Here is a 57,671-nt window from a genome sequence, read left to right on the forward strand (position 1 = left end):
GACCTGGCCCCGGTGCTGGGGACTACGCATGATGCCTCCGGACGAATTACCGGATATGATCCCGCCGGTCCGCTCTCCATGGCAACGGCTGAGGAATCCACCGGGATTCTGGCCTGGCAGCTCTATACAGCGGGTGTCCCCTGGAATGAAGCGGTGACGCGCGTGAATGCCATCTCCAAGGAGGCCATGAATGAGCTTCGCCGCCGCCGTACCGCAGTGCCAATGCCGGGATTATTGCCATTCCTGGAGCAGTGTGCCGCAGCCTCGCTGAAGCTTGGCGTTGTAACCTCTGACAATCTGTCCACCACCCGCGAGCATCTGGAATGGCTTGGCATCTCCGGCTACTTCGGGGCGGTGGTTACCCGCGACCGGGTGAAGTACGGCAAGCCTGCACCGGAGATGGCCGAGAAGGCCTGCCAGGAGCTGGATTTGCGGCCCGAAGACACAGTGATTATCGGTGACAGCAATGCGGATATGCAGCTGGGCCGGGGGGCGGGACTGCGACTTGCAGTCGGGATCTCACCGGACGGAAGGGCAGACCATTTGCTGGATGCGGATATTGTGGTATCCGGCTATCCGGCGCTCCGCTTAACGATCTGAATGCATTACGAATGAGGAACAGAGAGGACAGGTGTAGATCATGGAACAATTACAGCTACTGGCTTCCTGGATTCAAAAAAGCAATAATATCGTCTTTTTCGGCGGTGCCGGAACATCGACGGAGAGCGGTATCCCGGACTTCCGTTCGGCAGCCGGTCTGTACCAGACACAGCACAACTCTCCTTATCCGCCTGAGGTGATGCTCAGCCGCAGCTTTTTTATGTCCTCGCCGGACATTTTTTTTGATTTCTACCGCAGCAAGATGATTCATCCCGGAGCGGAGCCGAACGGGGCCCACCGGCTGCTTGCCGAGCTGGAGAAGAGTGGCAGACTGAAGGCGGTCATTACGCAAAATATCGACGGCCTTCATCAGATTGCCGGTAGCCGAAGGGTACTGGAGCTGCACGGCTCTATCCACCGCAATCACTGTATGGGGTGCCAGCGCTATTACGGCCTGGAGGAATGGCTGGAGCAGGAAGGCTCTGTACCGCGCTGTGAGGACTGCGGGGGCATCATCAAGCCGGATGTCGTGCTCTATGAGGAAGCGCTCGATCATGAAGTGCTGGTTGAAGCTGTGGATGCCATTGCAGCGGCGGATCTGCTGATCATTGGCGGTACCTCGCTTACCGTTCAGCCTGCCGCGAGCCTGGTTACTTACTTCAGGGGGCGGCATACTGTACTGCTTAACGGCGAGCCTACCCCGTATGACGATCAGGCAGATCTGATTATTACAGAGCGGATCGGAGAGGTGCTGGGTAGAGTGCAGGGATTGCTGGGCTAACGCCCATTTTTTTTATAGAACAAGATTACTAATGAAGCCGTGAGTTTAAAAGAAGGGTATTCACAAAAGAGATACGAGAGGCAGGGATATAACATGGTATATGTGGCTAGTGATGAACGGTATGAAGAAATGCGTTACAACCGCACCGGCAGGTCCGGCCTCAAGCTTCCGGCTATCTCACTTGGCCTGTGGCATAATTTTGGCGGCATAGATGCTTATGAGAACGGCCGTGAGATGATTACCCGTGCCTTTGATCTCGGGATTACCCACTTTGACCTGGCGAATAACTATGGGCCTCCGGCCGGATCGGCGGAAGAGCTGTTCGGCAAGGTGCTGGCCCGGGATCTCGCGCCGTACCGTGACGAGCTGGTGATTTCGACCAAGGCGGGATATACGATGTGGCCCGGCCCTTACGGGGACTGGGGTTCACGTAAATATATCCTGTCCAGTCTGGACCAGAGTCTGAAGCGGCTGGGGCTGGACTATGTGGATATCTTCTACTCCCACCGCCCGGACCCGGACACGCCTATGGAAGAAACGATGGGGGCGCTGGATCATGCTGTGCGCTCAGGCAAGGCACTGTACATCGGCTTGTCCAACTACTCGGCGGAGCAGACCCGGCAGGCTATTGCGATTCTGAAGGAGCTAGGCACCCCGATGCTGATTCATCAGCCGAGGTATTCCATGCTGGACCGCTGGATTGAAGGCGGGCTTCAGGATGTGCTGGAGGAGCATGGGGTGGGCAGTATTGCCTTCACTCCGCTGGCGCAGGGGCTGCTGACGAATAAATATCTGAACGGCATCCCTGGAGATTCCCGGGCAGCCGGACCTTCGGCTGCGCTGAATGAGAGCCGGATTACGCCGGAGGTGCTGCGCAGAATCCACGCGCTGAACCAGATGGCGGTAGCGCGCGGCCAGAGTCTGGCCCAGTTCGCCCTGCTCTGGACGCTGCGCGGCGGCCGGATCACCTCGGCGCTGATCGGCGCCAGCCGGGTCAGCCAGATCGAGGAGAATATCGCCGCCCTGTCCCATAGTGACTTCACGCAGGAGGAGCTGGACCGGATCGAAACGATCCTCAAGACAGAGGAGTGAAGCCTAAGGCGTTCAGCCATAAATAACAACGCAAACAGCCCGCTTCCTGTTCAGGAGACGGGCTGTTGCTCTAGGCGATAGGGCTATTTCTCTCCAGGGTTCACAGTGGCCTGGCGGTAAGCGGTGGGGGACTGGCGGTAGAAGCGCTTGAACTGCCGGGAGAAATACAGGGCATCGGTCAGTCCGACCGATGCCGCTACCTGCTCCACGGACAGCTCGGGCCGTTCACGCAGCAGCTGGCGCGACTTCTCCACCCGCAGCTTCAGCAGGTAAGTGACCGGAGAGAGCCCCGTCTCCTGCTTGAAGATACGGGAGAGATAAGCGCGGTTATAGCCCAGACTGCCGCACATCTGTTCAATCGAGACCGGATGGGCATACTGGGAAGCCATGTAGTGAATCATCTGCTTCACCGTCCGCTTGATCTGTGATTCCGCACCCGGCAGCCGGGTGGAGGAGGCCAGCAGCTCCGCTGCCTCCCCAGCGATAAGGTACAGATAACCGAGAGAGGTAAGAGCGGCGCTCTCTTTATTGGCATAGAAGGCGGACATCATCCCGGCAAGCGCACCGGGAATCACACTGCCGCCTGTGGTAGACAGCACCGGGGCGAGCGGAGTGAAGCCCGCCTGCTGCGCAAGCTGTCCGGCATCGCCGCCGTTGAAGGCAGCCCAGCGGTAATGCCAGGGCTCCTGCTGATCCGAGATGTAGCTGACCAGCTGGCCCGGGTGGATCAGGAAGCAGTCCCCGGCCCCCAGCTCGTATGTGTGCTGCTCGGTCCGGAAGATCCCGGAGCCGGATTCAATATAATGGAGCAGATAGTAATCGTAGATCTTGGGACCCGCCTGATGCAGCGGGAGGGTCTGACTCTCTCCTGCAAAGAGTACATGCAGCAGCTGCTTATCGTAATATACAGGATTTGATCCTACTGAATAGGTATGTTGCACTGCAAGCCGCCTTTCCTGAGCAGAACGCTTCCATAGCTAATTGTATAGGGAGCGCCAGTTCACTTTTCCTCTTACCGAGTATAGTCTCTTCAGAGACGAAAGTCACATTTGTCCATATATTGCACACATGATTGCATTATCAGGGCAAGTCTGATTTTATTATAATATAAGCATGAAGGACGCAAGCTATAATCCACAGTCCCAGCACAAGCAGCGAAAGGATGGAGTGTCAATAATGAGCATACAGGAACTTAACAGTACATTTATCAAGAAGTACGGGGAGAGCGGGGAAACCGCGCGGGTATTCTACGCACCGGGCCGCGTGAATCTGATCGGAGAGCATCTGGATTACAACGGAGGTTATGTTTTCCCGGCAGCCCTGGACTTCGGAACCACCCTGATCGTGCGCCCGCGTACAGACGGCAAGGTTCAATTCGCTTCCACGAATTTCCCTTATGAAGCTTCCATTGACTTCAGCAATATCGGCGCAGCCAAGACCGGCGAATGGGTGGACTATCCGGTCGGCGTAATGGTGGAGCTGGCTAAGAAGGGTCACCCGGTAGCCGGGGGCTACGATCTTTTGTTCCATGGTGAGATTCCTAACGGCTCGGGCTTGTCCTCTTCCGCTTCGATCGAGGTAGTGACCGGCTTCGCCTTCCTCACGCTGCTTGGCGGTGACACAGATACGGTGGAGATCGCTCTGCTGTCCCAGCGCGCGGAGAACCAGTATGTCGGCGTGAACTCCGGGATCATGGACCAGTTCGCTGTAGCCAACGGCAAGCGTGACCAGGCTATCCTGCTCATGTGCGATACGCTGGAATACAGCCTCGTACCTTTCGTGACGGGCAGCTATAAGCTGGTCATCGGCAACACGAACAAGAAGCGCGGTCTGGTGGACTCGAAGTATAATGAGCGCCGCAGCCAATGTGAAGAGGCACTCGCTATTCTGAAGCAGGAGGTTCCAGCCCTGTCCTATCTGGCTGAGGTGAAGCCTGAGCAGTTCGAGCTTCTGCAGGATAGAATTACGGACGAAACCGTCAGACGCCGCGCCCGCCATGTGGTGGAGGAGAATCAGCGTGTGCTTGACTCGGTGGAGGTGCTGAAGAACAATGATCTGAAGCAGTTCGGCTTGTACATGAATGACTCCCATGTCTCCCTCCGCGACCTCTATGAAGTCAGCTGCGAGGAGCTGGATGTGATGGTGGAAGAAGCGCAGCGCATTCCGGGCACACTGGGCTCACGGATGACCGGCGCAGGATTCGGCGGATGTACGGTTTCTCTGGTACACGAGGATGATGTGCAGCGGTTCATAACGGAAGTTGGAGAAGCTTACAAGAACAGAACCGGCCTGACCGGCGAATTCTATGTATGCGGCATCGGCAACGGCGTGGAAGAATTGAAAGGAGTGAAATAAGATGGCGATTCTGGTAACGGGCGGCGCAGGATACATCGGTTCACACACAGTAGCAGAGCTGCTGGACCGCGGGGAAGAGGTTGTGGTAATTGACAATCTGCTGACAGGGCACCGGGAGGCGCTGCTGGGCGGCAAGCTGTACGAGGGCGACCTGCGCGACAAGGCGCTGCTGGCCAAGCTGTTCTCCGAGAACGAGATTGAAGCGGTGATTCACTTCGCAGCCAGTTCCCTAGTGGGCGAGAGCATGAAGGACCCGGTTAAATACTACGACAATAATGTCTATGGAACACAGTGTCTGCTGGAAGCCATGCAGCATGCCGGTGTGGATAAAATCGTCTTCTCCTCCACAGCCGCCACCTATGGCGAACCGGAAAAGGTGCCTATCGAAGAGACCGACCGCACCGAGCCTGCGAATGTCTATGGCGAGACCAAGCTGACCATGGAACGTATGATGGCCTGGTTCGACAAAGTGCTCGGCATCAAATATGTAGCGCTGCGCTACTTCAATGCCGCAGGCGCCCATGCCAGCGGCAAGATCGGCGAAGACCACCGTCCCGAGAGCCACTTGATTCCGCTGGTGCTCCAGGCTGCGCTGAAGCAGCGCGAGAATATCGCAGTGTTCGGGGAAGACTATCCGACAGAGGACGGAACCTGCGTACGCGACTACATCCATGTCAGCGATCTGGCAGATGCGCATGTCCGTGCAGTAACCTATCTGCGCAGCGGAAGTGCGAGCAATATTTTCAACCTTGGCAACGGCCTCGGCTTCTCCGTGAAGCAAGTTATTGAGACGGCGAAGAAGGTTACCGGCCTGGAGATTCCGGTTGTGGTTCAGGAGCGCCGCGCCGGAGATCCGGCAGTGCTGGTCGCTTCCTCCGCCAAAGCCCGTCAGGTGCTGGGTTGGGACCCGCAGCACGCCGACCTGGAAGGCATTATTCAGAGCGCATGGAGCTGGCACTCTGCTAATCCGCAAGGGTACGGGGAGTAAGCAGCAGGTCTGATTATTGCCCGAAGGTGAAATAGACAGAATGCAAAGCGCCGCATAAGGCACCATAGAAGGAGAAATGAAATGCAGAACGATAATAGTACGGCTGCTGCCGCTGAGAAGGCGCTGTATGCGATTGAACAGCTGGTTCTGTTTGCCGGACATACGGGACTGATCCAGCCCGCAGATGTGGATTACAGCCGCAATGAACTCCTGGACCAGTTCGGCTTCAGCGAGCCGTATCCCGGTGAGTTCTCTGAAGGTCCGCTGGACAGCCCGCAGGCCCCGCTGGACCAGCTGATTGATTACGGGTTCAGTCTCGGGCTGATCCCTGAGAATACGGATACGTACCGCGATCTGCTGGATGCGAAGATCATGGGCCTGTTGATGGCCCGCCCGTCTGAGGTGAATGCGGAGTTCGCCGCGATCCAGGCGGAGCAGGGTATTCAGGCGGCAACGGACCGCTTTTATAAGCTGAGCATTGATTCCAATTATATCCGTATGGACCGGGTAGCGAAGAATGTATATTGGCTTCAGGAGTCGCCGTACGGGGATATTGAGATGACGATCAATCTCTCCAAGCCGGAGAAAAGTCCCAAGGAAATCGCCATGGCCCGGCTGCTTCCGCCTCCGGTCTATCCGAAGTGCCAGCTCTGCCGTGAGAATGTTGGCTATGCCGGCCGGGTCAATCACCCGCCGCGTCAGAACCTGCGTGTGATCCCGCTCTCGATGAACAACGAGAAATGGTTCTTCCAGTACTCGCCTTATGTCTACTATAACGAGCATTGCATTGTGTTCCACCACGATCATGTGCCGATGAAGCTGACGAAGGATACGCTGAAGCGTCTGCTTAGCTTCGTGGAAGCCTTCCCGCATTATTTCATCGGCTCGAATGCCGATCTGCCGATTGTCGGCGGCTCTATTCTGACGCATGACCACTTCCAGGGCGGACGGCATACGTTCCCGATCCAGAAGGCACCCAAAGAGGATACCTTCACACATGCCTCATATCCCGGTGTCAGCTTAAGCACTGTGAAATGGCCGATGTCCGTGCTGCGGATGCATGCCGAAGATCCGGCGGTGCTGCTGGAGGCAGGCAACCATATCTACGAGTCCTGGAAGACGTATAGCGATCCGGCCGCCGAAGTGCTGGCGTTCAGTGAAGAGGACGGCGAGATCGTGCCGCATAATACCGTTACCCCTATCGTGCGCCGGGCCGAGGACGGTGGCTACGAGATGGATCTGGTGCTGCGCAACAACCGGACCAGCGAAGAATATCCCGAAGGGATTTTCCACCCGCACCGGGAGATGCACCATATCAAGAAGGAGAACATCGGCCTGATTGAGGTGATGGGCCTGGCGATTCTGCCGGGACGGCTCAAGGAAGAGCTTGACGCCATCGCTGGCTTACTGGCGGGCGACACCGCGCTTCTCGGAGCTGTCCAGAGCGAGGGCCAGGAGCATCCGCTGGCGCTTCACGCTTCCTGGATTACCGAGCTGGTAAGCCGCTTCGGCACCTCCCTGAACCGCGAAGAAGCGGTAAAGACCATCCAGAATGAGGTGGGTACGAAGTTCACTCACATTCTGGAGCATGCCGGAGTCTACAAACGCACGCCGGAAGGACAGGCGGCCTTCCGCCGGTTCCTGAACAGCAGCGGCTTTAACTAAGTCTGGATAGACTGAATGTACAAAGAAATCGCTCCTTTGGGAATGGCTGGGTGGTCCCTCCATTTCACCAAATGAGCGATTTTTTTTGTTGCTTTTTAAGGAAGGAAGGGTCGATTTTCGCTTGAACAGCGCAGCGGGCAGAATGACCCGCGGAAAAGCGAAGCGTTCGCCTTCTGGACACAACAGTGATTGGAACAACGTTCTGTTTGCGGAGCGTCCACCCAAGTGCTCACGTTGATTCTAATCCAAAATAGAGAGCTGTGCGATTTGAATGCGCCAAGCTGGAGGACTATAATAGACAGGTGCTTCACATTCACATACTCATGGAGGTTTACCCATATGCGCAAGTTTGAATTTTATAACCCTACCAAGCTTATTTTCGGACAGGGAACATTGCAGGCACTCCGTACCGAGGTGCCGAAATACGGTAAGAACGTACTGCTGATGTACGGCGGTGGAAGTATCAAGCGCAGCGGCCTGTATGACAACGTTATTGCCGAGCTGGCTGGCATTGGTGCCGTAGTTACCGAGCTTGCCGGAGTGGAGCCGAATCCGCGTCTCTCAACGGTACATAAGGGTGTAGCATTGTGCCGTGAGCATCACATTGACCTGATTCTTGCCGTTGGCGGCGGCAGCGTGCTGGATTGTGCCAAGGCTGTGGCCGTCGGAGCGAAATATGAAGGGGATATGTGGGACTTCGTAGAACGCAAGGCCGCACCTCAAGGTGCGCTTCCGCTGGGAACCGTGCTGACAATGGCTGCCACCGGCTCTGAAATGAACAACGGCTCGGTTATTACCAACGAAATGACTAAGGAGAAAATGGGCTGGGGCAGCATCCATGCCTATCCGGCTTTCTCGATCCTTGACCCGGAGAACACCTTCTCCCTGCCGCGCGACCAGACGGTGTACGGTATGGTGGACATCATGTCCCATACGCTGGAGCATTATTTCCACACAGACAGCAATACGCCGTTACAGGACGGATTCTTGGAGACTCTGCTTCGTACGGTCATTGAGACAGCACCTAAGCTGATTGAGGATCTGAACAACTACGAGCTGCGGGAGACCATTATGTACTGCGGTACGATGGCGCTGAACGGAATGGTCAGCATGGGCTTTGCCGGTGACTGGGCTACGCACAACATTGAGCATGCCGTATCCGCTGTGTATGATATTCCCCACGGCGGCGGCCTGGCGATTCTCTTCCCGCAGTGGATGAGATATAACCTCAGCACGAATCCTGCCCGCTTCCGCCAGCTGGCTGTGAACGTGTTCGGCATTGACCCTGCCGGCAAAACTGATGAACAGACCGGCCTCGAAGGTATTGAAGCACTCCGCAGCTTCTGGGATTCCATTGGCGCTCCGAAGACGCTTGGTGATTACGATATCGACGACAGCGAAATTGGCAGCATGGCCGACAAAGCGGTCCGCTTCGGCCCGTTCGGCAACTTCCGCAAGCTGGAGCGTCAGGACGTAGTTGAGATTTATAAGCTGGCTTTGTAAGTTAGCCATCAATGTAAAGCCGCTTCCCATCTACGGGGGCGGCTTCTTTTGTCTGTTAATTTTCCCGCTCCCGGCATACATTAATGAGAGCAATACCCAACTTTGTGAAACCAAGGACATGACAGTTGCGTTTATACTAGTATGACAGTCCGGAAGTAATGACGGGAGGAGACTAACATGCAAACGCTGTATTTGGGCTGTTTGGCGCTGGGTATTCTTTTTGCTGTAGTCAGTGTAGTGGTAGGCGACCTGATTGGGAGCGCTCTGGACGGGATTTTTGACATCGTATCTTTTGATTTCCTGAATCCTACCTTATTGGCAGGAGGGATAACTGTATTTGGTGGAGCAGGCATGCTGCTTAACCGCTACAGCGGACTGGAAGATGGAGTGATTCTTGCCTTGTCCCTGCTGGTTGCGGCATTCATGGGCGTATTGATGCATTTGGTGGTAGTGAAGCCAATGAGGAACAGCGAAATGTCGAACGGCTTCTCGATGAGTGAACTGCCGGGGAGAATCGGTGAGGTTACCGTCCCGGTCCCCGGCGTAGGCTACGGTGAGATTATGGTGAAGTTCGGTGCAGGCAACAGCCTGCATACGGCGGCCAGCTTCGAGCAGCATGCACTGCCGGCCGGGATCAAGGTGGTAGTAGTTGAGGTACGTGAGGGTGTTGCACTTGTGTCTGAATTCGAAGAGAGAAAAGGAGTGGATTAATGATGAATCTAGAAAATATTCCAGAATCCCTATTTATACCTGCGATAGTAATCGCTGTACTGCTTGTCCTCGGACTCGCCTTCTGGGCACGTTACAAGACGGTTGGCCCGGATGAAGGCATGATCGTCACCGGTTCCTTCCTGGGCAACAATCATATATCGGATGATGGCTCCGGCCGCAAAATTAAAATCGTCCGCGGCGGCGGGGCATTCATTCTGCCCGTCTTCCAGAAGGCGGAGTTCATGTCCCTGCTCTCCCATAAGCTCGATGTGACGACCCCGGAGGTCTACACGGAGCAAGGCGTACCGGTTATCGCTGATGGGGTGGCGATCATCAAGGTAGGCAGCTCTACGGAAGATGTGGCAACGGCCGCCGAGCAGTTCATGGGCAAGCCGATTGAATCCCTGAAGAGTGAAGCGCAGGAAGTGCTGGAAGGACATCTGCGGGCGATCCTCGGTACGATGACTGTGGAAGAGGTCTACCGTAACCGCGACCGTTTCGCCCAGGAGGTTCAGGGTGTTGCCGCCCGTGACCTCAAAAAGATGGGACTCCAGATTGTCTCGTTCACCATCAAGGATGTACGTGACAAGCACGGATACCTGGAAGCGCTCGGTAAGCCGCGGATTGCGGCAGTGAAGCGGGATGCGGAGATTGCCGAAGCTGAGGCTATGCGTGATGCGCGGATTAAGAAGGCCAATGCCGAAGAGCAGGGGCAGAAGGCGGAGCTGCTCCGCGACACCAACATTGCCGAAGCGTCGAAGGAGAACCAATTGAAGGTCGCGGCGTTCAAACGCGATCAGGACACGGCCAAAGCGGAAGCTGACCAGGCTTACCATATCCAAGAGGCACGTGCCAAGCAGAGCGTAGTGGAAGAGCAGATGAAGGTTGAGCTGGTCCGCAAGGAACGTGAAATCGATCTCCAGGCCAAGGAAATCCAGGTGCGCGAGAAGCAGTATGATGCTGAAGTGAAGAAGAAAGCGGAAGCAGACCGTTATGCGGTAGAGCAGGCGGCGGAAGCCGACAAGGCCAAGCGGATGCGTGAAGCCGATGCCTTGCAGTACAGCATTGAGACACAGGCCAAGGCAACCTCCGAGCAGAAGCGTCTGGAAGGTCAGGCGATTGCGGATGCAGAGCTGGCTAAAGGTAAAGCAGAGTCGGAGGTTATCCGTCTGCGTGGTCTTGCCGAAGCGGAAGCCAAGGAGAAGCTGGCGGAAGCCTTCGAGAAATTCGGCGAAGCCGCTATTCTCGATATTATTGTCAAAATGCTGCCGGAACTGGCGGGACGGATTGCCGAGCCGCTGGCATCCATCGATAAGCTTACCGTTGTAGATACCGGTAACGGTGAAGGTGCCGCCCGGGTCAGCAATTATGTTACCCAACTGATGGCGACAGCCCCTGAGATGCTGAAGAGCGTGTCCGGTATTGACGTCGAGTCCCTGATCAAAGGATTAACTTCAGGCAAATCTGCACAGAAGGATGTTGTCAGACACACTGCAGCACCCCTAACCTCTGTGGTCTCAAGACCGGCCCCGGCTGCACCAGTCACTCCGCTCACTCCGGCGGAACCTTCGGAACACCCTGAAGGTTAACAGCAAGCCACCAAGGTATGGCAGGCAGCAGTACCCGCCAGCCATACCTATTTTAAAGGAATTTAATTATATAAGAGGCACTAAAGAAAATAACAAAAAGCAAAAGAAGCGGAGGGGAAATTTGGAACTGTAGGAGCGGTAGCGACCGCCTTTGTCACCGGATTTCACCCGCGAAGGCGGAATAAATCAAGAAATCTGGTGACAACAGCGGCCGGAAGTCCAAATGTTCACCGCAGTGACGATGAAGCTTCAAGTTCAAAACTTAAGTGCGTCTTATATAAGCAGAGATTCATACGCGCTGAAACGGAGGCAGAGACATGGAGCTTATACTGGATAATATACGCAAGAGCTTTGACGGCAGGGAGGTGCTGAAGGGGATTGACTTTACCTTTGAGCAGGGCAAGATATACGGATTGCTCGGCCGCAACGGCGCGGGAAAAACCTCGTTGTTCAACTGCCTGAGCGGGGAGATCCAAATGGATAGCGGCGGGGCTTTTCTGCGGAGAGATGAGGTGAGTCTTCCACTGCTTGAGGAGGAGATCGGCTATGTCTTCTCCTTGCCGATTCTGCCTGACTTCCTGACCGGTTATGAGTTTGTGAAGTTCTATATGGACATCAATAAGGGGAAGATACAAGCGGACCGGACCATTGAGGAATATTTCGATATCATCCGTTTCGAAGAGGCGGACAGGCACCGTCTGATCAAAGGCTATTCCCACGGGATGAAGAACAAAATTCAGATGCTGTGCTTTATCATTTCCCGGCCGCCGCTGATCCTGCTCGATGAGCCGTTAACCTCGTTCGATGTGGTAGTGGCGCTGGAGATCAAGAAGCTGCTGCGGGAGATGAAGCAGGATCATATCATTATTTTCTCCACTCATATTCTGCAGCTGGCGGCCGATCTCTGCGATGAGCTGGTTATTCTGAATAACGGTACGCTGCGCCAGATTCCGGCGGAGACCCTGCACAGTCCGGAATTCGAAGAGCAGATTATTGCCCTGCTGAAGGATGAGGATCATGATTAGGACACTGAAGGCGATACTGGAAGTGCGGGGGATGTCCGGCGCCAACCGGCTGATGTTCTATATCCGTAAGCTTCCCGTACTGGGTAAGCAGATCCCGGCCTCGGTCTACTCGGAAACCACGCTGAAGCGGTCCTTATCTGTTATCGTGCATATCTTGAAGCTTCTTATGGCCTTTGTGACGAAGTTCACTTATCTGGGTATTATGATCTTTCTTCCGGTGAAGCTGATAGGACAAGATTTATCATTAACCCTGCCTGTGCAATACCAGCTCTATTTGCAGATGCTGCTATGTATAAGCTTCCTCACGTCCGGGATTTCCAGCGCGGTTATTCTGGAGCCGAAGCGGGATAAATACATATTCGTGAAGCTGATGAGACTGCCGGCAGAGCGGTATATGCGGACCACACTGACTTTGCGCGGGATCAGCTTCCTGGTTACGTTTATTCCGGCGATGCTGGTCTTCGGGAGTTTTCTCGGGGCTCCGCTGTGGCATGGGGCGGTTCTGACGCTGCTGCTGACGTTCTGGCGCACGGCTTGCGAGGCGCTGCATCTGTGGGTGTTTGACCGCTACGGCATTGTTATTGTCAAAAAAACAGGCTGGGTCTGGACCGCCATCGGCGCTGGCTATCTGCTGGCCTACCTGCCACTGCTTCCCGGATTTGCGGTAGTAGAGAGTGGAATGCTGTTCAACCTGCCTGTGGTGATTGGCGTGCTTATGCTGGGAGGCTTAAGTGCGGTCTATATCGCCCGTTATAAAGGCTACAAGAATGCCGTCGATGCCGTCACCAAAATCGACGATCCGCTGCTCGACATGGGCCGGATGATGAAAGAAGCACGGGTGAAGGATGTCGCTACGCAGGATCAGCACTACTCGGCGGAACAGAATCAAGGCAAGTTCGAGGGGAAAAGCGGGTACGCATACCTGAATGCTATCTTCTTCTCACGCCACCGGCGGCTCATAACCAGTCCGATAGAGCGCAGGCTGGTCATTATTGGCTCGCTCTTTGCAGCTGCTTTGCTGACGATGCTGTTGTCACAAGCTGCTTTTACCAAGCTGACTCACTATCTGATTACCGCGTTGCCGACCTTCCTGATCATTATGAACTATACGTCCATTGGCGAACGCCTCTGCAAGGCGATGTTCTATAACTGTGATCTCAGCCTGCTGCGCTATGGGTTCTACCGTGAACAATCGGCGATTCTGAGCAACTTCCGCATCCGGCTGCTGCGTATCAGCGTGCTCAATCTGATCCCGGCTGCCGCGATCTGCCTGGCGGTGAACTTGCTGCTGCTGCTGTCAGCGGAGACCTGGGGCGCGGGGGATGCTGCACTCTTTTGCGTGACGATTGTGGCGCTGTCCCTGTTCTTCTCGGTGCATCATCTGTTCATGTACTACATCTTCCAGCCCTATAGCACAGAGCTGAATGTGAAGAATCCGTTCTTTACGATTGTGAACAGTGTGGTGCTGGGGGTAGGATTCATCGCCATGCAGTTCAAGAGTGAGCTTGGAATGTTTGCCATGATCGTAGTGCTCTCTGCTGTGGTGTATATGCTGGCTGCTCTGATCATGGTATACAGGTTCTCAGGCCGGACGTTTCGGGTGAAATGAAATGAGCCTGCGGGCCGTGTGTGACACACTTCTAATTTGAGATTCTTGATGTTATGATAGTGCTGCCGGAATTGATCGGGATTCAGAAGTAAAAGAGGTGTCGCAAGTGAGCAGCATTACCGTGGCCAAGGTGCTTAATAATAACGTGATCATTGCCGAGCATCCCCAGTATGCTGAGGTTGTGGTCATCGGCAAGGGGATCGGCTTCAACCGTAAAACGCGGGACCGGATCAATCTGTCCTCCGTAGAGAAGATGTTCATCCTGCGCAGCCAGGAGGAGCAGGAGCAATACAAGCAGCTCGTACCGCAGGTAGATGAGAAGCTGATTGAGGTGGTCCAGGAGATTGTACTGCATATTATGCAGAGCAGCCGCCAGACGCTGAATGAGCATATCCATATTGCCCTTACCGACCATATCTCCTTTGCGATCCGCAGAAGCGAGCAGCATATGGCTATTCATAATCCGTTTCTGTATGAGACCCGGGAGATTTATCCGGAGGAATATAGTCTGGCGGAATATGCGGTGGAGCGGATCAATGAGGCGATGGAAGTTGCGCTGCCGCCGGATGAGATTGGTTTTGTGGCTCTGCATATTGTCAGTGCGCTTAGCAACCGCCATATCTCCGAGGTGAAGCAGCATTCCGAGCTTATCGGCGATCTGGTGGGGCTGGTCGAAGATAATCTGGAATATCGTATTCCGCGGGATTCGCTGGATTACTCAAGGCTGGTGACCCATTTGCGGTTCGTTCTGGAACGTCTGCGCCGGGGAGAGACTGTGCGCGAGACCTCGTCCCTGGATGGACTAATGAAGCGGGAGTACCCTGAGATGTACATGCTTGCCTGGAAGCTGACGAAGGTGATCGAGCAGCGTGTGCGCATTCCGGTATATCCGGCCGAGGTTAGCTATCTAACAATTCATCTGCAGCGAATTGCCCAGAAGAAGGAAGATGAGACAGGGATGGAGGAGTAGACCGGCTTTAGGCGATTTTGGGGCTTGCAACTTCAAATTAATGGTGCTACAATGATCCCTGTTATGAAACAGAAGCAGAATACAAACGTGTAACTGATACGATCAGGCATGAGTGATTTACAGTATTATGGTTGTCCAGCCCCCTCTCGGGGTACCCTAACGTTAGCGTTAGCCGGGCAATCTGCGTACTGTATTGCTCATGCCTTTTTTGGCTTCTGTTGACAGAAATTAAGGATTAGGAAGTGACATGAATGTTCAAAAAATTATTTGGCGTTCTGCAGAGAGTCGGTAAGGCGCTTATGCTGCCAGTTGCCATTCTGCCTGCGGCGGGCCTGCTGCTAGGAATCGGGAACATGCTGGTTAACCCGGACTTCCTGCAATATGTGCCTGCACTGGAGAATCATACTGTTCAGGCGATAGCCACCGTACTTATGAACTCCGGGCAAATCGTATTTGATAACCTCTCCCTGCTCTTTGCAGTCGGCGTAGCCATCGGGCTAGCCGGAGGAGAAGGCGTAGCCGGGCTTGCGGCGATTATCGGCTTCCTGGTGATGAACGTAACCATGGGTACGGTAGTGGGTGTCAATGCTTACGTGCTGACCTGGAAGGATTTCTCTTATTCCAGCGTGCTGGGGATTCCCACATTGCAGACTGGGGTGTTCGGTGGTATCCTGGTCGGGATACTAGCCGCATCCATGTACAAAAGGTTCTTCCGCATAGAATTGCCGTCTTATCTGGGTTTCTTCGCGGGTAAACGTTTCGTACCGATTATGACGGCGGTGACCTCCCTGATCCTCGGTCTTGCGCTCACGATTGTGTGGCCGCCGATTCAGCACGGTCTGAACTATGTGTCTCAGAGTATGATTAATACCAACCTGACGCTGTCGGCCTTTATCTTCGGGGTGATCGAGCGCTCCCTGATTCCGTTCGGCCTGCACCATATCTTCTATTCACCATTCTGGTATGAATTCGGAAGTTATATTGACAAGGCGGGCGATCTGGTCCGGGGGGACCAGCGGATCTTCATGCAGCAGCTTCGTGACGGTGCGGAGTTCACAGCGGGCACATTTACAACCGGTAAATATCCGTTCATGATGTTCGGTCTTCCGGCAGCGGCTCTTGCGATCTACCACGAGTCCAAGCCTGAGAACAGACGGATTGTCGGCAGCTTGATGATCTCGGCTGCGCTGACTTCGTTCCTTACAGGGATTACGGAGCCACTGGAGTTCTCATTCCTGTTCGTAGCTCCGCTGCTGTTCGCAGTCCATGCCGTGTTTGCCGGTCTGTCCTTCATGACCATGCACATCCTTGATGTCAAAATCGGGATGACCTTCTCCGGCGGCTTCATCGACTATGTGCTGTTCGGCGTCATTCCGAACCGTACCGCCTGGTGGCTGGTTATCCCGGTAGGTCTGGTACTGGCCGTGATTTATTACTTCGGGTTCCGCTTCGTCATCCGCAAGTTCAACCTGAAGACTCCGGGCCGTGAAGATGCCTCGGACGATGAGGAAGACATGAGCACAGAGAGTGTATCCAAGACGGGCGACGATCTGCCGCGCAACATTCTGTCTGCCCTGGGCGGCAAAGAGAACATCACCCATCTGGATGCTTGCATTACGCGTCTGCGTGTCGAAGTCAAGGACAAAGCGGGCGTAGATAAGAACCGTCTGAAGAAACTGGGTGCTTCTGGTGTTCTTGAAGTGGGTAACAACGTACAAGCGATCTTCGGCACACGTTCGGACACGATCAAGTCCCAGATTCAGGATGTGATGAACGGCAGAACACCGGCCGCAGCCCCTGCAGCTCCGAAGCCGGAGCTGGAACAGCAGGCCGGCGAGCAGGGCCAGGCTATTATACCTGAGGATATCGTATCCCCGGTAAACGGCCAGCTGATGGATATTACAGAGGTTCCCGATGCGGTCTTCTCACAGAAAATGACCGGTGACGGCTTCGCCTTCCTGTCGGAAGACGGCAAGATTGCTTCACCGGTATACGGCAAGGTATTCAACGTGTTCCCGAGTAAGCACGCCATTGGCATCATGTCGGACGGCGGCAAGGAAGTCCTTGTGCATATCGGGGTCAACACAGTTAAGCTTAAGGGCCAAGGCTTCACGATTCTGGTGGAGGAAGGCGATCTGGTAGCTGCCGGACAGCCGATTATGGAAGTGGATATGGAGTATGTGAAGGCGAATGCACCTTCTGTCATTTCTCCGGTCATCTTCTCCAACCTGCCGGAAGGCTCCTCTGTTACCTTGAAGAAGCCGGGCAGAGTCGTCATCGGCGACAAGGATATCATCACCATTCAGTAAAATGTGCAATGGCGAAGCGCTTCTATTATAATGAAGGGGAGCGCAAGCCTTCACTATAATTCACCATCCCAAAATTAACAGAAAGCGAGTTGGATTATATTATGCAAACAACTTTCAGAATTATTGACGAAGACGGAATTCACGCACGCCCGGCGACAGCGCTGGTAAATACAGCTACAAAATTCAAAAGCACCGAGGCTTTTGCAGAAGCTAAAGGCAAAAAAGTTACTCTTAAATCTATCCTGGGCGTTCTGTCCCTGGGCCTTGAAGCAGGAGATACCCTGACCCTTATTACTGAAGGCAGTGAAGAAGCGGAAGCACTGAGCGCGCTGCAGGAGGTTATGGTTAAAGAAGGGCTGGGAGAAGTCCATGAATAAGATTTCAGGAATCGCGGCTTCCGCAGGTATTGCAGTAGCCCGTGCCTTTATCCTGGAACATCCGGACTATACCATTACCAAAACAGCGGTCACTGATGTGGACGCTGAGCTTGCGAAGCTGAAGGATGCCCTGGACAAATCCAGAGGCGAACTTCAGACCATCAAAGAGCGTACATTGGCTGAGCTTGGCGAGAAGAAGGCGGAGATTTTCGAATCCCATCTGCTGATTCTTGATGATCCTGAGCTCATTACCCCTGTAATGGACAAAATCCGTGACGAATCGGTAAATGCGGACTACGCACTGAATGAAGTAGCTAATCAATTTGTGGAAATGTTCCAAAACATGAAGAGCGCCTACCTGCAGGAACGTGCAGCTGATATGCGTGACGTAACCAAACGCGTGCTGAACCACCTGCTTGGCATTCATTATGTGAGCCCGGCAGAAATCAGTGAAGAGGTTATCGTCATTGCGATGGATCTGACCCCTTCGGATACTGCACAGCTTAACCGCAATTTCGTCAAAGGCTTCACGACCAACATCGGCGGCCGGACTTCCCACTCGGCCATTATGGCCCGTTCCTTGGAGATTCCGGCAGTTGTAGGGACCAAGAATGTCTTGTCCCTGGTCAAATCCGGCGATCTGATCATCGTTGATGGTCTAAATGGCGATGTGCTGATCAACCCTTCGGAAGCCGAAGTTGCTGAGTACACTGCGAAGCAGGCAGCCTATGATCTGCAGATTGCTGAGTGGAAGAAGCTCCGTGATGAGCCTACCGTATCCGCTGACGGCAAGCATGTAGAGCTGGCTGCCAATATCGGTACTCCGAATGATGTCACTGGTGTGATTGAGAACGGCGGCGAAGGCGTAGGCTTGTACCGTACAGAGTTCCTGTACATGGGCCGCGACAAGCTGCCTTCTGAAGAGATTCAGTACAACGCCTACCGCACTGTGCTTGAGAACATGCAAGGCAAGCCGGTAGTGGTGCGTACGCTGGATATCGGCGGGGACAAGGAATTGCCTTATCTGGATCTGCCGAAGGAAATGAATCCGTTCCTGGGCTTCCGGGCGATCCGTCTCTGTCTGGACCGTCAGGATATCTTCCGCACCCAGCTTCGTGCCTTGCTCAGAGCAAGCGCACACGGTGACCTGCGGATTATGTTCCCGATGATCGCCACCCTTGGCGAATTCCGTGCAGCCCGTGATCTGCTGCTGGAAGAGAAAGTCAAGCTGCGTGAAGAAGGCAAGGAAGTATCGGACAACATTCAGCTCGGTATCATGGTTGAGATTCCTTCGACTGCTGTACTGGCGGACCAGTTCGCCAAAGAAGTGGATTTCTTCAGTATCGGCACCAACGACCTTATTCAATATACAATGGCTGCGGACCGTATGAATGAACGGGTAGCCTACCTGTATCAGCCATACAACCCGGCGATTCTGCGTCTGGTCAAAATCGTTATCGACGCTGCACACGCCGAAGGCAAATGGACCGGCATGTGCGGTGAAATGGCCGGTGACTCTACAGCTATTCCTCTGCTGCTGGGTCTTGGCCTTGATGAATTCAGCATGAGCGCTACCTCCATCCTGCCAGCACGCAGCCAGATCTCCAAGCTGTCCGCGGCCGACATGAAGGAAATGGCTGCCCAGGCCCTGCAACTCGGCACGGCCGAGGAAGTTGCCGCACTGGTGCAATCCCGCGTGAATTAATTCTTTACTCAAGCATTGGTTATAACTCCAACTACTTTACGGCCTCCTTTACAGGGGGCTTTTTTTTGTGGAGTGATTCGAATTTCAGCAAATCTGGAACCGCCCGCCCGGGCCGTATTTTATATAATGAGTACATTACTTTCGGAGGGTGGAACCATTGTGCAGAGATTCAGTGCTTCACAGATTTATTTATTCCTCGTGTTTATGACGTCGCTTGCGGCCAGTACGATATTCACAACCTACAGTATTTATTATGTAATCGAGCTGGGACTGAATCCGCTTCAGCTTGTGCTGATTGGAACGGTGCTGGAGATAACGGTGCTTGTGTTCGAGGGAATCACCGGAGTGGTTGCCGATACCTATAGCCGCAGACTATCCGTCATAATTGCCATGTTCGTTCTGGGGAGTGCCTTTGTCCTCGAAGGGAGTATTGTCTGGATCTTGCACCCGGCTTCCCTGTTGCCTGCCTTCGGCTGGCTGCTGATCTCCCAGATGCTGTACGGGATCGGCTGGACGTTCCTGAGCGGGGCGGATACCGCATGGATCGTGGATGAGCTTGAGGAGGAGCAGGCCGGAAGAATCTTCATGCGCTCCAAAATCTTCTCTTTAAGCGCCTCTCTATTAGGCATTGCGCTCAGCGTAGGATTATCCCAGGTTGCGTCTAATCTCCCTTTTCTGGCGGGTGGAGTCATCTATTTCGTCCTGGGGCTGATATTGATCCGCTATATGAAGGAGACGGGATTCATACGGCGGGAACGTGCGCCGCATTCCTCCGCTATCCGTGAACTGGGCCAGACCTGGGTCAGCGGCGCCTCTATCCTGAGGCATCATCCGCTGCTCCTGCTGCTGACCGTTGTAACTTTATTTAGCGGCGCTGCGTCTGAGGGATATGACCGTTTGTGGCAAGTCTTTCTTATGAATGAAATCGGGTTTCCGGAGATTGGAGTCTCGATGGCGGCCGGCTTCGGGCTGATCAGTGCGGCGACTACTCTGCTGGGTATGCTGGCTGTCTATATGGCCGGGAATATTATTGATTTGCAAAAGGAACGTCAGGTAACGGCCGCCTTGTTCCTCCTGACATCCATCCGTGCAGGCTGCATTATACTGGTGGCGCTTGCACCTGATTTCTACTTGGCTATCGGGGCGGTGCTGCTCCTAGGGGTGGTCGCTTCGGTCAGCGAGCCGATCTATACCACCTGGCTGAACACGAAGCTGCCTGCTCAGAACCGGGCAACCCTATTGTCCATGCTCAGTCAATCCGATGCTCTGGGCCAGAGCGCAGGCGGTCCGGCTGTGGGCTATATCGGCAGCAGGATCTCCATCAGGGTCTCGCTGCTGTCCGCAGGCTTCCTGTTGCTTCCTGTCATCGCGTTATATGGGAGGCTGCTGCGGAAGGGGTCCGTATGATTCTGGAACATTTTACAATTGTAATCGGGCGGTGAGACAAGTATACTTCCGATTAACTAGCGGCTATAACTTAAATAGCTTGAATTCCCGGGTATCCATGCCGATATAGGATATATCCGGGGACACAATTCTACTCGTAACCCAGACCTGTGAACATAGTGTTACATATTATATAATGAACCCTATGTAGCAATTCCGCGTAACCCGCTTGCAGAGCTGTGCAAGTACTAAGTATTAGTTATGGTGAATGTGGACATAGCTTGATAGTAATAGAATGATAGTTCTCCGGGAGTATTACGGATGAGCGTAGGGATGGTGAATAGCAATGAGCAGCAATTCTATACAAGCAGAACAAGAAATCGATACCTATCAAGGCAAGGACCTCGGCTTAACCTACACAGCGGAATATTGTGTATTCAAAGTTTGGGCGCCTACAGCCTTTACAGTAGCGCTCGTATTATATGCAACAGGCGGAAACGGGATGCCCCCGCAGACCCTAGATTATAAGGACAGCGGCAAAATTCTCGGCATGGAGCGCTCTGAGGGCGGGGTGTGGACGATCCAGGTTCCCGGTAACCTCAAGGGGAAATATTATATGTACCGCGCCGTATTTGCGGACGGGTCGATTAATGAAGCGGCAGATCCTTATGCAGCAGCTGTATCGGCGAATGGAGTGCGGACGGCCATCGTGGATTTGTCTGAGACAGACCCGGACGGCTGGGAGAACGATGCTTCTCCGGTGCTGCCGCATCCGGCAGATGCTATAATTTATGAGCTGCATGTCCGCGATTTCTCGTCAGACCCTAGCTCCGGTCTGACGTATAAGGGGAAATTCAAGGCCTTCACCGAGACCGGCCTGCGGGATGAAGCGGGTCACTTGCTGGGCGTTGATCATCTGGCTGAGCTGGGCATCACACATGTTCATCTGATGCCGGTCTTCGACTATCAGACAGTGGATGAGCTGGGCAAGGCAGGGGAAGAACCGGCGTCTTCGATCTTCACGGACTATAACTGGGGCTACGATCCCCAGCACTATAATGTGCCGGAAGGCTCCTACAGCACAGACCCAGCTAACCCGCTTACCCGTATCCGGGAATTCAAGGAGATGGTCCAGGCGCTGCACAGCCGCGGTATCTCGGTGATTATGGATGTGGTCTACAATCATACCTATGGCTTCCAGAAGGGACCCTTCCAGCCGCTGGTACCGGACTATTTCTACCGTCATGATCAGAGCGGCCGGCTCTCTAACGGCTCGGGCGTCGGCAATGAGCTGGCTACAGAACGGCCGATGGTCCGCAAGTATATCAAGGATTCCCTGTCCTACTGGGCTAAGGAGTACCATATTGACGGGTTCCGCTTCGATCTGATGGGGCTGATGGACAGCGTGACCATGCGCGAGATTACCGAGGAGCTGCGGCTGGAGATTAATCCGGGGCTGCTGCTCTATGGTGAGCCCTGGACCGGCGGCGACTCCCCGCTTGCCTCCAAGACGCTGAAGGGCGTACAGCGCGGCAAAGGCTATGCCGTCTTCAATGACAACTTCCGCGCAGCCATCAAGGGAGACAGCGACGGCTGGGGTAAGGGCTTCGTAACCGGAGAATACGGCAAGGAAGGCGCGATAGCGTCCGGGGTAAGCGGGGCGATTCATGAATTCACCGATGCGCCTGCAGAGACCGTGAACTATGTAACCGCACATGATAATCTCAACCTGTGGGACAAAATTCTGGCGACCCGGGGACTTCGCGGGGAAGCCGGACTGCCGGATCTTGAGGGCGGCAAGCTGCGGGGCGGCGGGGATCTTAAGGCCGCAGTAGAGCAGTCGAATCCGTATGTGGGAGTAGATCCCGAGAATGTGCTGGACAATGAGACGGTACGCCGTTCGTTGCTGGCTAACGGAATCATTCTGACCTCGCAGGGAATTCCGTTCCTCCATGCCGGGGATGAGCTGCTGCGCAGCAAATACGGAGATCATAACAGCTACCGCAGTCCGGACTGTATCAATGCGATCCGCTGGGAGAACAAAAGCAAATTCATTGCAGTATTTCAATATTACAAAGGGCTGATTGAGCTGCGCCGGACACATCCGGCCTTCCGCCTGCACGGGCGCCAGGAGATTGAGCGCAGTCTTGAGTTCCTGCGCTGTGACGGCGGAGTCGTTGCCTATAGACTGAAGGATAACGCCGGTGGAGATACATGGAATAATATCGTGGTGATCTATAATGCCAACATGGAGCCGGTTACCCAGTGCCTCCCGGAGACCTCCGGCTGCTGGAACATCGTAGTCGATCATGCCCATGCCGGACCGGAAGCCTTCCGGCAGACGGAGAGCGGCAGTGTAGAGGTCGCCGGACTGTCGGTGATGGTTCTCTATGATAAATACGGGGAGCCTGAGCCGAGGTCGAAGATTGTGGAAGTTCATTATGACCGGCCGGACGGCGACTACCGGGGCTGGAATCTCTGGGTGTGGGGTACAGGCATTCAGGATGGACAACGGGACTTCCAGCATATGGAGGACGGCCATGCCGTAGCACGGATTGAAGTGCTGCCCGGGACCTCCACGATAGGCTACATCCTCCGGCTGAACGACTGGGAGGAGAAGGACGGCACCGCTGACCGCTTCATCGACTGCTCGGGCAGCGGGGAGCAGGTCATTAAGGTGACCGTTCGGGAGCGTAGTCCGGAGCATAGCACCGAACTGGCTGATCCATTGCAGCAGACCAGCTAGAACATAAGAAGAGCTGATTAGTTCCATCTCCTGGGGGAGGGGGCTAATCAGCTCTTTTTGGCTAGGAGTTATAGATAGGGAGTCGGCATCCGCTGGTGCTAGTTCCGCTGATCACTGTATTTCTTATCCACATGCTCGCTGTACAGGTTAGCCTCATTGCCGCCATGGTTCTTGGAGCGGTACATCGCAAGATCGGCGGCACGGAGCAGCTCGTTGATGCTGCTGCCGTGCTGCGGGTACAGCGCCACGCCTATGCTGGCAGAGGTGTGGAAGCTGGAGCCCTGGTTAACGGACCAGGATTTGCTGAACAGCTGGAGCAGACGGTTCAGCAGCTCGTCCAGCATTTGCGGGCTGCTGAACCGGTGCAGCACTACGGCGAATTCATCCCCGCCGATCCGGAAGGCCTGGCCGGAGCCCTTCACGGTCTGCTGCAGCTCCCGGGAGAGCAGCTGCAGGAATTCATCACCGGCCAGATGGCCGAGTGTATCATTGAGCTGCTTGAACCGGTCGCAGTCCAGCAGCGCCACGGCGATCTCCTGCCGGCGCTCCTCGGGCTGGTTGATCAGGTTCTCCATGTACATTTTGAAATGGGCACGGTTGGGAATCGCCGTCAGATGATCATAGAAGGCCAGCTTGTGCAGCCGCTCCTCATATTGCTTGCGCTGGGTAATCTCACGTGATACGAGCATGAACTGCGCCGGGAAATTGCGGCTGCCCGCAATAGGGGTAACCTTGGTCTCCAGCCACACCCAGTGCCCTTCGGCCGAACGCATGCGCAGCTCGGATATTCTCGGTGAAGACTGCACCACACTCTTGAGCTTGGCCCAGGAGATCTCGGCTTCACGGATATAGTTGGAGAGCGGCGCCCCTTTGCTCGGCACATAACCAAGCGCAGTTGCATGGGAAGGGGACGCATACAGAATGAGACCGTTCGGGTCTGTCAGCACGATAAAATCAGACATCGTCTCACCGATCAGCTGATAGAGCGACTTCTCATCCTGCATTTCATTCTGCAGCGAGATCAGTCTGCGGCTGAGATAGAAGATGACCAGTACAAGCAGGAACAGGAATACGGAGTAGACGGCGAACAGGGAGCTTTTGAGATTATTGAACTCCGTCATCACCTGGTTGGCATAGCTGTCAATCCGATCCTCTGCCTGATTCAGGACCTCCCGTACCTCATTTAGCTCTGTATGTATGGTGAGGGCTGAGTAGAATGCGGGGTTCCAGTCGCTCTGGACGCGCTGCGAGATCAGCTCCCGGCCGCTATCCCTCCATGTGGTAAGCGTAGTCCCGAAGTGATCCAGCTCGTTCCTCAGCTCGTCCAGCAGCAGCTCGCTCTGCTTCATTCCATTGAACGGGCTCTTCACGGAATTCAGGTTATAACGTGCGGTACTGACCCGCTGCAGCGCCTGGGCATTATTGTCCTCGAATTCTTGCGACAGCGTACTGCGCTGCGCACTGGTCAACGCTCCCCCGACTGTGGTCTGAAGCGCAAGGGCCGCCTGATACAGGTCCCGGTCAGCGTTCAGAATAAGCTCGGAATTCTGATAGACGTCACTGTATAGAGAGTCGGATAATTTGTTCATCGTATGATTCAGAATCAGTAGAGAGGCCACACTGATGCCAACCAGGAGAACGGAGATGGAGGTGAATAGTATAATCAATCTGCGTGTACTTGTGTTTTCCGAAAAAACTGCCACTGTCATCCTCTCCCCGCACAGAACTTTTGCAAATCTCATTGGTGTAGCTTTGGTGCATGCGAAACGAATCCTTATGCGGAATATGGCTTCATGCAGGCATGTAAGAGAGTATACGTTAGCGAGTCCTAGCAAGCAGGGGAAGAAGGAGGCAATGGAAAGAATAGTTTCCGGTTAGGTCGCGGTTTCTTTTCACCAGTATATAGGACATCCCTTAAGCAGAGCAATTGCTGAAAAAATAATAAGCCCCGTCAGCTTCCGCTGCCGGTTGTACAGGCCGTGAAGCGGACCCTGGAGCCGGAAGGGAAGAGTGGAGACATATCAGTTACAGCCGAAACAAAGAACTATTATGTATATCTTACTTCTATGTAAAAGGTATTCTGACCTTTGAGTCCTATTACCCACTTTTACTGCAAACGATACCCCTTTGGTATCAATTGTGCATTAAAAATATAATAGAAAAATCCGTCAGTCCCATAGATCTGAGACTGGCGGATTGAACAGCAGAGTGTAATCTGCAATAGGATGATGCTATTCGTTGCGCAGTGCATAAATAGGGCGCATTCTTGCAGCCTTGCTTGCAGGAATCATTCCGAAGAGGACACCGATGATCAAGGAGAATGAAAAGGAGATCAGCACCATATTCCAGGAGGGCGCCACATTCAAGGCGGTATAATTACCGACAGCCCAGCTGGCGCCAAGTCCCAGTGCGACTCCGATCAGGCCTCCGGTTCCGCTTAAGACCACGGATTCGATCATGAACTGCATCATAATATTCTTTTTTTTGGCCCCGATGGCCTTGCGGATGCCTATCTCTCTGGTTCGCTCATTGACTGAGACAATCATAATGTTCATAATCCCTATCCCGCCTACAAATAACGAGATACCGGCGATACCGCCAAGTGCCATGGACAGAGTAGCGCTGGTCTCATTTACCGTTTCCAGCATCTCCCGGGAATCAAAGACAGAGTAGGCATTCTCGGCTGCACTGAATTTGGCAGTAAGGCTGGCCTCCAGCTTGGTTTTGACATCATCCACATTGTCATTGGAAGTGGTTGTGAGGGTAATGGAGCGGACTCCCTTGCTCTGCAGGAACCGTTCGGCTGTAGAGATGGGGATCAGCAGCTTCTCGTCGCTTGAGCCGACGCTGGTGGAGCCTTTACTCTCCAGCAGCCCGACGATCTTGAAGCTGCTTCCGTTGATCTGTACCTTTTGGCCTACAGGATTATCTGTACCGAATAGATCCTCCGCTGTATCTGATCCGATTAAAGCAACCTTCTGCCGGTATTCTGTATCCATCTCAAGCAGAAATCTTCCGGATTGTACATGGAAATCCTGAACCTCTTCGTAGGCAGGTGTAATACCTTCTACAGATACGGAAACGTTCTCGGTACCGTACTTGGCGGTAACGTTTCCGTTGATGACCGGGGATACATTGTCCACCCCTTCAATCTCACCGAGGGCCAAGGCTTCTTCGTAAGTTAGCGAAGTAGTGGCTCCGCGGCCCATAATGTTGACGGTCAGCTGGTTGGTTCCCAGGGAGCTTAGGGACTCTGTAATCTGCGAGGTGGTGCCCTGACCCACAGCGACAAGTGCAATGACGGAGGAGACCCCGATAATAATGCCCAGCATGGTAAGAAAGGCTCTTATTTTACTGCTCAGGATACTTTTGAAGGCCATTTTCATACTCTGGTACAGCATCATGAATGTGCCACCTTCCGATCCTCTACAAGATCCCCGTCTTGAATCCGGATAATCCGTTTGGCCTGCTCGGCAATCTCCAAGTCATGCGTGATCAGAATAATGGTATGCCCCTGTTCGTTGAGCTCCTTAATCATTTGCAGAACTTCCTGGCCTGTCTTGGAGTCCAGCGCTCCGGTCGGCTCATCGGCAAGAAGAATAGGAGGGGTTCCAGCAAGGGCGCGGGCAATAGCCACACGCTGCTGCTGGCCTCCGGACAGCTCGGAGGGACGGTGATTCATTCTGCTCTCCAGGCCTACCCGGACCAGGGCACTGCGGGCAATTTCTCTGCGCTCCCTGTGGGACATTCCCCGGTAGATCAAGGGCAGCTCCACATTCTCTACCGCTGATAATTTCGGCAGCAGATTGAAGTTCTGAAATATAAAGCCGATCTTCTCGTTGCGGATCTGGGCCAGCCTGTTGTCAGACAGCCTGCGGATCTCCTGGCCGTCCAGGAAATAATCGCCTTCATTAGCCACATCCAGGCAGCCCAGCATGTTCATCAGGGTGGACTTGCCTGACCCTGACGGGCCGATGATCGCAACGAATTCACCGTGATTAATGTTGAAGCTCAGGCTCCTCAGAACCGTCATCGATTCTCCGGCCATCGTGTAGCTATGCTGCATATTCTCAACCCGGATCAGCGGCTCTGGTGAGATCATCGTCCGCCACCTCCACCGCTGAAGCCGCCGCCGCTACCCCCGCTACCTCCGCCGCCGAAGCCGCCCATCCCGCCGCCAGCACCTCCGCCGGTCATTCCTCCGCCGCCGAAGCCACCCATACCGCCCATGCCGCCTTGCTGCGGGGAGGTAGCACTGCCTGAGGAGATCACGGTCGGGAGGATCACTTCATCCCCTTCACTTAAGCCGCTGACGATTTCGATGCTGCTCTCATTGTGGATACCGGTCTCTACGGCCACTCGTTTCATGCCTGAGGCGAAACCGGCTGCTCTGCCGGGGAACTCCGCGCCAGCAGAGGACTTGGAATCAGCCGCACCTCTGTCCGTTGTGTCAGCTTGTTCATCCAGGGTCCCTGGCACATTGACGAAGGATTTCCCGTTTATCTTCGTTACAGCTTCGATGGGAACGGTCAGAATATCCTTCTTCTCTTCGATTGTAATCGCCACCTCCGCAGACATGCCGATAAGCACACCCTCCGAGTCATTTAATCCTACAGTGACGTTAAACAGGGAGACACCGTTAGAAGAGGTACCTTCTTTGGCGATATCTATGACCTTGCCGGTAAACGCCTTGTCCTCAAGCGCATCCAATGTGATCGTAGAGGCTTGATCCAGCTTGATTTGGGGGATATCCAGCTCGTCTACCTGCACCGTTACGCTCAGGTTAACATAGTCGGTCATTGTGAACAGCTCTGCACCATTCTGGGCCTGTTCGCCGTCCGTAATATTCACGGCAGTAATCGTTCCATCGATCGGAGCGGTCAGCGGATCAGGCGGAGCCATATCTTCATGGATGGCAGCGATGGATTCCTGCCCGTCCGCAATATCGCTATTGGCCTTATCAATGGCTTTTTTTGCCGCTTCCAGCTCTTCCTCTGTCGCGTTATTCATAGCCAGCGTCTTGTAGCTCTCCTGTTTATTCTCCAGCTCTGTCTTGAGATTCTCCAGCGACTTTGTGGCTTCCTTCAGCTTATCGTCCAGATCGCCCGCGACAAATGTGATCAGCACAGCGCCTTTTGTAACGACATCGCCTTTCTTAACCATGACCGTATCGACCTTCCCGGCTTCTTTGGTGCGGATGCTCTCGCTGTTGATCGCCGATACTGCACCTGAACCTGAGACTCCCACCAGGATATCTCCCTTACTGGCAACTGCCGTATTCAGCGGAGCGGCATTGATCTGCCGGTTCTGATCCGGCCAGAGCCTATAGCCCGCAATCCCGGCAATAGCAACGATAACTACAGTTGAAGCGATAATAATGATCTTCTTCTTGTTCATTGTGCAGCTCCTTCGGAGGAAGAGGTGGTTGCTTTGGTGGTAACCTCAAGGGAATAGGCCTGACTGGCGAGCTCCGTCCGCATTCCCTGGAATTCATCGTAGAATTTAAGGGCGTAGGTGCCGGAGCTGAGATTTTTGAACAGGACGCTGGTAAGGGTCGTAGAATAAGAGCTGTTTGTTCCCAGTGTCAAGTCGGTGCCAAGCGTCAGTGCTTTCTCGTGAGACTGCCCATAAGGATCTATAACCTGAAGGATGAGCTTATGCTGGTAAGCGCCTGTCTGATAGGCAGTATCCTGATTGAGGTTGTAATTGAACGTCACAGCAATGCTGCTTGCGCCTTTGGTGAGTTCCCCTGAAGAGCTGGTAACTGCCAGCGTATAAGGGAAGATTGGAACGGAAGCCAGATTGTTCAAAGGCGTAACCCTGCCGGAGCCAGTGTCAGCGCTGCAGTATTCACATATCCCGTCGCAGCCGTTCCTGCGGCAGTCAGCTTGCCGTCCGCAATCGCCTGGCTGATATATAGCTGAAGACCTGCGGTGTCCAGAGCGGCCGGGACTTTTGCCCAGAAGGTAACCAGTGTTTTGCCCTCAGGGCTGGTAGGCAGCTCAGACTGGTTGGCGGTTGCTTCAAAATATTGCCCGTCAGCAGTCCTGAACTGCCCGTACAGACGGGTCAGATCTGCCTGCCGGACTTCGTCGCTGTTCAGTTCCACTTCGCTGTACAGCAGGTTCGAGCCGGTTCCTGTATACAGGAGGGTGGAACGTTCCTTCACGGTGGCTTTTTTGCCGGTGGCCGTGATCTTGAAGGCTTCCCCTGCATCCAGCGGAGCTACACTCTTAATGGCACTGTCGCTTGTGCTGAGAGAGAGGAACTGTGACACTTCTGTACCCTTGGTCTCCTGGAGGATGAGCTTGACTTGTCTGAAATCCAGGGTGTATGGAATATGGCCTTGAACCGTTATCTGAGTGCTGGCACCAGGGGCAAGCACCGAAGAGCTGTTGTCCGTATAAGTCTGTGCAGAGGAAGTGAGATCCTTCTGATCCACCAGGAGTATTCCGGTAAAAGCAGGTAAGGTAATGGTCTTGGACGTTGCATTGCGTATCGTCAGACTGGCCTGTACCAGATCCTCGCTGCCCCAAGGCAGACGCAGCAGGGAGTCCAGAGAGACAGCGAAGGTACCGTAGGTATTGGTTACGCTAGTCTCGGCGGCGAGATGAATCTGGCTCTCTGGCGTATAAGGGATGCGGAAATAGGCCACAGGCAGCGTTATCTTATCCGCGCTGGCTGCAGGAGCAATCATTCGCAGCTCCAGCGAATTCTGGGCCAGCTCCAGCGGAACACTGGCGCTCAGCTCAATCAGCTTTTCTTCCAGCGGCTTCAGGGTCAGGCTGCTCAAGGCAGTGGCCGTCACCGGGAAGCTATAGCCTTCCGCCGACTTGACGTTAAGCTCATAAGCAGGCAAAGTGACCGCTGTGCTGCCGGTATTCTTCACCCGGAGCTGATAGCTCCAGACACCATTGCCGTTATCCGCATGCACACTTACCTTCAGCAGCTGCATGTCCACCAAATTGCTGTCGATGGAGACCTTTTTGGTATAACCCGCCGCTACGGTGAAATCTGCGGTTACGGCAGCCGGAAGTGCGTAGGAAGAGACAGGCAAGTACAGCTTGAGTCCTTCATCCAGCTTGGCGATCTGCAGCGTCATCCGGGTGACATTCATGTAGGAGGGAATCTCGGTCATATAATAGAGCGTCTTTTTCTCCTGAGGCTGAAGCTTGAACTCGGAGCTGCTGTCATCCAGTGTAAGTGTGAAGACAGAGCCGCCCGAGGATTTCAGGTACAAGGTATAGCCCGGATCTGTAAGCACCTTGGTACCCAGATTGGTTAGGCTAAGCCCGACCTTGGCATAGACTTTGCCGTTATATTTGTAGATTTGCACGGACTCGGCTTTGGTGCCGGCTGTAATGCCGCCGAGTTCAACCTTCCGGGTCTCCCCTGTAAGCGAGGACAGTGAATAATTGGAAGGAACCGTGAATGTGCCTATGCGCTGTTCATAATTAGCGGCGCTGAAATTCCAGCCGTAGATGTTGATTTTGAGCCCTTTGACGGAGGCGGCTGTTCCAATATTCGCGTAGTATGTAAGGCTGGTGCTCTGCTTTGCGGGGATTTTCTTGACCGTGCTGTCTGCGCTGACCGGTATTCCCTTGATGACGCTGCCGCCCGCAGTTACAATTTTGGAGAAATAGTCCGCCAGATTGACACTGCTGCCGGCATTGTTGGTATAGGTAAGCGTGTAGGTGAGAATATTGCCGCCGGTTTGGCTCTGAATCCCTACATGGCTTAGCTTCACCTGAAGCGCGGTGCCGAGCTTGAGCGAACTTAGACCATTAAGTGTGGAGACTTCCGTGACCGTGCTTGCTGCTAGGGCAGCCGTTGAAGCGGATGAAGCAGCATAGGCCGTGGTTCCCGGGCTTCCTGCGGTCTGACTTGCGGCAAATGTGCTGAGCAGCAGCAGAACAAATGCTTTTTTTCGTGTAAGCATGTAATTCCCTCCTTCTATGATCTCATAAGGCAAAATATCAACATTGACTGAATGTCCGCTGAAAAAAAAGCCGTCAAACCGCGCTGAAGCTTAAAGGAAGCTTAAAAGAAGATAAAAAAATAAGCGGACTTTGCGCTGCTTGTCAAACGGGCAGTTTTTGCATATAATGAATAGACATATCTTCTCGAAGTTTATGTTAATCATCCGCAAAATGCATTGATGGAGAAGAGTACGCAGTGCCTGGCTTACAGGGAGGAAGCGCCGCAGATTGAGAGCGTTTCTAAGAGAGCAGAGCTGCCGAAGTTCACTCCGGAGCAGTTCCCTGAATGTGCTTCAAGGCTTCCTTGAAGAGTGCTAGTAGGGGAGACCGGCCGCAGACCGTTATTTCTGTATAAAGTGAGACAGGTCTTTGCCGCACCGAAAGAGGGAATATTGCTCTTAAGGGAAGCGTACGGCCGTCTAACAAGGGTGGTACCACGGTCTTTTCGTCCCTTTACCGGGAGAAAAGGCCTTTTTTTGTTGAACAATACGAGATTTGAGGGGGCAGTACAAGCCATGAAAGACAAATTGGAAGCACTGAAGGCTGAGGCACTGACGAAGCTGCAGGCGGTATCCGATCCGCAGATTCTGAATGACCTGCGCGTCAAATACCTTGGCAAAAAAGGCGAGCTGACAGAGGTTCTGCGCGGTATGGGCGGACTAAGCGCGGAGGAGCGTCCGGTGATCGGCCAGGTGGCCAATCTGGTGCGCAGCGCCATTGAAGAGGTGATCGGCGCCAAGCAGGAGCTGTTCCAGCAGCAGGAGACGCAGAATCGCCTGAATGCGGAGAAGGTCGATGTAACCCTGCAAGGCCGCGGCATGCCGCAGGGCGGGATTCATCCGCTCAGCCGGGTGATCCAGGAGATCGAGGATATTTTCATCGGCATGGGCTACCAGGTTGCGGAAGGACCGGAAGTAGAGACGGATTATTACAACTTCGAGGCGCTTAACCTTCCGAAGAACCATCCGGCCCGCGATATGCAGGATTCCTTCTATATTACGGAAGACATTCTGATGCGCACACAGACCTCGCCGGTTCAGATCCGTACCATGCAGGCGATGAATGGTGAGACTCCGGTCAAAGTGATCTGTCCGGGCAAAGTATTCCGCCGTGACGATGACGATGCGACCCACTCCTTCCAGTTCCATCAGATTGAAGGCCTGGTGATCGGCCGCAATATCCGCATGAGCGACCTGAAGGGCACCCTGCAGCAGTTCATGAAGGAGATGTTCGGGCCTAGTGCAGGCATCCGCCTGCGTCCAAGCTTCTTCCCGTTCACCGAGCCTAGCGTTGAGGTGGATGTAAGCTGCTTCAAATGCGGCGGCGAAGGCTGCCGTCTCTGCAAGCAGAGCGGCTGGCTGGAGATTCTCGGCGCCGGTATGGTGCACCCGAATGTGCTGCGGATGGGCGGATATGATCCGGAAATCTACAGCGGCTTCGCGTTCGGCATGGGCGCTGAACGGATCGCGATGCTGAAGTACGGCATCGACGACATCCGCTACTTCTACACGAATGATATGGGCTTTGTGAAGCAGTTCAAGGGTATTTAGGGATTTGGCGGGTGTGCGCGGGGGCGCGGGCCGGATACAGATAAGCCGGAGGGACGACGGCAGTTCTAGAGGAATGACTGTAATAGAAGGACCGGAGGGGAATTTTGGAACTGTAGGAGCGGAAGCGACCGCCTTTGTGTTTGGATTTCTACCGCGAGAAGCGGTTCTAATCAGGAAATCCAAACACAACAGCGGCCGGAAGTCCAAATATTCTCTGGAGGAACACTGGAATACAGGAATTTGGGTTAGGACGAAGTTGGCACTATGGCTTGTTGTATATCCGCTTCCGTGCGCGAAGCGCAGGCCGCCATGGAGATCAATACATCTGAAACAAAAAGGAAGTGTGCGATTATGAAAGTATCAACCGCCTGGCTGGCCGATTATATATCGCTGGAAGGGGTGACCGCAGATGAGCTGGCGGACAAAATCACCACCGCCGGCATCGAGATTGACGGAGTAGAACGCCGCAACAAAGGGATTTCCGGGATTGTGACCGGCTACGTGAAATCCAAAGAGAAGCACCCGGACGCCGATAAGCTGAATATCTGTATCGTCGATGCAGGGCAGGGTGAGGATCTGCAGATCGTCTGCGGAGCGAAGAATGTCGCGGCTGGGCAGAAGGTTCCGGTCGCGCTGGTAGGCGCCAAGCTACCGGGCCTGGAGATCAAAAAAGCCAAGCTGCGCGGTGTGCTGTCGCAGGGAATGATCTGCTCGGCCAAAGAGCTGGGCCTCAACGACAAGCTGCTGCCCAAAGAGCTGCAGGAAGGCATTCTCGTGCTGCCTGAGCATACAGAGGTGGGCCAGGATATTCTTAAGGTGCTTGGACTGAATGACGAAATCCTTGATTTCGACCTGACGCCGAACCGTTCCGACTGCCTGAGCATGATCGGTGCCGCTTATGAGGTAAGCGCGGTGCTGGGCCGCGAGTTGAAGCTGGCTGATCCGGCGGCAGAGCTCGTGGAAACGGGCGGCAAGGCAGCGGACTCCATCACGGTTACAATTGAGGACGAGGCATTCTGCAGCCATTATGCCGTGCGTTATATTGCCGGAGTGAAGACCGCGCCGTCCCCGCTGTGGATTCAGAACCGCCTGATGGCGGCCGGGGTACGTCCGATTAATAATATCGTAGACATCACCAACTATGTGATGCTGGAATACGGACAGCCGCTGCATGCATTTGACGGCGGGCAGCTCCAGGGCGGAACCATCGGTGTAAGGTTTGCCCGTGAAGGGGAAGGACTGGTTACCCTTGACGGACAAGATCGCAAGCTGGAGCCGCAGATGCTGGTTATTGCCGATGGTTCAGGCGCAATTGGCCTGGCCGGAGTGATGGGCGGACTCTCTACAGAGGTTACCGCAGACACCGTCAATATTGTGCTGGAGTCCGCCAAGTTCGACGGGGGAACTGTACGCAAGACCTCGCGTCAGCTGGGTCTGCGCTCGGAAGCTTCCCAGCGGTTCGAGAAGGAAGTGGATCCGAACGCGGTCATCCCTGCGCTTAACCGTGCGGCTGCACTGATTGCCCGGTATGCCGGAGGAATGGTGCATGAAGGGGTTGTCCAGGCTGGCAGCGTCTTTGGTCAGGAGAAGGTGCTGCCATTATCGCTGGAGAAGCTGAATCGCTATCTCGGCACAGATCTGTCACTGCTGGAAGTGAAAACCCTGTTCGGACGTCTGCACTTCAAGTGTGGTGATGCGGCCCAGGGAATCGTTGAAGTCGAGGTACCGACACGGCGCGGAGACATTACCCAGGATGTGGATCTGATTGAAGAGATCGCCCGCTTATACGGCTACGATAACATTCCGACCACCCTGATCGAAGGCACAACAACACCGGGCGCGCTTACCAGACAGCAGTCCCTGCGCCGCGAACTGCGCCGCCTGCTCTCGCTGGGCGGGTATCAGGAGGTTATGGGCTATTCCTTCATTCAGCCGGAGCAGAGCAAGCTCTTCCCTATGCTGGCGGAAGGCAAGCAGTCAGTGAAGCTGGCCATGCCAATGAGCGAGGAGCGCAGCGTGCTGCGTACCAGCCTGCTGCCGCAGCTGCTGGATATCGCCCTCTACAACACGAACCGCCGCCAAGGCGATCTGGCGTTGTTCGAAATCGGCAATGTGTTCTTCACGGAGGAGGAAGTGCTTACCCGCCAGCCGAGCGAGCTGCCGGTGCTGGGGCTGCTGCTGAGCGGTACGCGTGCAGCCAAGCAGTGGAACGTGACTGCCGAGCCGGTGGACTTCTTCGACCTTAAGGGTGCGCTGGAGACGGTATTTGCGCATCTGGGCCTTACGGATCGCGTAGTCTATGAAGGGGACGCGCCTGAAGGCTATCATCCGGGACGCTCCGCTTCCATCTATCTGCTTCAGGCAGAGGGCCGCGTGAAGATCGGTACGATGGGGCAGCTTCATCCCGAACTGCAACGCCAGATGGATCTGGAGGATACGTATGTATCCGAAGTCCTGCTGCAGCCTCTCTATGATGCGGCGCGCGCCCAGCTGCAGTACAGCGAGCTTCACCGCTTCCCGGGCATGGAGCGGGACATTGCGGTGGTAGTGGATGATGCAGTTCCGGCAGGGCATCTGATCGGGGCCATCCGTGAGCATGGCGGCACTCTGCTGCAGAATGTGCAGGTATTCGATGTCTACACAGGAGGCAAGATGGAGGCAGGCAAGAAGAGTGTTGCCCTGTCGCTGCTGTACCGTCATACCGAGCATACACTGACCGATGAAGAAGTTGTGGAAGTCCATGACAAAGTGGTCTCTGCGCTTGAACAAACTTTTGGCGCAGAATTAAGAAAATAGCAGGAATTGTGCAAAGCCGCAGCGAATCCAATTAGAAACAGAGATTCGCTGCGGCTTTTCTGTACCCTTGTGAGGTGCGAAGGCACATGCAATTAAATGCAATGGACACGTGCTTTTGCCAAAGGTCAGGAAATCACGCTACAATAGGAGCAAGAGCAAAGAAACCAACTTAGAATCCGCACACATACAAAGGAGGGCACAACTGTGGCTATGGACCGGACCCGTGTCGCCGTGGAGATATACGGAACTTCCTACAAGCTTGTCGGAAGCAGCACAGAATATATGAAACAGGTTGCCCGTCATGTCGATGAGCATATGCGTGCAATATCGAAATCACATTCCAGACTGGATACGCCGCGGATTGCGGTGCTTACAGCTGTACATATGGCAGAGCAGGCGATCCAGGTTCAGGATTTCAAGAATGAACTGAATATGCTGACCGGTGAACGTACCGAGCTTCGTGTAGAGGTGTCACGCCTTCAGGAAACGCAGCGTGAACAGCAGGAAGAATATGAGAAGCTGGAAGCGGCCGCGAAGGAAGAGGCGGCGCGGCTGATTGCTGCCGCCGAAGAAGAACGGTCACGGCATCTGGAGCAGCAGGAGCAGGAGCGGCAGCTGCATACACAGCTGCTGGAGGAAGAGAAGCAGGCTGCGGCCGCCGGCCGCGAGCAGCTGGTGCAGGAGCTGAAGGCGCGCGAGGCCGAGCTTAAGGCGCTGCGCGAGGGTCATGAAGCAGAGCAGGCCGCAAGCCGTGAGGCGGCCCGGCAGGAGCTGCAAGCCGCAGAAGCCATGCGGCTGCAGCAGCTGGAAGAGATGAAGTCTGCCCACCTGCAGGAATTGGAGCAGTTGCGCGAGACGCTAATGCGCGAGAAGACAGAGACGTTGTCTGCCCTGGAGCAGGAGCTGCATGAGACCCGGGAGTCGATGGGCAGCGAGATTGTGGAGATCCGCTCCACGTTAAGCAAGGAGCTGGCGGATACCAAGGCTGCGCTCACAAGTGAGCTTACCGGGGAACGGGAAGCGCATGAGAAAGAGCTGGCCAAGAATAAGGAGCTGCGGCAGACGCAAGGGACGCAGGAGCACCGGCACAAGCAGCAGCTTCAGGAGCTGGAGAAGCAGCTTGGTGAGCTGCGCGGCGGAACCGGGCAGCTCCAGTCCCGGCTGCGGGCGGCGGAGGCCGGGCTTAAGGGCGAACGCGATGCGCGGCTGACGCTGCTTGCACAGTACGAGGCTGTGCTGAAGCGGGAGGAGCAGCTCGGAGAGGAGCTGCGGCTCGCAGCAGAGGGGGCGCAGCAGCATAGCGCCGAGCTGGAGGAAGCACGCCGGCGCTATGAGGCTGTAGAGAGTGAAGCAGCAGAGCTGCGCGGCGCGCTGCAAGAGACGGCGGACAAGCTCAGCACGGCGCTTGAGGAGCTGCACACAGCCACGGAGCTTGGCAATCTGCTGAACGATGAGCTGGAAGGGCTGCGCCAGCGTTATGAGCTGACGCAGGAAGAAGCGGCAGCACTGCGTAAATCTCTGCGGGAGACCGCAGAGCAGCTCAGCCGGACGCAGGTCGAATTCGACCGTACGGCACAGGAAGCAGCTTCCTGGCAGGAGCGCGCGAACAAACATATGGAGGATATCAGCGAGCTGGAGATGAACCTTCTGGAAGAAGGGGAGAAGTCAGCAGCATTACAGCGCGAAGTGGAGACCCTTCGCGGACAGGCAGACGGTATGGTTCAGCAGCTTGACCAGGAAGCGCGGCTGCGTGCCGAAGCAGAGCAGGAGCTTGCCGTTCAGCAGGAGGCGGCAGAGGCAGCCCGCAAGGAACTGGCTGCGCTGCGCGTCCGTTATGAAGAGCTGATCGCCCAGTACGACGAGATTCTACAGGACGGCGAACAGCTGAAGGAACGCTGCGAGCTGCTGGAAGCCGAAGGTGAGGAAGCTGCGCGGCGTCTGGAAGAGCTGTATGAGGCAGGCCGTGAAGCTGCCGCTACGGCAGCGGAGCAGCAGGAAACACTCCGCGAGACCAGGGAGTATGAAGCTACCTGGAAGCAGAAATATGAGGAGCTTCAGCAGCGCGAGCAGCAGTGGAACGAGCAGGAGGCGCAGCTGCGCGAGGAGATTGAGATCTGGCAGCAGGAGGCCGGGGAGGCTGAAGCCCAGGCGGAAGCAGTCAGCCGCTCGCGCACCGAGGCGGCGCAGCAGCTGGATGAGATCGGCGAGAGCTATGAGATGGTCCAAGGCCAGCTGCGGCTGATTCAGGCCAAGTTCGAGCTGCAGCAGGGTGAGCTGGAGAAGCTGTCCCAGGAGCATCACAGCCTGCAGGCGGAATATGCCAAGCTGCAGAGTGAATATAATGAATGGATTCAACTGATCGAACAGGACAGTTGAATGGCGGATGCATCACAGGAAGAGCTGTTATAAGCAGGAATGCTTAGAACGGCTTTTTCTGCTGTGCAGGGACGGGGGACGGATTCCTCCTGATGAGGGCTGCTGCTCTAAACTTGGCTGGAGTGAAGTAGTGGATAAATCCTGCACTAAATACAACATTCGTACCTCAGAGGCAGCAAATTGTGGGAAATCCTGCCTAGAATGCAACATATCTCAACCAACAACTGCTCCACTGGTAACATTCCTGCAAAAAGTGCAACATTTGGCGTTCTCAAGCTGCAATCCGTTAGAAATCCAGCAAAAAGTGCAACATTCGGCGAGCACAGGCCACATTGAGGAGCACAAGTGCCCCTGAATCGAGCGGAAGTTAGTTAAATGAGCAAATGAGGAGCACAAGTGGGCCCCTGAATCCACCGGCTGTGAGCTAACTAAATAAGTTCGAACGTATCTACGAGGAGTACATAGCCTAACTGTCCCCCTGCATGGAGTGGTTTTGACATAATAAGTATTGCAACCGATTACAACCCGGGGTAGGATGTTGGTTGAGGTGAACGGGATGGATAAGAAATGGGTCAGCGGCGCAGGGGTTGTTGTGCTTTTTATACTGCTGTCATATTTGTTTATAGGCTTCGCGCATCATTCTGCCCGGATGGGCAATATCGTCAAGGAATTAAGCGGTCAGCCCAGTCAGGACAAGCCCGGATATCATATTGTGCTGATCGAGCAGGAGCGGTACCACCCGTACTGGGAGATGGTCGAGAAGGGGGCCGCGGAGGCCGCAGCGAAATACGGGATAGAGATCGAATTCACGGGACCGGTGCGCAATAACATGGAGGAGCAGATCAGCCTGCTGGAAAAAGCGATTGCCGCCCAAGCAGATGCGATTATCGTGCAGGGACTCAACGACGAGAAGTTCACGCCGGTGATTGATAAGGCCGTGAACCGGGGAATTCCGGTGATTACGATTGACACGGATGCTCCGGCCAGCCGGAGACTGGCCTATGTGGGGACCGACAATGTAGCTGCCGGTGAGGCGCTGGGGCGCATGGTAGTGAAGACGACCGGCGGGAAAGGAAAAATAGGCGTAATCATCGGCAGCGAGCTGGCCAAGAATCAGCTTCAGCGTCTGGATGGCCTAAAAAATATCGTAAAGGACTACAGTGGCATGGAGATTGTCGATGTCCGCAGCTCCAACATCTCGCATATGGAGGCAATCCAGCAGGCGGCAGATATGCTGCGGTATCATCCGGAGATTGATGTCATGGTCGGCACCAGTTCAACCGATGCGCTCGGTGTTCTGCAGGCATCGAGGAGCCTGAAACGCGGTCCGCTGACCATTATCGGCTTCGATAATCAGGCGGAGACGCTGGATGCCATCAGCCGGGGAGCGATCACAGCGACTGTTGCACAGCAGCCTTATTTGATGGGGAATATGGCGGTCCGGCTGCTCTATGATTATTTTAATGGTGCTGAGTTACAGCCCCGGTACTATACCGGTGTGAAGGTGCTGGATAAGATCAATGTGCAGGAGGGAGAGAGCTTATGAGTATCCGCCTGAAGCTGCTGATCTGCATTCCGCTGCTGGTGCTGCTGATGAGCTCGGTCTCCTTCGTATTGTTCCAGAGCGGGAAGAATGTGCAGGAGAGCTACCATCTGATGATGAACCGGATCATGCTGTATAAGGAGGTATCCTATGAGGTCGGCGAGAATATGCGCTCCTTGAACCGCTTCATTATGCAGGTGGATACGGACAGCTTCCCGGAGGTGGAGAAGCATCTGGGCGCGGTGCTGGAGCTGCGTAGCAGGCTGGACGGGATGGCGACCATCGGGGGCAGCGGACTTCCGCTGATGAACTACAGCCACCTTATTGATACTTTTGTGGAGCAGGCAGGCCAGATGATCACGGAGATTGACGGACAGGATGCGAATTCACTCGCAGGTGCCTATATCGAGGCGGAGCAGACGCAGCGGTTCATCCGCGAGGAGGCCCAGGAGCTGGTCGATCTGGAGCTTGACCAATATAAGCCGATCTATGCGGAGATTATGTCTACGACAGCGAAGCTGAACCGGATGGGCAGTCTGCTGGTGATCACTGCGGCGCTGCTTAGCATCTGTATGGCGGTCTGGCTGTCCAGCAGCATTACCGGACCGATCCGCCGCCTGGTGGCAACGGCCAAGCAAATCTCGAAGGGACGGATGGATACTAAGGCGCCGGAGAGCGTCAATAACGATGAGATCAGCATACTGTGCCGCGCTTTTAACGGGATGATCGATAATATCCAGGAGCTGATGAAGGAGAACATCAAGAGTGCGGAGAAGGACCGGCTGGTCAAGGAGCTGGAGCTGAAAATGCTGCAGAGCCAGATCAATCCGCATTTCCTGTTCAACACACTGAATTCCATCGCCAAGCTTGCGTATCTGGAAGGGGCGGCGAGAACCAGCGATTTGACCGTGTCCGTCTCACGTCTGCTCCGCTATAATCTGCAAAAGCTGGACCAGGCCGTTCCGCTGCGCGAGGAGGTCGAGCATGTGAACGAGTATATCAACATCCAGCGGGCCCGCTTCCGGGACCGGATTGCTTTTGAGATGGAGATTGATGAGCAGGCGATGGACGGGATGGTGCCGTGTCTGACGCTGCAGCCGATCTTCGAGAATGCCTTCGTTCATGGTCTGGAACAGATGGAGGAGGGGGCTATACTTACGCTGTCCATCCGTTACCGCAGCGGGCAGGTGGAGATTGTGATCAGCGATAACGGAGCGGGTATGAACCGCGAGACGGTAGCCCGGCTGATGGGATCGATTCAGCAGGAGGCGCCGCATTTCAGCGGCAAGGGCCAGTCTACCGGGCTTGGGACACATAATGTTTTTAAAAGACTGCATTTATTCTTCGACGGCCAGCAGCTCATCGAGATCAACAGCAGTGAAGGGCAGGGGACGGCGGTGCTGTTCCGGCTGCCCTTCCGGACCTCGGCCTAGAGACACTCACCTGAAGTGAAGGGGGAAGCGATAACGATGTACAAGCTGCTGATCGCAGATGATGAAGCACTGGAGCGGGAGGGGCTGGAGCTGATGATCCGGCATCTTATCCCGGACACGTTCGAATTCCTGCATGCCGGGAACGGGCGGAAGGCGATTCAACTGGCAGAGGAGCACCGGCCGGATATGATTTTCATGGATATTAAGATGCCTGGCATTCAAGGGCTGGAGGCGGTGCGGCAGATTCGGGAGAAGCTTCCGGCGGCGCAGATTGTGATGATTACGGCCCATGACTACTTCGCGTATGCCAAGGAGGGGCTGCTGCTGGGTGTGCGCGACTACCTGCTGAAGCCGGCCCGGCGGGAAGAGGTTGCGGAGGTGCTGAGGAAGCTGATGGCGGTCATCGAGGAGGAGCGGCGGCGCAGGAATGAACAGCTGGAGCTGCAGGAAAAGCTGGCCCATCTGCTGCCGCTGGCCGAGAATGAGCTGACCCTGATGCTGATGCTCGAGCATGTGCAGGATTTGGAGCCGGAGCAGCTGGCCGGGCTGCTGGAGCTGCACTTCAGCAAGGGCTACGCGATGGTCCTGTCCTTTCCCCGGCACGGGGAGACGGGCTGGGAGACGTTCCGGCAGTCCAAGCGGGAGATCTATGAGGCGGTTAAGCAGTTTTCCAAAACAGGACTGGGCTGCCTCGCCGGACCGCTGGCCGGGCATCAGCTGGCGCTGTTCATTCCCTTGCCGCCGGGTAGGACCGGATATTCCCAGCGTGTCAGCTCGCTGGACTGGGGGGAGCGGCTCCGCACCTATGCCGGGGAGCGCTTCGGCCTGCCCCTTGGCATCGGCATCGGCTCGATCCGCGAAGGCTGGGACGGGCTTAGCCGCTCTTACCGCGAAGCTGTCCGTGTATGTGCGGATCATCAGCATTCATTCGGTGTGCATCATTATGATGATATGATCCAGAGCTCGGGGCAGACGGCGGTCTCTCTCGATGAAGAGAAGAAGCTGCTTACCGCCCTGCTTCAGCCCAGCAAGCAGGAGGCCGCCCAGCGCTTCAGCCTCCTGTATGACTCCTTCGAGCAAGGAGGGGAGCAGCCGCTGTCCGCCGTGCGGGGGGAGGTAACCGGCCTGCTGCTGTTCCTGGCCAGAGGCGTTCACTCCACAGCCGGTGCGGAGCTGCTGGCTTCGCTGAACGCAGCGGAAGATCCGCGCTCTCTGCGGTTAAGCGCGGAGTCCTGGCTGGAGCGGCTGATCGATGGTCTGGAGCAGGAGCAGGAGCATCACCGGTCCCATGTGCATCAGCGGGCGCTCCTCTATATCAGCCAGAAGTATAAAGAGGATATCTCCATGGAGCAGACGGCTGAATATGTAAACCTGAGCCCGCATTATTTCAGCAAATTATTCCGGCAGCATGAGGGGGAGACCTTCATTGACTATGTAACAAGTCTGCGGATTAATGAAGCGAAACGCCTGATCTCTGAGGATCAGCTGAACCTGAAGGAAATCTGCTATGAAGTAGGCTATAAGGACCCGAATTATTTCAGCCGGGTCTTCAAGAAGGCTGCGGGGATGACGCCAAGCGAATTCCGCCAGCAGCAGGAGAAACCGGGTCCTTGCTGAGTGAGCAAGGACTTTTTTGTGCTGTTGCCCCGGATTATCCTATGAAAGCCGGGGCGGAGAATTACATTACAGCAGGCAAGACCAAGAATGCGGGTGGAAGGCAAATAAGTGCAGGGAATCGTTGCTCCCGGGGCAGTTTTTCCATGCTACACTTTTTTTGTAAGCGCAATCAAATATAGGGCTAACGAAAAGGGGCGTAGAGATAGTGAGAAAATACGGAAGAGCAATTTCCCTCGGGCTGGCGGCGATGGTGCTGGCTGCATCGATGGCAGGCTGCGGTGTGGTCTCGAATGGTGACAATCAGAAGAAAGAGTCAGCAGGCGCAGCCAAGGATGGCGACAAAATTGTCATCGGCATGTCCATGGATACCTTGAAGGAGGAGCGCTGGCAGAAGGACCGGGATATTTTCACAGCAAAAGTGCAGGAGCTTGGCGGCGAAGTGAAGGTGCTGGCCGCAAATGGGGATGATGCTACCCAGCTAAGCCAGGCGGAGCAACTGATCTCCCAGGGAGTAGATGTGCTGGTGGTCATTGCCCATAATGCGGAGGCTACGGCTCCCATCGTGGATAAGGCGCATAAGGAAGGCATCAAGGTCATTGCCTATGACCGGCTGATTAACAATTCCGAGGTGGATTATTACATCTCCTTCGATAATGTACGTGTCGGAGAATTTCAGGCTCAGGCGGTCATCGATAAGGCTCCCAAGGGCAATATCGTCTACATCGGCGGCGCAGATACCGATAACAATGCCCACATGTTCAAGGAAGGCGCGATGAATATTCTGAAGCCGCTGGAAGAGAAGGGCGATATCAAAATCGTCTACGACCAGTTCTCCAAGGATTGGAAGCCTGAAGAAGCGCTGAAGAACATGGAGAATGCGCTGACAGCGAACAATAACGATGTACAGGGCGTGGTAGCTGCGAACGACGGAACAGCGGGCGGTTCGATCCAGGCGCTTACGGCGCAGGGCATGGCGGGCAAAATTCCGGTATCCGGCCAGGATGCTGACCTTGCCGCAGTACAGCGCATCGCCGAGGGCACGCAGCTGATGACGGTCTACAAGCCGATCAACGCGATTGCCACCAAGGCGGCGGAAATGGCGGTGGCGGCTGCCAAGGGCGAAGCGATTTCGACAGAAAAGACTGTTAACAACGGTAAAATTGATGTTCCATCGGTGCTGCTTGATCCGCTTGCCGTCAACAAGGATAACCTGGATGTGCTGATCAAGGACGGCTTCCACAAGCTGGAGGATGTGTACAAGAACGTTCCGAAGGACCAGTGGCCGAAACAATAAGGGCAGCCTGTACGGCAAGCAGATGCGGCGCCAGTGGCGAAATCCGCATCTGCTTGCTGCTTGAAGGACGGAAGGAGGAACGGCAGGCATGGATATACTTGAAATGGTAGAGATCAGCAAGAGCTTCCCCGGCGTGAAGGCGCTGGACCATGTGAACTTCAAGGTGAAGCAAGGGGAGATTCACGCCTTATGCGGGGAGAACGGCGCAGGCAAATCCACGCTGATGAAAGTGCTTAGCGGACTGTATCCTGCGGGGACATATGAAGGCGAAATCCGCATCGGCGGGGAGAAGAAGTCATTCCACCAAATTACCGATGCCGAAAAGGCTGGTATTGCGATTATCCATCAGGAGCTGGCGCTCGTGAAGGAGATGACGGTCGGCGAGAATATTTTCCTGGGGGCAGAGCCGGTGAAGCGCGGGGCGATCCAGTGGAATGAGCTATACCATCAGGCTTCGCTGTGGCTGAAGAAGGTCGGGCTGAACCTGTCGCCGGATACGAAGATCGGCAATCTGGGCATCGGCCAGCAGCAGCTCGTGGAGATCGCCAAGGCGCTCTCCAAGCATACCCGGATTCTTATTCTGGATGAACCGACAGCGGCGCTGACCGAGAGCGAGGTGTCCATCCTGATGGGCATTCTGAACCAGCTGCGGCGCGAAGGGGTTACCTGTGTCTATATCTCCCACAAAATGCCCGAGGTGTTCGCGCTGGCCGATTCGATTACCGTGCTGCGCGACGGGCGGACGGTGGCTACCCTGGAGCGCCAGGCGACGAACGACGATCAGGTGGTATCGCTGATGGTCGGCCGTGAGCTGACGGAGCGCTATCCGCGCGTCCCGCATTCACCGGGGGACAAGGTGCTTGAGGTCGCAGACTATAATGTCTGGCACCCGGAGAAGCGTCAGCAGAAGGTGCTCCGGGATATTGGCTTCACGCTCCGTCAAGGCGAGATTCTGGGCATTGCCGGGCTGATGGGGGCCGGACGGACAGAGCTGGTCAGCAGCCTGTTCGGCGCGTATGGCGGAAGAAGCGAAGGCACGGTGCTGATCGAAGGCAAGGCGGTCAAGATCCGTTCGATTGCCGAAGCGATCAAGGCCGGGATTGCTCTGGTCACGGAAGACCGTAAGCGCCAGGGGCTGGTGATGGGGATGGATGTCAAGCGCAATACGACGCTGGCCACACTCGGCAAGGTCTCAAGGCTCGGAGTGATCAATGAGAATGAGGAGATCAAGTGGTCTGAGCAGTATGTGAAGGATCTGAAGACGAAAACAGCTTCGCTGGAGACACTGGTCGGCACACTCTCCGGGGGGAACCAGCAGAAGGTGGTTATCGGCAAATGGCTGATGAGTGACCCTAAGATTCTGATTATGGACGAACCCACCCGGGGCATCGATGTCGGGGCGAAGTACGAAATCTATAACCTGATGAACAAGCTGGTCGAACAAGGAGTGGCTATTATTATGATCTCCTCCGAGCTTCCCGAGGTGCTGGGGATGAGCGACCGGATTCTGGTGATGTGCGAAGGACAACTGGTACGGGAATATGACTGGCGCGAGGCAACACAGGAGAATATTATGCTGGCCGCCACAGGAGGCAGATAGAGATGCAGCTGCAAAAAGAGCTTAAGGAACCTGAAACGGTTCCGGCCGCCGGAGGATCGCGCTTGCGTACCCTGTTCGGCAAAATGGATATGCGTGCTTACACGATGATTGGCGCATTGATTCTGATCTGGGTGTTGTTCGGCGTGCTGAATCCGACCTTCCTGACCTCGCGGAACCTGTCCAATCTGTTCACGCAGATGTCGGTGACCTCTATACTCGCCATTGGCATGGTGCTGGTTATCGTGGCGGGCCATATTGATCTGTCCGTCGGCTCTATTGTCGGATTGACGGGCGGGATGGCGGCGATTCTCAGCAATTGGCTGGAGCTGCCCGCGATCGTGGTCATTCTCGGTACCGTGGCCGCAGGTGCGGTGCTGGGTCTGGTTCAGGGCTGGCTGGTCGCTTATAAAATGATTCCGGCCTTCATCGTTACCCTCGGCGGGATGATGGTGTTCCGCGGGGTGCTGATGGGCGTGACCGAATCGATGACCATTCCGGTATCTGATCCGGTGCTGGCGCTGCTCGGCAATGCCTATTTTGCCTCAGGCTTCGGAATCATTCTGGGCGTGCTCGCAGTGGCTCTGCTGCTGTATAGCGCGTTCACGAAGCGGCGCTCCCGCAAGAAATACGGGTTCACCGTCGCCCCGCTCAGCATGGACATTGCCAAGGTAACAGGATTGTCCCTGCTGGTGGTAGTCTTCGTGGCCTTGATGAACAATTACAAAGGGATTCCGTTCCCGATCATCTTCGTCATTGTGCTGGCGGTCATCTTCTACTTCCTGTCCACCAAGACGACCTTCGGCCGCCATATCTACGCCATAGGCGGCAATATTGAGGCTGCGCGGCTCTCGGGGATCAACATCAAGCGCAAGACGATGCTGGTCTTCATCCTCAGCGGACTGCTCGGCTCCATCGCCGCCATTGTGCTGACCTCCCGCCTGGCCTCGGCGACCATTACCGCAGGCAATATGGCCGAGATGGACGCCATTGCCGCCTGCGTCATCGGCGGCACTTCGCTGATGGGCGGAGCCGGAACGGTCATCGGCGCTCTGATCGGAGCGCTGGTAATGACCTCGCTCGATAACGGCATGTCGCTGATGGGACTGGAGTCGTTCTGGCAGTATGTAGTCAAAGGCTCGATCCTGGTCATCGCCGTCTGGCTGGACATTTCAGGCCGGAGCAAGGGTGTGAAGTAAGCGTAATTAACATGAATAGCCGGCCGGGACATCGTCCTGGCCGGCTTATTTGTTGTATAGATGGGCACGCCGGGGTGTCACGGGCCGAATGTAATCGAAAAACCGATTACAATGTGCCGGGCGAAGGTAAGTGGACCGGATACAGTTTACAGGTTATTAAATGAAGAGCATTAATACACCAGAATTCGCGGAGTCAACCACAAAGGAACGAATGAGGTGCACTAATGCACCTGAATTCGCGGGAATCAGCCCAAAGGAGCGAATGAGGTGCACTAGTGCGCTTGAATTTGCGGAACCAGCTTCAAAGGAGCGAATAAGGTGCACTTAATGCACCTGAAGTCGCCTCAATTCGCCGGATCCCCGAAGCAGGCGGATGGGTAAGAGGGCTGATCCACGCCGCCTACTCCACAATAATCTTAGCGGTCATTCCGCTGTGGCCGGAGCCGCACATGATGGCACAGGTCATCTCGAAGGTTCCGGCTTCCTCGGGCAGGACAACCTGCGAGGCGTTCTTGGCATCCAGCCGCAGCTTCATCTCCGGAATCAGTATGCCGTGATTGCCGCTCTCATTTTCGAAGATGATTTTGACAGGGACGCCCTTCTTCAAATGGTATTCCGGCTGGTCAAAGCTATAATTGGTGGCCGTAATCACGAGTTCTTCCTCCGCTGTCAGATTGCTCCCGGCTGCTGCATTGTTAGCGCTGTCAGAATTACTGTTGTTACTTCCACAGGCCGTTAGCAGAAGCGCAAATATAATAGAACAAAGAATGGCCGACTTCCTGATCATATGCATCCTCCTCATCTACTTGGACAGTTGACCTTAGCATAGCCTATATTGGTCAAGTTGTCTTGATCAATCTATGAAAATGAGTTTAACCGCCGTCGTTATCTCGACTGCAAACTTTGTCGAATTTTGCAAAAATATGATGCAAAAGAGTTTAAAATTAATTATAATTAAGCCTAATATAATTAAAGCTTCATATTATTCGGCTAGAAGCAGGGGAGTCAGATTATTATAGAATACGCGTTGCAAAGTGCAGAGAGATGGCACCGGAGAATACTGTACGGCTACTGGATCATCGTACTCTGTCTGCTGCTCGCCCAGTTCCTGTATATGCTGTACTCCCGTTCTGATGAGATGCAGACGATTTTTAGTCCCGGCAAAGGCCATGTGTTCATAGTCTGCAACCTGATTATTATCCTGGCTATGGCTGCTGCCGAGGTCTGGCTGCGCCGCTCGCCCCGTTATCATAAGCAGGCAGTTGTGGTCTGCAGCTTCATGGTTTCCTATCTGATGTATTTTGTGCTGGAGCCTTATGTAGACGGTGCCCAGATGACGCTGATGATGCCCCTTATGCTGGCCCTCATCTATTTCGACCAGCGGCTGCTGTACTCGCTTGGGGCATTCAGTATTGCATTCTACGCAGGGGTCTACTTTGGGCTTGAACGGCCGCTGCTTGGCAAGCCGCTGCTGGAGTTTGTGCTAGTGGAGTGTGTGTATGTCGTCTTCGCCCTGACGGCGCAGGCGGTGATCCTCCGTGGCCGCGAGACCCGCGAATATCTGGAGCAGCTCACCAGGTCGGAGCAGGAGCTGATGGTGGAGCGGGCGATTTCGGACAAGCTGCTGAAAATAGACGCGTTAACAGGCCTGTATAATCACAAGACGTTCCATGAATATCTGGATTCGCTGCTGGAGCAGTGTGAGAGCAACGGGCTGAGGCTGCAGCTTGCGTTAATTGACATCGACAATTTCAAGCAGGTCAATGACAAATACGGACACTGGGTGGGCGATCTTGTGCTCAAAGAGGTGGCGGCTAAGATGGGCAGCCTGATCGGGTTGAATGACTTCGCGGCAAGATATGGCGGGGAAGAATTCGCAGTGATTTTTACGGATAAAAGCTTTCAGGAAGCCTACGCTGCTGTCGAGCAAATGCGTCTCAGCATTGCCGCCATGTGCCATCCGTATGCCGGAAACAAGCCCATTACTGTCAGTATCGGACTGTGTCACTATAAGCTTGGAGACGGCAAGGAGCTGCTGTTCCGCAAGACGGATGATTCGCTGTATACGGCCAAGCGTGGCGGGAAAAATGCTGTGGTGACCTCTGCGGTCACTTCCGGTGAAGGACATAAACTTACAGAAAACCCCCAAATTCCGATATAAACCGGGAGCTGGGGGTTTCAATGTCTGCACGGGCCTGGCGACGTTATTTACCTGCTTCAAACGGAGTGGATACCGGCAGGAAGAGGTCGATGATCCCGATGACCAGTGCGGCAAGCAGGGCACCAAGCACCGAGACACTGACACCGCTGACGACAAACTGCGCAATCCAGATGACCAGGGCGCTGACTAGGAAGCCGACGATACCGCGTCCGAAGGGCGTTGTTTTTTTGCCGAAAATGCCTTCAACGACCCAGCCGAGCAGAGCGATCACCAGAGCAAGCATGAATGCGCTCCAGAATCCCCCGACCGTGAACTGCGGAACAATCCAGCCGACCACCATCAGCACGATTGCAGCGACCACGAACCGTACTACATGAGCTAAGAATCTCAATGAACTAACCTCCTTTGGCGTTCGCTTAAGGATATGTGCGTTGTTATTGTGGCCCGAAGCCGGTTTTCTATGCCCTGAAATCATACCCAAATAGCGAAAATGGGCTAAATTAGGTATAATGGTTCCATCTATGAAGGGAGCTGTGACAGTAATTGGACGACAAAATTTTGCATACGCTTGAATATCGCAAGATTTTAAATAAATTGATGCAGTATACGCAGACGCCGATGGGACGGCTGACCGCCGAGCTCCTGAAGCCTTCCGGTGATTTCGAAGGGGTGAAGAAGCTCCTTCAGGCTACGGATGAGGCGGTAAATGTGGACCGGTTGAAGGGAATTCCTTCATTCGGAGGCGTGACCGATATCCGGCCCGCGCTGAAGCGTGCATCAATTGGCGGGATGCTGGGCACGGCAGAGCTGCTTGCGGTAGGTAACACGATTGGCGGGGCCCGCCGGGTGAAGCGGTTCATCCATGCCATGCATGACGATGAGAGCATTCCTACCCTCTTCGCACAGAGCGATCTGCTGTCGGAGCAAAAGCATGTCGAGGATGCCATCCGCATGTGTATTGACGAGAACGCCGATGTAATGGATTCGGCGAGCACGGAGCTTGCCACCCTCCGCCGCGAGCTGCGCGGGGGAGAGACGCGCATCCGTGAGAAGCTGGATTCGATGATCCGCTCGTCTTCGGTCTCGAAGATGCTGCAGGATCAGCTTGTGACGATCCGTGGTGACCGGTTCGTCATTCCGGTCAAGGCAGAGTACCGCGCCCACTTCGGCGGTATTGTGCACGACCAGTCGGGCTCAGGGGCAACGCTGTTCATCGAGCCGGAATCCATTGTGGCGATGAACAACAAGCTGCGGGAGACACGGCTGCGCGAAGAACGTGAGATCGAGATCATTCTGCACCGGCTGACTGCGCTGGTCGGCGATATTGCCGAGGAGATGGCTTATGATATCGATATTCTCGGCGAGCTGGACTTCATCTTCGCCAAGGCGCGTCTTGCACGCGACCTGAAGGCTACCCAGCCGCGGATGAATGACCGCGGATACCTGCGCCTGCGCAAGGGCCGCCATCCGCTAATTCCGGCCGAGCAGGTTGTGCCGCTGGATGTGGAGCTGGGGAATGATTACAGCTCTATCATCGTGACCGGACCGAATACGGGCGGGAAGACGGTGACCTTGAAGACGATTGGACTGCTCAGCCTGATGGCCATGTCGGGCCTCTTCATTCCGGCCGAGGAAGGCAGTCAGCTGTGTGTCTTCGATGCGATCTACGCCGACATCGGCGATGAGCAGAGCATTGAGCAGAGCCTGAGTACCTTCTCCAGCCATATGACGAATATTATATCCATTCTGAAGCGGATGACACCGAAGAGTCTGATTCTGCTCGATGAGGTCGGTGCAGGAACAGATCCGGCCGAAGGCTCCGCGCTGGCGATAGCAATTCTGGAGAATATTCACCGGACGGAATCCCGGATGGTTGCCACTACACATTACAGTGAACTGAAGGCATACGCTTATGAACGGGCAGGCGTTATTAACGCCAGCATGGAATTCGATGTGCAGAGCCTGAGCCCTACTTACCGGCTGCTGGTCGGTGTACCCGGACGAAGCAATGCGTTTGCCATTGCTGAACGCCTAGGGATGCCAAGTGCGATCCTTGAGCATGCGCGCGGCGAAGTGAAGGAAGAAGATATGCGCGTTGAGCATATGATTGCTTCCCTTGAGGAGAACCGCCTCACTGCAGAGAACGAACGCATACGGGCAGAAGAGATTCGCCGTGAAGCGGAGGAATTCCGCAAGCGGCAGCAGCTGGAGCTGGAGAAGCTGGAAGGCCAGCGCGACAAACGTCTCGAGAAAGCAGAGAAGGATGCCACCGAACTTCTGGCCAAGGCTCGTAAGGAAGTCGAGGAAATTATCACTGGCCTCCGCCGTCTGGCGCTGGAGGAAGGCGCATCCGTCAAGGAGCATAAGCTGATCGAAGCGCGCCGCCGGCTGGATGAAGCAGAGCCTGCACCGCGCAAGAAGGCTGTGCCGCGCAGCACGGTCAAGGCGCCGCGTAAGATTCAGCCAGGGGATGAAGTCAAGGTAGCGAATGTGAATCAGAAGGGCCTTGTGGTTGAGCTGAGCGGTACCAAGGAAGCTGTTGTACAGTTCGGTATCATGAAGATGAAGGTCAATCTGAGTGATCTGGAGTTCCTGGCTTCCGCACCGGATGCTCCTCCGCCGGCTCTGCGCAGGGCCACAACGGTCAAGCGCACACGTGATGAGAATATCCGTAATGAGCTTGATTTGCGCGGTGCGAATCTGGAGGAGGCTATTATGGAGACAGACCGCTTCATCGACGAAGCTTTTCTCGGCAATCTGGGGCAGATCTCCATTATCCACGGCAAGGGGACGGGGGTCCTGCGGACAGGAATTCAGGAATACCTTCGCAAGCACAAGCATGTCAAGAGCTATCGGCTCGGGAACTACAATGAAGGCGGCGCGGGTGTGACAGTGGCTGAACTGGAGTAGCGCCCATAGTCCGGCAGGGAAGAGGGAGAAGTGTGCAGGATAATATTGATCTTTTGCTGGAACATCCGCTGGGGGCGCTGCTAGGCTACTTCACTGTCGCCATATTGGGGCTGGTCGTATTCCTGTCCTTCTTCGAAATGGTGACGAAATACAACTGCTGGGAAGAAATCCGCAAGGGGAATGTGTCCGTAGCTATGGCAACCGGAGGCAAAATCTTCGGAATCTGCAACATCTTACGCTTCAGCATTGAAGCGGGGGCATCGATCTATGAGACGATGAAGTGGTCGGTTGTAGGCTTTTTGCTGCTGCTGCTTGCTTACTTCCTGTTCGAGTTTTTTACTCCGGTCTTTTCAATTGATGAAGAGATTGCTGCGGATAACCGGGCCGTAGGACTGACAGCCATGCTGCTCTCCATATCCTTGTCCTATGTGATCGGCGCGGCCATATTCTGAATTAGGGGGCAGGGAGATGAAGCTGCTGGTTAGGATTCTGTTTTTTTCAGCCCTGGCTTTTATAGCGGCCGGCATTATATATTTAACGGTGAATTGAACCGAATGTGAGTAAGCGAAGGAGATTATACAGATGGAGACAACAGTTTGCCCATGGTGCCATACCGAGATTGTATGGGATGAGGAGTTTGGACCCGAGGATACCTGTCCTCATTGCAATAACGAGCTTAGCGGCTACCGCACAGTGACGATAGGTGCAGAGGATCTGGAGGATGAAGAGCCGGATACGCAGGAAGCCTCCGGGGAGGAAGAGATCAGCGACGAGAACCTGTGGGATGACGACGACAAGGATAGCGTGGTGCCTGTATGGGGTACGCTGAGCCAGTTCGGCGATGACTATGACCTGAAGCGTTATGAGGACAAGGTCTCAGGCTTGCTGGCTGCCCAGCTGGAAGCGCCGGAATGCCCGCAATGCCATGAGCTGATGCTTCACTCCGGTACGCAGCAGGTAGACGGGTTCACTCCGGCAACGCCGGAAGCGCTGGCTGGCGCAGCGGTGCTGAAGCCTCCCTTCGCGCTGAATGTGTACGTCTGCCCTTCCTGCTTCCATGTGCAGCATAGTCTGGCGCAGGAAGACCGCATCCAGCTTGTCCGCAATCTGAGCACCTCCGCCGAATAAAGATCGGATTCATGCTTTCCCTGCCTTCTGGACATGTTAGTGATAGATGAAGTGTCTTAGGACGAGCAGGGAGGGCTGGCATGAGAGGTTCAGAACGGGGACAGGCGGCGCTGCTGCTGGCTGTAGGCGGGCTATACCTGCTGGCTACAGTACTTGCAGGGACGTTCCTCAACGTATATCTGTGGAAAAGCCGGCAGAACTTCGCCATGATCGGCTGGTTCACCGTGGCCCAGCAGATTGCCGTGGGTCTCAGTTTTTGGCTCGGCGGCAAGTGGGTGAAAGAGCATAACAAAATGAATGCCCTACGGCTGGGAATTGCCGTATCGGGCTTTTTTTATTTGCTGGTGCTGTGGCTGCAAGGAGAAACGGTGCATTTTATTTGGCCGCTGGGCGGGGTCCTCGGACTATCCATCGGGCTGTATTGGCTGGCGTTCAATATTGTATTCTTCGAGATTACGGACGTGAGCAACCGCGATTTCTATAACGGGTGGATGGGTCTGCTGGGTTCTCTGACGGGAATAGCCGGACCCTGGGTGTCCGGCTGGATGATCTCCCGCTGGCAAGGCGGACAAGGCTACCGCATGGTATTCATACTGTCGCTCTGTATCTATGGGGTGGCTGCTGTGCTCAGCTTCGGCCTGCGCAAACGGCCGCGCGGCGAAGCCTATCTCTGGCTGGAGCCCTGGCATGAGCTTACCCGCAGGCGCAGTCCTTGGCGGCCAGTTGCGGCGGCGCTAGTGTTCCAGGGCATCCGGGAAGGCGTATTCTCCTTCCTGATCGGTCTGCTCGTCTACATTGCAGCACAGGAGGAGAGCAAGCTGGGACAGTTTGCTCTGCTGACCTCTGCTGTATCCCTGATCAGTTATTACGCGGCTGGCAGATGGTTCAAGCCCCGTGCCCGGCTCGGCGGTATGCTGGCAGGCAGTCTGCTGCTCATCGCCTTCCTTCTTCCGCTGCTGTGGAAGGTGAACTTTACGACCCTCCTAATCATGGGGATAGGGACCTCGCTCTGCCTGCCGCTCTACATGCTGCCGATGCTGTCCACCAGCTTCGACCTGATGGGAGTGTCCGAGGAGAGCGCCGCCAAACGCGTGGAGCTGGTAGTACTCAGGGAGCTTAGCCTGATGAGCGGCCGCCTCCTCGGCCTGCTGATCTTCATCGCGGTGTTGTCACAGAGTCAGTCTCTGCGCACCATCACGCTGCTCATGCTGGTGCTGGGCGCAGCACCGCTGGGAAGTTGGGTGGTGGTGCGGGGGTTGCTTAGTTCAAAATGTTCACAAAATGAACAATATTAAATGATTCAATTATAGGGTATTATTGCCAAGGTAAGTACAGATTGTAATTGAAGTGATTTACAAATGATTTCTCTTGAAATAACCATTAGAACTAAAAAGGCAAACCTGTACGAAAGTCAGGGACGCAAAGCCACGGGCCTTACCACAGGGCGGGAGACACCCATCTGTGAATGGTAGCCGGGCCGCTCTTTCCGGTGGTTTTTTTGCGCCTTTTTTTAATGAATTGTAATTGAGCGGAGGTCTTTTATGACAAACAAGAAGAGTCTTATAAGTAAAATATTGTGTTTTATCATTCTGGCTCAGTTCCTGACCCCTTTTGTGGGATTCTCAGAGATGAAGATTTCCGCACAGGACAGTGTTCTCAAAATCCAGTTTCAGCCCGAAGAAACGCCCCTACAGGACGGGGAGCTTGCAGATTCTGGAGCCGTTTTTAGCGTTAAAAACCAATACGCCTACGGCTGGAACATGGATCATACCGATGCAACCGTCTCAAGAGATACATACGATAACTCCGGCATAAGCAGCCTGACACGAATCCATCCAGATGGAAAGTGGGAAATTGCACTAGACAATGGTACTTATGAAGTCTCAGTAACCGTAGGTGACTCTGTATATAGCAGCAACAATTCCCTAACTGTCGAGAATATCAAAGTGATGGAGGGACTCACTCTTGAAGCAGGGCAGCATAGAACGGTCAAGAAGAAGGTTGCTGTCGAAGATGGAAGACTAACGTTAAGTCAAATCAATGCTGCTGGAATTGAGACTGCTCTCAATAGCATAGATATTTCATTAGTTAATACATACACTCCCGCCTTGATACCGCCTCAAATCCGCCTGCCCTTTGAACCCAATAAGGTTGCCGGAGACAAAGTTCTCCTATCTGGAAGTATGACCAATGTACATAACGCACCGCCGTTTATTCGGGTGAATGGCCTGCAAGGAGAGATCTCCCGGCATATCCGCGAACAAATAGAATCTAATGAACAACAAATACAGCAGCTTAGCCAAAATGCAGTGGCAATAAGAAATTCTGATATTGAAGCTATTCAAAGCTCTATCCGCTCCAGCGGCAACAAGCCTGCAATTATTGTAACAGGACAACTGAATTTAGAATCAAGCGTTACGTTTGGAAGTGCAGAACAGCCTGTCATTTTAATCGTAGATGGTATGAATACGAACCGGAATCTGAATGTAACGGTGTACGGATCGCTAATCCTCCGTGGAGGATTAAATGCAAATACTGAGTTAGATGTTAATGTTATCAACCCTGCACCAGATGAGAATCTTGGTAACCTATGGGTACAGGGGACTGTGCATTTGAATAATAGTTCCAATATTCATGTGGATAATGAATTGTTTGCAGGTTCTTTGGTTTATAACAATGGCTCGCTCGATCTATCCGCGAAACGGATAGTAGTACAAGGCAATATGAATATCAATACTATGGTAACTATGAATGTAGACGAAGAAATGTCTGTTGGAGAAGTGGTATCCAATAACTCAAGGGCAGAACTAAATGTAGCCCAAGGGGACCTCTTTGTCCGGGACAACGTCAGTGTAAATAATCATTTGAATATCAATACAGGCGGATTATTTGCAGTTGGCGGTAATGTCATCTCGAATCAAAGACCTGTAATTCACACGGGGAATGAGCAAGCAGGACGTACATTATTGAAGTATGTTTTGTCAGGCCTTAAGGCTGAGTATTACAGCAATAATAATTTTACGGGCAAGAAGGCCGTGAAGGTGGATGAATCCATTTCTTTGGCAGGCCAACCTGTCTTGGGTGTAACAGGAATAGCGGACCAGCATTTCTCAGTAAGATGGACAGGGCAAATTCAACCTAACTATACAGATCAATATATCTTCTCCGCTAGAACCTCAGGTGGAGTCAGACTCTGGGTGAATGATCAGCTCCTGGTGGATGACTGGACAACGAAGCAGCATGTGGAGCAAGGCACTATCCTGCTTGAAGCCGGTAAAAAATATGATCTGAAGATGGAATACGCTAATGATATGGGGAATCCTCAGGCCAGCTTATTCTGGGAGAGCGAGCAGCAGATTCGTGAAGTGGTGCCCTCTTTATCTTTAAGACCTTTTTCTATACCTGCAGTAAATGCGAGTGCAACGGACACATCGATTACCCTCAGTTGGTCTTCTTTATTTAATGCTGACGGATATGAGGTGGAGTTCGATAAAGAGGTTACCGTTCTCGGCACTGAACCTTATTTTACAGAGGGGGATCTTAGTCCGGGAACAGAGCATTTCTATCGTATTCGGGCAATCAGTGGAGATATCAAAGGGGAGTGGGCGATAACTTCATCTTATTGGACCTTGCCGGCTGCACCACTGAATATTCAAATGAATGCAACAAGCCATACCATTACTCTGGAATGGGAGCCGGTGATTGGAGCCTCCAGTTATGAAATAGAGGTTAATAACAGCACGAAGAATGTAGGACCTGTGCTAACTTACCAGGAGAATGATCTAAATCCGAATATGCCAAAAGTATTCCGTATCCGAGCCGTGAACAGCAGCGGAGCAGGAGCGTGGAGCGAAGTCGTTACGAAGACTACTCTGGTTGGAGTACCTACCAAGTTACAAGGGATTGCTGATGATCAATCTATTCAATTGCATTGGGATGCTGTATCAGGAGCCATTGCCTATGATTTGGAGATAGATGGAGTTGTGAGTAATAACATTACCGTTAATTCGTTTATACATGGCAGTCTCCAATCTAACAGTAAGCATAGTTATCGTGTACGGGCTAAGAACAATGATGGAATCAGTGAATGGAGCGATACCATCACAGTGCATACTCTGCCTGGAGTTCCGCAGAATTTTACAGCACAAGTGGAAGGAAGCTCTGTGCATGTAGCTTGGGACCCAGTTGCCGGGGCCACAGGGTATGACATCGAGGTAGATGGTGATGTGCTGGATAATGAATTGAAGCTTGAATTCACACATTCACAGCTCCCTTTGAATTCAGAGCATACCTACAGAGTGCGGGCCAAGAATGAGAATAGAGTTGGAAGCTGGACCAAAACGATTATTTATTCTACTCATGCAGGGGTTCCTGCTAATATTCAGACTACAGCGAATAGCAATGAAATCACAATAACTTGGGACGTTGTTGTAGGTGCGCTAAGTTACGATATTGAACTGGATGGGACAACGATTCGTAATGTTTTGGATAACCTCTACATCCACAATAAGCTGGCGCCCTTCTCTACGCACAAATATAGGGTAAGAGCTGTAAATGCTGCGGGAGCTGCCGAGTGGAGCGGATACGTAACTGCAACCACGACCTTCGGCAAACCATCTAATCTGAAGGCATTAGCCAAGAATACAAGTATTGAACTTACGTGGGACAAGGTAGAGA

General features: G+C 54.3%; 41 protein-coding genes, 1 riboswitch and 1 other annotated feature (2 of these 43 only partly in view). Of the genes, 32 read left to right on the forward strand and 9 right to left on the reverse strand.

Features of this window, described 5'->3' with window-relative positions:
* From NST43_RS06740 to mgrA, 3 genes are all read left to right on the forward strand, one after another.
* Window positions 1–600, forward strand: partial view of an HAD family hydrolase gene (locus tag NST43_RS06740; RefSeq protein ID WP_339223276.1) — the 3' portion only. It extends 171 nt beyond the left edge of the window; only the last 600 of its 771 coding nucleotides appear in the window; its start codon lies off the left edge, out of view; the stop codon is at window positions 598–600.
* Window positions 601–640: 40 nt separating this feature from the next.
* Window positions 641–1,381: an NAD-dependent protein deacylase gene (locus tag NST43_RS06745; protein WP_339223278.1), complete on the forward strand. Its 741-nt coding sequence runs from the start codon at window positions 641–643 to the stop codon at window positions 1,379–1,381.
* Window positions 1,382–1,474: 93 nt separating this feature from the next.
* Entirely contained in the window at window positions 1,475–2,473 is a 999-nt protein-coding gene (gene mgrA / locus NST43_RS06750) for an L-glyceraldehyde 3-phosphate reductase (protein WP_339223280.1), read from the forward strand.
* 83 nt (window positions 2,474–2,556) lie between these two features.
* On the opposite strand, the gene NST43_RS06755 is transcribed toward mgrA, so the two are convergent.
* Window positions 2,557–3,414 carry an AraC family transcriptional regulator gene (locus NST43_RS06755; protein ID WP_339223282.1) on the reverse strand — a complete coding sequence of 286 codons (858 nt, stop codon included), beginning with the start codon at window positions 3,412–3,414 and terminating at the stop codon, window positions 2,557–2,559.
* 235 nt (window positions 3,415–3,649) lie between these two features.
* On the opposite strand from NST43_RS06755, the gene NST43_RS06760 reads away from it, so the two are divergent.
* The 14 genes from NST43_RS06760 to pulA all read left to right on the forward strand — a co-directional run bounded on the left by NST43_RS06760 (window position 3,650) and on the right by pulA (window position 23,411).
* Entirely contained in the window at window positions 3,650–4,828 is a 1,179-nt protein-coding gene (locus tag NST43_RS06760; protein ID WP_339223284.1) for a galactokinase, read from the forward strand.
* A gap of 1 nt (window position 4,829) precedes the next feature.
* Complete coding sequence (galE, locus tag NST43_RS06765) at window positions 4,830–5,816, forward strand: UDP-glucose 4-epimerase GalE (RefSeq protein WP_339223286.1); 987 nt, start codon at window positions 4,830–4,832, stop codon at window positions 5,814–5,816.
* Window positions 5,817–5,897: 81 nt separating this feature from the next.
* The gene (locus NST43_RS06770; protein ID WP_339223287.1) at window positions 5,898–7,481 is read left to right on the forward strand and encodes a UDP-glucose--hexose-1-phosphate uridylyltransferase; all 1,584 of its coding nucleotides are present in this window, start codon (window positions 5,898–5,900) and stop codon (window positions 7,479–7,481) included.
* Window positions 7,482–7,820: 339 nt separating this feature from the next.
* Window positions 7,821–8,984: an iron-containing alcohol dehydrogenase gene (locus tag NST43_RS06775; RefSeq protein WP_339223288.1), complete on the forward strand. Its 1,164-nt coding sequence runs from the start codon at window positions 7,821–7,823 to the stop codon at window positions 8,982–8,984.
* 177 nt (window positions 8,985–9,161) lie between these two features.
* Window positions 9,162–9,695, forward strand: coding sequence for a protease (locus NST43_RS06780; RefSeq protein WP_076158759.1), 534 nt, complete (start codon window positions 9,162–9,164; stop codon window positions 9,693–9,695).
* Window positions 9,695–11,284, forward strand: a complete 1,590-nt coding sequence (locus NST43_RS06785) for a flotillin family protein (RefSeq protein WP_209994829.1) — start codon at window positions 9,695–9,697, stop codon at window positions 11,282–11,284. The genes NST43_RS06780 and NST43_RS06785 overlap by 1 nt, the downstream gene beginning before the upstream one ends.
* A gap of 317 nt (window positions 11,285–11,601) precedes the next feature.
* Window positions 11,602–12,309 carry an ABC transporter ATP-binding protein gene (locus NST43_RS06790; protein WP_209994830.1) on the forward strand — a complete coding sequence of 236 codons (708 nt, stop codon included), beginning with the start codon at window positions 11,602–11,604 and terminating at the stop codon, window positions 12,307–12,309.
* The gene (locus NST43_RS06795) at window positions 12,302–13,918 is read left to right on the forward strand and encodes a hypothetical protein (RefSeq protein ID WP_339223293.1); all 1,617 of its coding nucleotides are present in this window, start codon (window positions 12,302–12,304) and stop codon (window positions 13,916–13,918) included. The genes NST43_RS06790 and NST43_RS06795 overlap by 8 nt, the downstream gene beginning before the upstream one ends.
* 106 nt (window positions 13,919–14,024) lie before the next feature.
* Entirely contained in the window at window positions 14,025–14,888 is an 864-nt protein-coding gene (locus NST43_RS06800; RefSeq protein ID WP_209994832.1) for a PRD domain-containing protein, read from the forward strand.
* A gap of 251 nt (window positions 14,889–15,139) precedes the next feature.
* Window positions 15,140–17,197, forward strand: coding sequence for a glucose-specific PTS transporter subunit IIBC (gene ptsG, locus NST43_RS06805; RefSeq protein ID WP_339223296.1), 2,058 nt, complete (start codon window positions 15,140–15,142; stop codon window positions 17,195–17,197).
* 101 nt (window positions 17,198–17,298) lie between these two features.
* Window positions 17,299–17,574 carry an HPr family phosphocarrier protein gene (locus tag NST43_RS06810; protein WP_209994834.1) on the forward strand — a complete coding sequence of 92 codons (276 nt, stop codon included), beginning with the start codon at window positions 17,299–17,301 and terminating at the stop codon, window positions 17,572–17,574.
* Complete coding sequence (gene ptsP, locus NST43_RS06815) at window positions 17,567–19,279, forward strand: phosphoenolpyruvate--protein phosphotransferase (protein ID WP_339223298.1); 1,713 nt, start codon at window positions 17,567–17,569, stop codon at window positions 19,277–19,279. The genes NST43_RS06810 and ptsP overlap by 8 nt, the downstream gene beginning before the upstream one ends.
* Window positions 19,280–19,405: 126 nt before the next feature.
* Window positions 19,406–20,686 carry an MFS transporter gene (locus tag NST43_RS06820; protein WP_339223299.1) on the forward strand — a complete coding sequence of 427 codons (1,281 nt, stop codon included), beginning with the start codon at window positions 19,406–19,408 and terminating at the stop codon, window positions 20,684–20,686.
* Window positions 20,687–21,011: 325 nt separating this feature from the next.
* Window positions 21,012–23,411: a type I pullulanase gene (gene pulA / locus NST43_RS06825; RefSeq protein WP_339223300.1), complete on the forward strand. Its 2,400-nt coding sequence runs from the start codon at window positions 21,012–21,014 to the stop codon at window positions 23,409–23,411.
* Window positions 23,412–23,509: 98 nt separating this feature from the next.
* On the opposite strand, the gene NST43_RS06830 is transcribed toward pulA, so the two are convergent.
* The 6 genes from NST43_RS06830 to NST43_RS06855 form a co-directional block, all read right to left on the reverse strand.
* Window positions 23,510–25,078: a sensor domain-containing diguanylate cyclase gene (locus tag NST43_RS06830; RefSeq protein WP_339223301.1), complete on the reverse strand. Its 1,569-nt coding sequence runs from the start codon at window positions 25,076–25,078 to the stop codon at window positions 23,510–23,512.
* Window positions 25,079–25,642: 564 nt separating this feature from the next.
* A complete protein-coding gene (locus NST43_RS06835; protein WP_339223302.1) occupies window positions 25,643–26,815 on the reverse strand; it encodes an ABC transporter permease in 1,173 nt (390 codons plus the stop codon).
* A complete protein-coding gene (locus tag NST43_RS06840) occupies window positions 26,812–27,513 on the reverse strand; it encodes an ABC transporter ATP-binding protein (protein ID WP_339223303.1) in 702 nt (233 codons plus the stop codon). Before NST43_RS06840 ends, NST43_RS06835 begins: the two co-directional genes overlap by 4 nt.
* Window positions 27,510–28,808 carry an efflux RND transporter periplasmic adaptor subunit gene (locus NST43_RS06845; RefSeq protein WP_339223305.1) on the reverse strand — a complete coding sequence of 433 codons (1,299 nt, stop codon included), beginning with the start codon at window positions 28,806–28,808 and terminating at the stop codon, window positions 27,510–27,512. The genes NST43_RS06840 and NST43_RS06845 overlap by 4 nt, the downstream gene beginning before the upstream one ends.
* Entirely contained in the window at window positions 28,805–29,221 is a 417-nt protein-coding gene (locus NST43_RS06850; protein WP_339223306.1) for a hypothetical protein, read from the reverse strand. The genes NST43_RS06845 and NST43_RS06850 overlap by 4 nt, the downstream gene beginning before the upstream one ends.
* Complete coding sequence (locus NST43_RS06855) at window positions 29,218–31,350, reverse strand: hypothetical protein (RefSeq protein WP_339223308.1); 2,133 nt, start codon at window positions 31,348–31,350, stop codon at window positions 29,218–29,220. Before NST43_RS06855 ends, NST43_RS06850 begins: the two co-directional genes overlap by 4 nt.
* 207 nt (window positions 31,351–31,557) lie before the next feature.
* Window positions 31,558–31,846 (forward strand) — a binding site (T-box leader).
* Between the two features lie 59 nt (window positions 31,847–31,905).
* Between NST43_RS06855 and pheS the strand changes: the two genes are divergently transcribed.
* The 9 genes from pheS (at window position 31,906) to NST43_RS06900 (ending at window position 46,795) form a co-directional block, all read left to right on the forward strand.
* The gene (pheS, locus tag NST43_RS06860; RefSeq protein ID WP_339223310.1) at window positions 31,906–32,940 is read left to right on the forward strand and encodes a phenylalanine--tRNA ligase subunit alpha; all 1,035 of its coding nucleotides are present in this window, start codon (window positions 31,906–31,908) and stop codon (window positions 32,938–32,940) included.
* A gap of 351 nt (window positions 32,941–33,291) precedes the next feature.
* On the forward strand, window positions 33,292–35,736 hold the full coding sequence (gene pheT, locus NST43_RS06865; RefSeq protein ID WP_339223312.1) for a phenylalanine--tRNA ligase subunit beta: 2,445 nt from the start codon (window positions 33,292–33,294) through the stop codon (window positions 35,734–35,736).
* Window positions 35,737–35,940: 204 nt separating this feature from the next.
* Complete coding sequence (locus tag NST43_RS06870) at window positions 35,941–38,112, forward strand: hypothetical protein (protein WP_339223314.1); 2,172 nt, start codon at window positions 35,941–35,943, stop codon at window positions 38,110–38,112.
* Between the two features lie 556 nt (window positions 38,113–38,668).
* Window positions 38,669–39,658 (forward strand): sugar-binding protein, encoded by a 990-nt coding sequence (locus NST43_RS06875; RefSeq protein ID WP_339223316.1) that lies wholly within the window; start codon window positions 38,669–38,671, stop codon window positions 39,656–39,658.
* Window positions 39,655–41,088, forward strand: a complete 1,434-nt coding sequence (locus tag NST43_RS06880; RefSeq protein ID WP_339223318.1) for a sensor histidine kinase — start codon at window positions 39,655–39,657, stop codon at window positions 41,086–41,088. The genes NST43_RS06875 and NST43_RS06880 overlap by 4 nt, the downstream gene beginning before the upstream one ends.
* A gap of 36 nt (window positions 41,089–41,124) precedes the next feature.
* Entirely contained in the window at window positions 41,125–42,705 is a 1,581-nt protein-coding gene (locus NST43_RS06885) for a helix-turn-helix domain-containing protein (RefSeq protein ID WP_339223320.1), read from the forward strand.
* Between the two features lie 265 nt (window positions 42,706–42,970).
* The gene (gene xylF / locus NST43_RS06890) at window positions 42,971–43,999 is read left to right on the forward strand and encodes a D-xylose ABC transporter substrate-binding protein (RefSeq protein ID WP_339225358.1); all 1,029 of its coding nucleotides are present in this window, start codon (window positions 42,971–42,973) and stop codon (window positions 43,997–43,999) included.
* 88 nt (window positions 44,000–44,087) lie between these two features.
* Window positions 44,088–45,599: a xylose ABC transporter ATP-binding protein gene (locus NST43_RS06895; protein ID WP_339223322.1), complete on the forward strand. Its 1,512-nt coding sequence runs from the start codon at window positions 44,088–44,090 to the stop codon at window positions 45,597–45,599.
* 2 nt (window positions 45,600–45,601) lie between these two features.
* On the forward strand, window positions 45,602–46,795 hold the full coding sequence (locus NST43_RS06900) for a sugar ABC transporter permease (protein ID WP_209991488.1): 1,194 nt from the start codon (window positions 45,602–45,604) through the stop codon (window positions 46,793–46,795).
* Window positions 46,796–47,195: 400 nt separating this feature from the next.
* On the opposite strand, the gene NST43_RS06905 is transcribed toward NST43_RS06900, so the two are convergent.
* Window positions 47,196–47,582: a cupredoxin domain-containing protein gene (locus tag NST43_RS06905; RefSeq protein WP_209991487.1), complete on the reverse strand. Its 387-nt coding sequence runs from the start codon at window positions 47,580–47,582 to the stop codon at window positions 47,196–47,198.
* A gap of 240 nt (window positions 47,583–47,822) precedes the next feature.
* Between NST43_RS06905 and NST43_RS06910 the strand changes: the two genes are divergently transcribed.
* On the forward strand, window positions 47,823–48,956 hold the full coding sequence (locus tag NST43_RS06910) for a GGDEF domain-containing protein (RefSeq protein WP_339223325.1): 1,134 nt from the start codon (window positions 47,823–47,825) through the stop codon (window positions 48,954–48,956).
* Window positions 48,957–48,999: 43 nt separating this feature from the next.
* Here NST43_RS06910 and NST43_RS06915 read toward each other — a convergent pair whose 3' ends face one another.
* Window positions 49,000–49,347 (reverse strand): phage holin family protein, encoded by a 348-nt coding sequence (locus tag NST43_RS06915; RefSeq protein WP_036696706.1) that lies wholly within the window; start codon window positions 49,345–49,347, stop codon window positions 49,000–49,002.
* Between the two features lie 152 nt (window positions 49,348–49,499).
* Here NST43_RS06915 and NST43_RS06920 point away from each other — a divergent pair, with 152 nt between their 5' ends.
* From NST43_RS06920 to NST43_RS06940, 5 genes are all read left to right on the forward strand, one after another.
* A complete protein-coding gene (locus tag NST43_RS06920; RefSeq protein ID WP_339223328.1) occupies window positions 49,500–51,866 on the forward strand; it encodes an endonuclease MutS2 in 2,367 nt (788 codons plus the stop codon).
* Between the two features lie 32 nt (window positions 51,867–51,898).
* The gene (locus NST43_RS06925) at window positions 51,899–52,318 is read left to right on the forward strand and encodes a DUF350 domain-containing protein (protein ID WP_339223329.1); all 420 of its coding nucleotides are present in this window, start codon (window positions 51,899–51,901) and stop codon (window positions 52,316–52,318) included.
* A gap of 130 nt (window positions 52,319–52,448) precedes the next feature.
* Window positions 52,449–52,994 carry a hypothetical protein gene (locus tag NST43_RS06930; protein WP_339223331.1) on the forward strand — a complete coding sequence of 182 codons (546 nt, stop codon included), beginning with the start codon at window positions 52,449–52,451 and terminating at the stop codon, window positions 52,992–52,994.
* An 80-nt stretch (window positions 52,995–53,074) separates the two neighbouring features.
* Window positions 53,075–54,289, forward strand: a complete 1,215-nt coding sequence (locus NST43_RS06935; protein ID WP_339223333.1) for an MFS transporter — start codon at window positions 53,075–53,077, stop codon at window positions 54,287–54,289.
* An 88-nt stretch (window positions 54,290–54,377) separates the two neighbouring features.
* A riboswitch (cyclic di-GMP riboswitch) is annotated at window positions 54,378–54,479 on the forward strand.
* 56 nt (window positions 54,480–54,535) lie between these two features.
* Window positions 54,536–57,671, forward strand: the 5' portion of a protein-coding gene (locus NST43_RS06940) for a PA14 domain-containing protein (protein ID WP_339223335.1). The gene runs 983 nt beyond the window's last position; only the first 3,136 of its 4,119 coding nucleotides appear in the window; it begins with the start codon at window positions 54,536–54,538; the stop codon falls past the right edge of the window.

The sequence above is a fragment of the Paenibacillus sp. FSL H8-0332 genome (genome assembly GCF_037963835.1).
Classification (GTDB): domain Bacteria; phylum Bacillota; class Bacilli; order Paenibacillales; family Paenibacillaceae; genus Paenibacillus_AQ; species Paenibacillus_AQ rhizoplanae.

Bases quoted from the DNA above. Each gene is read 5' to 3' on its own strand.
- NST43_RS06745 (WP_339223278.1), top strand. From the start codon at position 641: ATGGAACAATTACAGCTACTGGCTTCCTGGATTCAAAAAAGCAATAAT.
- mgrA (WP_339223280.1), top strand. From the start codon at position 1,475: ATGGTATATGTGGCTAGTGATGAACGGTATGAAGAAATGCGTTACAAC.
- NST43_RS06760 (WP_339223284.1), top strand. From the start codon at position 3,650: ATGAGCATACAGGAACTTAACAGTACATTTATCAAGAAGTACGGGGAG.
- galE (WP_339223286.1), top strand. From the start codon at position 4,830: ATGGCGATTCTGGTAACGGGCGGCGCAGGATACATCGGTTCACACACA.
- NST43_RS06770 (WP_339223287.1), top strand. From the start codon at position 5,898: ATGCAGAACGATAATAGTACGGCTGCTGCCGCTGAGAAGGCGCTGTAT.
- NST43_RS06775 (WP_339223288.1), top strand. From the start codon at position 7,821: ATGCGCAAGTTTGAATTTTATAACCCTACCAAGCTTATTTTCGGACAG.
- NST43_RS06780 (WP_076158759.1), top strand. From the start codon at position 9,162: ATGCAAACGCTGTATTTGGGCTGTTTGGCGCTGGGTATTCTTTTTGCT.
- NST43_RS06785 (WP_209994829.1), top strand. From the start codon at position 9,695: ATGATGAATCTAGAAAATATTCCAGAATCCCTATTTATACCTGCGATA.
- NST43_RS06790 (WP_209994830.1), top strand. From the start codon at position 11,602: ATGGAGCTTATACTGGATAATATACGCAAGAGCTTTGACGGCAGGGAG.
- NST43_RS06795 (WP_339223293.1), top strand. From the start codon at position 12,302: ATGATTAGGACACTGAAGGCGATACTGGAAGTGCGGGGGATGTCCGGC.
- ptsG (WP_339223296.1), top strand. From the start codon at position 15,140: ATGTTCAAAAAATTATTTGGCGTTCTGCAGAGAGTCGGTAAGGCGCTT.
- NST43_RS06810 (WP_209994834.1), top strand. From the start codon at position 17,299: ATGCAAACAACTTTCAGAATTATTGACGAAGACGGAATTCACGCACGC.
- ptsP (WP_339223298.1), top strand. From the start codon at position 17,567: ATGAATAAGATTTCAGGAATCGCGGCTTCCGCAGGTATTGCAGTAGCC.
- NST43_RS06820 (WP_339223299.1), top strand. From the start codon at position 19,406: ATGAGTACATTACTTTCGGAGGGTGGAACCATTGTGCAGAGATTCAGT.
- pulA (WP_339223300.1), top strand. From the start codon at position 21,012: ATGAGCAGCAATTCTATACAAGCAGAACAAGAAATCGATACCTATCAA.
- NST43_RS06835 (WP_339223302.1), bottom strand. From the start codon at position 26,815: ATGATGCTGTACCAGAGTATGAAAATGGCCTTCAAAAGTATCCTGAGC.
- NST43_RS06840 (WP_339223303.1), bottom strand. From the start codon at position 27,513: ATGATCTCACCAGAGCCGCTGATCCGGGTTGAGAATATGCAGCATAGC.
- NST43_RS06845 (WP_339223305.1), bottom strand. From the start codon at position 28,808: ATGAACAAGAAGAAGATCATTATTATCGCTTCAACTGTAGTTATCGTT.
- NST43_RS06855 (WP_339223308.1), bottom strand. From the start codon at position 31,350: ATGCTTACACGAAAAAAAGCATTTGTTCTGCTGCTGCTCAGCACATTT.
- pheS (WP_339223310.1), top strand. From the start codon at position 31,906: ATGAAAGACAAATTGGAAGCACTGAAGGCTGAGGCACTGACGAAGCTG.
- pheT (WP_339223312.1), top strand. From the start codon at position 33,292: ATGAAAGTATCAACCGCCTGGCTGGCCGATTATATATCGCTGGAAGGG.
- NST43_RS06875 (WP_339223316.1), top strand. From the start codon at position 38,669: ATGGATAAGAAATGGGTCAGCGGCGCAGGGGTTGTTGTGCTTTTTATA.
- NST43_RS06880 (WP_339223318.1), top strand. From the start codon at position 39,655: ATGAGTATCCGCCTGAAGCTGCTGATCTGCATTCCGCTGCTGGTGCTG.
- NST43_RS06885 (WP_339223320.1), top strand. From the start codon at position 41,125: ATGTACAAGCTGCTGATCGCAGATGATGAAGCACTGGAGCGGGAGGGG.
- xylF (WP_339225358.1), top strand. From the start codon at position 42,971: ATGGCAGGCTGCGGTGTGGTCTCGAATGGTGACAATCAGAAGAAAGAG.
- NST43_RS06895 (WP_339223322.1), top strand. From the start codon at position 44,088: ATGGATATACTTGAAATGGTAGAGATCAGCAAGAGCTTCCCCGGCGTG.
- NST43_RS06900 (WP_209991488.1), top strand. From the start codon at position 45,602: ATGCAGCTGCAAAAAGAGCTTAAGGAACCTGAAACGGTTCCGGCCGCC.
- NST43_RS06905 (WP_209991487.1), bottom strand. From the start codon at position 47,582: ATGATCAGGAAGTCGGCCATTCTTTGTTCTATTATATTTGCGCTTCTG.
- NST43_RS06930 (WP_339223331.1), top strand. From the start codon at position 52,449: ATGGAGACAACAGTTTGCCCATGGTGCCATACCGAGATTGTATGGGAT.
- NST43_RS06935 (WP_339223333.1), top strand. From the start codon at position 53,075: ATGAGAGGTTCAGAACGGGGACAGGCGGCGCTGCTGCTGGCTGTAGGC.